The organism is Alcanivorax sp. REN37 (assembly GCF_041102775.1).
Classification (GTDB): Bacteria; Pseudomonadota; Gammaproteobacteria; order Pseudomonadales; family Alcanivoracaceae; genus Isoalcanivorax; species Isoalcanivorax beigongshangi.
Genome location: NZ_JBGCUO010000001.1, coordinates 1149754 through 1206113, shown reverse-complemented (window position 1 = coordinate 1206113; position 56360 = coordinate 1149754). Strand labels below are relative to the sequence as shown.

Here is a 56360-nt window from a genome sequence, read left to right as displayed (position 1 = left end):
GACCACCTTTGTGAGGGATGAATGGTGGGACGTCTCAAACGCTACTGGCGGGACCACCCGCTGGCGATCCGCCTTGTAACCGGCATCCTGCTCGCCAGCTCGCTGATTACACTGGTGGCGATCGGGCTGCTGCTTGCACGTGAGTACTCTGCCGGCGTCTCTCATCTTGAGCGCAACCTTGACCAAGCGCGGCTGTCATCCGTGCCGGCCATTACCAGCGCGCTGTGGCAATTCGACACCGGCAACCTGCACACCCAAATTGACGTCCTACGCCAATTACCGGAAGTGGATGGCGTCGCGGTGCGCTGGAGCGACTGGAGCGGCAAGCCACAGCAGATTGTCTCCGGCACGCTGTCTGCGACGACTCAAAACAACGAGCTGCAGCAGCGCTATCCGCTGGTTTACCGCCGCTCCGACGGCCGCGCGATCAACATCGGCGATCTGGAGATTCACCTTAATCGCAACAGCATCTACCACGACGTGGCGCGCCACGCGGTGTTCATCGCGTTGTTTCAGACGCTCAAAACCGCGGTGCTCGCGCTGCTGATTCTGGCGCTGGTGCGGCACTTGCTCACCCGTCATCTGACCACTATTTCCAACTACGCCCGCTCGCTGACGTTGGACCGTCTGCACCGACCGCTGGCTCTGGACCGGCGCCATCACCACCGCGACGAGCTGGACGACATTGTCCATGCCATCAACCAAATGCGCGCCACCCTGCAGCAAGACATTCGCGAGCGCGAAGCCACTGAGCAAGCGCTCACCGATGCCGCTATCCAGCAGCGAACGCTGGAAGGCCAGCGCGAACGGGCGGAGCAGGAAAGCCATGCGCGCGGCGAGCTGCTGACCACCATCAGCCGGGAACTGCACACGCCGCTGAACGCCATGAGCGGCTATTTGGAACTGCTGGAAAATACCCAACCGAGCCACGAACAACAGCTGTACCTGTCATTGCTGCGCCAATCCAACGAAAACCTGCGGGCACTGCTTTCTGATGTCTTGGAAGACCCGCTCACCCGTCGGCCGCCGAAGCTGCAGGCCGAAGCGCTGGACTTGCAACAGTTGGTGGAAGGCGCAGTCACCGCCTGCGCCGGCATCGCGCGCGAACAGCATATGGAGTTGGTACTCGACATCCGCCTGCACCAGTTCCGCCGCGTGCAGGCGGATGCGCGCCGCATTCGTCAGGTGCTGCTCAACCTGCTCAACAACGCTTTCACCTTTGCGGCGGGCACTGCGCTGGTGGTGCGGGTGTGGGAAGACAACGACAACCGCCTAGTGACCGTAGCCGTGGAAGACTCCGGCGCCGGCGTCGAGGCCGACCTGATCGATCAAGTGTTTGCGCCTTTCGCCCAAGGCCGGCAGCCGAGCCAACGCTATCGCGGCAGCGGTCTCGGGCTGACGGTGTGCAAACGGCTGGTGGAAGCTATGGGCGGTTCCATTGCGGTGGACAATCGACCGCAGGGCGGCGCCAGCTTCCATTTCAGCCTGCCAATGAAAGCGCTGGGCGAATTGCCAGCGCGCACCTACAACGGCCAAGCGGTACTGGTGTTGGCCGCCCATCCGGCACAGCAGGAGGCGCTATGCGGCATGCTGGCCCACCAAGGGCTGACGCCACAACGCGAATTTGCACAGCTGGCCCAGTGCCAATTGGTGTTGGTATGTGAGCAGTCATGGGCGCGTTTCACGCCGGAGCAACGCCGCAAATTGCGCCGCTCTAACTGTCCAGTGCGACTGGTGGCCCCGATGGAATACCGTCAAATGCCAGTGCCGCTGCTGCCGCAGCCGGTGACACGCACTGCACTGGACGAAGTGCTGGGCGCACTCGGCTTGGGTGGCCCCCTCAGCCTACCGGCCTCGCTCGAACACCCGTCCTGACAGTGGAGCCGCCTTCGGGCGCACCGTATACTGCCCCGTCCGCAGCGCTGGCCTGATCGGCGCTGCCCTCCCATTTTTGCGTTGGAACCCGTTATGCAGATTGAGAAAGACAAGGTCGTCAGCCTGCACTACCAGCTCTTCGATGAGCAGGACGTGCTGATCGAACAGACCTCTGACGAGCCAAGCCTGTACCTGCACGGCCACGGCAACATGATTCCGGGGGTCGAGAAAGCACTGGAAGGCAAGCAAGCTGGCGACAAGCTGGACGTGACGGTGGCGCCGGTGGACGGCTACGGAGAACGGCGCGACGACGCCCTGCAGCGCGTCTCGGCCAAATACCTGAAACACGCTGGCAAGCTGAAAGCCGGTATGCAGGTGCCGGTGCAGACCGATGACGGCATCCGCTGGGTAACGGTGATCAAGGTCGGCCTCAAAACCGTGGATGTGGACACCAATCACCCGCTTGCCGGCCGCACTCTGCGCTTCCAGATGTCAGTGGAAGACGTGCGCGCCGCCAGCGCTGAAGAAATCGAACACGGCCACGCCCACGGCGTCGGTGGCCATCAGCACTGAGTGCTGCCGGCGGCCACTGCAGTGGCCGCTACACCGTCAGCCCGGCGCTGCGCATCAGCACCCGGAACAGGGTGGCCACCGCACCCAGCGTGGCCACCCCCGCGATCCAGTACAGCACCATCCAAGTCCAGGCTTTCATCAGTGGTAGCCCTCCCCGCTCTGCACCTTGCCGCGGAACACGTAATACGACCATGCGGTGTAGGTCAGGATCACCGGCAGAATGAACAGCGCACCCACCAAGGTGAAGCCCATACTGGAGTCCGGTGCCGCCAATTCCCGCAGCGTCAGTGACGGCGGCACCAGATACGGATAGAGCCCAACAATCAGCCCCAGATAGCCGAGCAGCAACAACACCAACGTCAGCATGAACGGCGCGCTCTCGTGCTGCCGTGCCAGCGCGCGCCACAGCGCCCAGGTAGTGAGCACCACGCACAGCGGCACCGGTGACAGCCACAGCCAGTTGAGCTCGCCAAACCAGCGCTGCGCCACCGTCGGGTGGAGCAGCGGCGTCCACACACTGACCAGCACGATCATCGCCACCACACCCCACAGCAGCGGCTTAGCCAGTGCACGCATGCGCGCTTGCAGGGGCCCCTCGGTTTTCATCACTAGCCAAGTGGCACCCAGCAAAGCGTAAGCCAACATTAAGCCGCCCCCAGTGAGCACGCTGAACGGCGTCAGCACATCCAACGGGCCGCCGACAAAGCGGCCGTCTGCCACTTCAAAACCTTGGATGAAAGCACCGATCGCCACACCCTGTGCGCCGGTGGCCACGTAAGAGCCAACGATCAAGGCCCGGTCCCAGAACGGCCGGTGGCTGGCATCGGCTTTGAACCGGAATTCAAACGCCACACCGCGCCAGATCAGCCCCCCTAGCATCAATAGCAGCGGCATGTAAAGCGCGCTAAGCAGGATCGCGTAAGCGGAAGGAAATGCCGCCATCAAGCCGGCGCCGCCCAGTACCAACCAGGTTTCATTGCCATCCCAAATCGGCGCCACCGAGTTCACCATGCGGTCGCGCTGCTCGGCGCCCTTGATCCAAGGAAACAGCAAGCCAACACCGAGGTCGAAACCATCCATCACCGCGTACATCAGCAGCCCGAAGCCGATAATCAGTGCCCACATCAACGGCAGATCAATGCCCATGGCAATCTCCTTGCAACTGGTCCGGTGCCGCTGACAACGGCCGCGCCGGACGCGGGATCAGACCGCTGCCGAGCGGCGTCTCCGGACCCTGTGCTACCAACCGCAGCATGTAGCGGATGCCAATGCCGAACACCGCGGCGTACATCGCCACGAACACCAGCAGCGAGATCGACAGCGTGGTCACCGAATGCGATGACACCCCGTCGGAAGTGCGCAGCAACCCGTGCACCACCCACGGCTGACGGCCGATCTCGGTGGTGAACCAGCCGGCAAGGATCGCAATCAACCCGCTGGGGCCCATCCACAGCGTCCAGCGCAGAAACCAGCGCTGCCGGTGCCAGCCGCCGCCACGACGCAGCAGCAGCCCAACCAGCGCCAACGCCAACATCAGCAGCCCCAGCCCTACCATCACCCGGAACGACCAAAATACCGCCGCTACTGGCGGCCGGTCGGCACGCGGCACCTCGGTGAGTGCTGGGATTTGGCCACCCAGACTGTGGGTAAGGATCAGGCTCGCCAGCCGCGGCACCGCCAGCTCGAAACGGTTTTCCTCTGCCTCGCTGTCCGGCCACGCGAATAACACCAGCGGCACCCCTGCACCGGGGTGGTTGCGCCAATGCCCTTCCATCGCTGCCACTTTCATAGGCTGATACTTGAGCGCGTTGAGCCCGTGCAGATCGCCGACCAAGATTTGCAGCGGCGCTACCGCCAGCAGCATCCACAGGCCCATCGACAGCATCCGCCGCGCGCCAGCGGACGGGTTGCGCAGCTGGTGCCAGGCCCCGGAGGCCGCCACGAACAGCGCGGTGGACAGAAACGCGGCCAGCGTCATGTGCACCAACCGATAGGGAAACGACGGATTGAAGATGATTGCCAGCCAATCCACCGGCACCACCCGCCCGTCCACCAACTCGAATCCCTGCGGGGTGTGCATCCAACTGTTGGACGCCAGAATCCAGGTGGCCGACATCAAGGTGCCGAGCGCCACCATGATGGTGGCGAAAAAGTGCAGGCCGGGGCCGACGCGCTTTTCGCCAAACAGCATCACGCCGAGAAAGCCCGCCTCGAGGAAGAACGCCGTCAGCACCTCGTAGGTGAGCAACGGCCCGGTGATGCTGCCCGCAAAGGCAGAAAATTCACTCCAGTGAGTGCCGAACTGGTAAGCCATCACCAACCCGGACACCACCCCCATGGCGAAGTTGACCGCAAAAATGCGCGACCAGAAGCGGTACAGGCTGTGGTACACCGGGTCGCGACGACGCAACCACAGTCCCTCCAGCACCACCAGGTAACTGGCCAATCCAATAGTGATGGCAGGGAAAATGATGTGGAACGAGATGGTGAAACCGAACTGGACACGGGCCAGGTCCAGCGCACTGACAGTCAACATGGCGCCCCCTTGCAACTGCGGCCGACACCGCCGACCACCGCAACAAGCAGCGGCCGGCTCCGGCACTATTGCAGCAGCGGGCACTATTCCGTTCAATAAAGCAGGCCGTATCAATAATTCATTTTTTTCTAATACAATCGAGGACAGGAGCGGCGTCATGGAATTGCGTCACTTGCGAGCCTTTCTTGTGCTGGCCGACACCCTGCATTTTGCCCGCGCCGCAGAACAGCTGGGTGTCTCGCCGCCGACGCTGACAGTGCAAATCCAGGAGTTGGAACACGCGTTACAAGCGCGGCTGTTCCACCGCACCAAGCGTTCGGTATCACTGAGCGCCGCCGGCGAAGCATTTCGCAGCGAAGCAGCGGCGACCTTGGCGCAGTTCGAGCAGGCGGTGCAGGTCGGACAACGGGCCGGGCGCGGCCAGCTCGGCCATATCCGCATCGGCTATGTGGCCTCGGCCAGCTTTGCCGGTGTGCTGCAGGAGCATATGGCGCGCTACCGGCGTCAGTGGCCCGAAGTACTGCTGACGCTAGAGGAAGCGCCGATGGAGACGTTGCCCCAGCAACTGTTGGACGGCAACGTCGACATTGCCCTGGTGCGTCTGCCGCTCACGCTGCCGCCCGGGCTCGACAGCCACACTCTGCTACGGGACCCGTTCTGCCTCGCGTTGGCTGCAGATCACCCGCTTACCGAACGCAACGGCCCGCTGCCGCTGTCAGCCTTGAAACAGGAGTCCTTCGTGCTGCCGGAGCAAGATATCGGCCTGCGGGAAGTGGCACGGCGGGGCCGTTTCACGCCGCGAATCAGCGTGGTGCCCGGCAGCCTGCTGGCGGTGCTCACCCACGTGTCATTGGGCGTCGGCGTGGCAGTGGTACCGAGTGTGGTCACCGACGTGATCCAATTGCCGAACCTGGCCTACCGGTCGCTAGCCGGCGCCGCGATCTACTCCGAAGTAGCAGCCCTCAGCCGACGCTTTGAACGCGACCCAGCGGTACAGCACCTGATCCGGCAACTGCACGATACGCCCCTGCGCCGGTTACCTGCGCCCTAACCCCGGCAGCGCTGGCTCAGTGCTGCCCATCACCCGCCCGACGTGCAGCGCCGCCATCGCCGCTACCACCGCAGCACACAGGAACACCGCCTGGAAACCCTGTGCTTGCGCGGCCCGTGCCGCCAAGTCTGCCGCCTGCCACTGGGCCGGCGCACAACCGGCCAGCGCCGCCAGATGATCGGCGGCGGCCAGTGCCTCTGGTGCCAAGCAGCTGTAACTGGGCAACACCGCATTCAGGGTCCAGGCCAGCACCGCGCCCAAGCCTGCAAAGCCCAGCAAGATGCCGGAAAAACGTGCGGTGGTGCTGACCCCTGACGCCATGCCAGCGCGCTCCGCCGGCACCGCACTGAGGATTGCATTCTGGGTTTCACCATTGAGCAAACCACCGCCGGCGCCGAGTAGCGCCAGCGGCAGCACTAACCACAGCGGATGCGAGGCGTCCGCCACCCCGGCCAGCGCCAAATTGCCGGCGGCTACCCACCACAAACCACGCGCCAACCCCTGCCCCGGCAGTCGCCCCCGATCCCATCGCCGCCCCAACAGCGGGAACACCAGCATGCACAGTGCAAACGGCAGCATCATCGCTGCGGTGGCCAGCACCGACAGCCGCTGGGCACTTTGCAGATAGAGCGGCAGCAGTGATGCCATCACCTGCGCGCAGCCGGCATAGGCCGCCATCGCTAATACTGCCGCCACCAAGCGCGGGCTGCGGAACAGCGAAAGCATCAGCATCGGCGCCGGATGGCGGTGCTCCACCCGTATAAAAATGATGCCCAGCAACAGCGCCACCAGCAGCAACGCCCCCGCCACTGGCACGCCGTGGACCGGTGCTTCAATTAACGCCGTGACCAGCGCCAGCATGGCAGCGCTGAATAACAGCATGCCGCGCCAATCCAGCGCTGCCTGGCGCTGCCGCTGCGCGGGCGGCAACGCGCGTAGTACCGCCATCAGCAGCACACTACAGACCGGCACATTCACCAGAAACGCCGAGCGCCAACCACCCCAGTGCTGCAGCAGCGCGCCGACCCAGGGCGACGCAACCATGGTCAATCCCATCACCATGCCCCACAGCCCCCAAGCGTGGCGCTGTGCCGCCGGTGTGGTAAACCGGTGACGGATCGCGGCCAGCGCCGGCGCCAGCAGCAATGCCGCACCCGCCCCCTGCACGGCACGGGCCCAAGACAGGCCCACCGCATCCGGTGCTAACCCGCAGGCCAACGACGCCAGTGCAAACACCCACAGCCCGGCCACCAGCACCCTGCGATGCCCATAACGATCTGCCAAGGTCCCGGCCGGCAACAGCAACGCGGTAAAGCACAGCACGTAGCTGCTGACGATCCATTCCAGCTGTGCGAAGTCGGCCCCCAGATCAGTGGCCAGTGCCGGCAGAATCATGCCCACCAGGTTGGTATCCAAGACCGTCAGCGCACACACTGCCGCCGCCACCCACAGCGTGGCGGTGGCCGAAGGCCCTCTTATTACCTTGCTCAATCGGTTTGCTCCTAGCTTGATGGAGCGAGCTATTGCAGCCTCGGCAAGGCATTCGGATCAATGGAATAGATCGTCTATTTAATTCATAAAAAGGGAATATTTGCGGGGCTCTAAAGCCGATACCTTAACGGTCACGACTGGGCTAGCATGGAACGCTTCCCTGCCCTTTATCCAGAGGAGTTGGTTCCATGGCAACGCAACCCGCCCACCAGCAGTACGCACCCGCTGAATCCGTCGAAGCCCTGCAACGCAACCTGGCCCAGGTGCAGCAGCGTATTGCGGACGCGGCGCGCCGTGCGGGACGGGAGCCGGACAGCGTGCGCCTGCTGCCGGTGAGCAAAACAGTGCCTGCTGAGCGGCTGCGGCTGGCTTACGACGCCGGCATGCGCCTGCTCGGCGAGAACAAGGTCCAGGAAGCCCATGGCAAATGGCAGACCTTGGATGATCTCGACGGCCTTGAATGGTCAGTGATCGGTCACCTACAAACCAACAAAGCGCGCTTCGTAGCCCAGTTCGCCAGCGAATTCCAAGCCCTCGACAGCCTGCGCCTAGCGGCGGCCCTCGACCGCCGGCTGCAGCAGCTCGGCCGCAGCTTGGATGTGTATGTGCAGGTGAACACGTCCGGCGAACAGAGCAAGTACGGCTTGGCCCCAGAAGATGTCGCCGCTTTCATCCAAGAACTGCCCGCTTTCAGCGCCCTGCGTGTGCGCGGTTTGATGACGCTGGCGCTATTCTCCAGCGAAGCCGAACGCGTGCGTCCCTGCTTCCAACTGCTGCGTGGCCTGCGCGACCAGCTGCGTGACAGTGCACCGGCGGGCATTGAGTTGAATGAGCTGTCGATGGGCATGTCCGGCGACTTCGAGTTGGCGATCGAAGAAGGCGCCACTGTGGTGCGCGTCGGCCAAGCCATCTTTGGCTCACGCGAACAGCCGGACTCCTACTACTGGCCGGGCACCTAACGCGGCCTGTGACCACACGAGGCCCTGCACACGCAGGGCCTTACCCGCCAATATTGATCGGCCAACTCCAGGCGCACCTTCCTATGACCGACATCCCTACCCTGAACACCTAGTGCCAGTTTCTTAACGCATGCCCCTCGACCAGCGCCCTACTGATGCCGAACGCTATTGTTGAGCAAACCGAAATCTTTTCCTTTCACCCGGCAATCAAAACGCTGAGAGGATTCGTACTGGATCAACAGGCGGGAAGCGACGGCCATCTGCTGCTTTCACCTGTGTCGCAGGATCAGCCAAGCCTAAGTGCGCTGATAGCAGGCTTGATAGGCACAGACATAGGCGAGGACCTGATCCCGACGCTGATCCCAGCAATGGATCTGACTGACCCAGCACTCCTCTACCGACTGGCTGGCGACCTTAACTTCCTTCCGCCTGAAGCAATGGCAGCAGAAATAGCCAAACGGCCCAGAGCAGACCTGCTGGAAATCGCCGCGCGCTGTGCCGGCCATGGGCGTGTGCAAGCGGCCAAAGCAGGTGCCAACGCAGTTCGGCGCATCGAGCAATTGATGGGCTGAGGACGGTCGATTCGGTACAAGAAGGTAATGAGTTGGAAGCAGGAATGATCAGAAAGATGGAGCGGGTGATGGGAATCGAACCCACGTATGCAGCTTGGGAAGCTGCCGTTCTACCATTGAACTACACCCGCAACGGGAAAGCGCAATAATATCATCAACTTACGCCCTGTCTACTGTCTCACGCAGTTTTCTTTTTGGCCCTGATAAGCCGTTGTTTTTACTCAAGATCATTTGGGGCTGTGAGACAGAAAAATCGCCCTCTGAAAGCTCCGATGCAAGCCGCACCGAGGCTGGCCAGGTGACTAAAGCCCGCCTCCCGGCTTGACAGTTTTTCAGGTTCCGGGCAGCCTTTCTTGGTCGCTGCAAATTCAGCGATACGGGCTTGGCGGCCCGGAATAGACGGCGGACACCGCCTCACAAGCGGTTTTTTTGTGTCCGCAACATGGCAAGCCAAGTAATGGGCGGGCCGTGTATGGGAGCCTTTGGGCTCGCCGGTTCCGTCTTCCGGTCCGCCAACCTGCACGGTTCCGTCCACCCTTCTTGGCGGAGGGGTGGCGGTCTCACAAAAAGACGGAGATTTGCCATGAAAGCACTTGCCTTCCACAGCACCCAGTTCGACATCATCGATCATGAAGGCCAGCCCTGGCTGCAAGCCGCGCAGATAGCGAAAGCACTTGGCTACGCCACTGAAGACGCTGTCAGCCGAATCTACCGTCGCAATGCTGATGAGTTCAGCACTTGCATGACCCAGACGGTCAAGTTGACCGCCTCGGGAAACCTACGCAAAGAAGCCCGCATCTTCTCCCTGCGTGGCGCCCACCTATTGGCTATGTTTTCCCGCACCGGAGTTGCCAAAGAATTCCGTCGCTGGGTGCTGGATGTGCTAGAGGGCGCCGCCGATTCACAGGGTAACCCCGGCCGAGCCTGGAAAGGAGACCCCGAGCGGCACGAGCTGGCCATCAAAATGGCATCCCAGGTGGCGGCAGAAGCCATGCGCACCGTCCTGCACGCCGTCATGGTCGGCGACATCAACTGGCGCTGCGACTAATAAGCACTCGGCCTCTACTACAGCCTTGATAAAAAAAGCTGCCAGAACTGTTCTGATACAGTCGCCCTCAAAAGCCTTGTTCAAACCAAGGCGCCTGCAGGCCACGAATAAGGCGTAGACCGGTTTGCAAGAGGGATACTTAGCTGTGAACCCTAGCGATGCAGCAGCAGAACGAGCACAATATTGACAATCCACCTAGTAAATTTTATAGAAATAATATTGCCCCTCTTGGAAAAAATAATAAACCATACATAACTCAAAAATATTCACATAAGCGTCAAGGATTCTCTTTAAAGCTCATCAAATATCGCACGAGAATGTGTACTTGAGTGCTAGGATTGTCACTCTTTTCATGCTCCACCTCGGTCGACCGCCTCTCAGCATTCAAAAGGGCTGTGTCCAGTCTGGTCAGCAGGAGTTGAAACACCCCTTCCAGAGCTTTTTCATAAGCAGGAATGTGCCTCTTTAAATCTGCAACAACCATGTCGCCAGCACTCCTCCTCCCTGCCGCCGCATAAGGTGCTGCCGTATAACTAAAGTGCAGCCTCAGCCAGTACTCAAATGAAGGCACCGATAAAACTGCACTAAAGACCCCCCTTGGCCTCATCGTAGATATTTCCGCAACTACAGCATCGTAAACCGCGTGAGAGTCTCTATCGAAGACGCAAAAGACTTTATCAAAAGGATTTCCAGCACTCCTCTCCCTAGCAAAAGCTGTCTTGGCATACTTAATAATGCAATCAGGAGTAGGGTCGCTTTTGCCAGTAATTTCAATATTGGCACTACTAAGTCTAAAGTGATTTCTCAGCTCCCTAAAATAGTATGGCTCAGTCTTACTTCCCTCGGTAACTATCAGGACTCTTTCGTAAGGATTTTTAACACTCTTTTTTCTACTGAGTTGGGCAGCATTTCTCCCCTTCCTTCTAGATCTATGGTTAGCGTTGGCCATAGTCTTCTCTCACCCTTCTCTTATTTCAATCCTTGCACAAAAGGCACGGCTCCATACTTGCCTGAAAGGTAAGTCAATTCTAGATTCTCGCGCCCCTTCCTAGGACTGAAATCACTTAACGGATATAGATAAGTCTCTCGTCCGCCCTCCTTACTGCAGAACCATATCTGATCGCGTCTAAAGACGTCCTGACTCAAGATAGATGTCTCGTGAGTAGTGAAAATAAGCTGGGCATTATTTTTATTTACTGAGCTATCATGAAAAAGAGAAACGAGAAATTTTACAAGCTTTGGATGCAAGCTGTTATGCAACTCATCGACAAAAAGAACATAGCCATTATCTAGGCAGTCAAGCCAAGGCCCTGCAAAACCAAAAATTGTTTCTGTACCATCTGATTCGTCATCTCTTAAATCAAACTCCAGCAAATCCCCAGAATCTGTGGACCGCAGCACTTTATACTCCTTGTAATCTGCTGCACTTATTTTTTCAATTACTTCTTCCTTAAAAGCCTCGCTCAACTCTTTAGGGAGCAAGGAGCTATCAAAAGGCCGACTCTCAACTTTAACATCTGAAATACCCAGATCTGCCGCTTGCAAAAACTGTAAAATGCGTTCTTTCTGATCACCCTCGCACTGGGATCCGGTGAACTCAGCTCCCCAGCCTCCGACCTGCCCCGTTCTCAGCACATACCGGAACCAATCATAAATTGGTATAAGCTGTTGACTATTGAGCTGCACGGCGGTTGACAGGAAGAGAGCATTATCTCGTGTTGACCGCATCCAAGTCTTTTTGCTTCCTACCAAAAAGCTGCCAAATGACCAGTCATACTCTTGATCGTCAACCACCCAAAAGCGCTCAAACCATCTCTGGGGCCTACCGCTCGGGAATGCAAAAAGCCACTCATCGTAAACTCTATCTTCTTTTGCTGAGAAGCCATATTGATAGCGCACTCCGTCAACGATGAAGACTATTTCAAACTCCGTCGGGGCTTGAGCAGTCTCAGAGTTAAGTCGGTATGGCACGACCGGCAGAGAATCCCCCCTCTGAGTCCTAGCCGATTTAACAACAATCTCCTTCATGGCTCGTACAGCGAGAAGAAAGTTACTTTTTCCACCAGCATTAGGTCCATAAATAGCAGCTGACCTAAGCAGCTCTATATCATTCACCGTGTTAGACTTAAAGGAATTTGAGTCCACCAGCTCTTGCCCGGTCCCCCTCACCAGGCTTAGCGTCTGCCGCTCACGGATCGAGCGAAAATTTTTCACGCTAAACTCTATCAGCATAGGGATCTCCTCAGGTCTTACATCAATACGCCATTTAGATGGCGAAACTATCACATCGCAACAGAGACTAACACTATAGACCCTCAATTTTGGCAAAAATTGCCGAAATCACGGCCAAAACACCCCAAAGATCATAAGTTCTCACACGGCACTAACAGGAGCTCTCTGCCCCCTGATGACCTCTCGATACTTCTATCTCGCTGCTCAAGAGGGCGTTGAATAGACTTCCGGCCGCTTGGGAGAACAACGGTCTCAACGATCAGGGGTAGCAAGTGCCAGCAGCCCAGGAGGCAAAACCATGAACGGGCTCATGCAGCGGGCTACTGATCCGCCTCGGCGTATCCTGATCGACTGACGGCAGCGCCGCCCACTTCAGGCGAGACTAGCCCACCGGCATCCAACCTGAACCGGCACGGATATACAGCCGGTCGTCGGCCTTGCTCACGACAATCACCGCATCATAGAAGTCCCACCCCTCATTCAGCCAGCGCGCCAACTTTCCGCTCCGCCCTGCCCAAGCCCCTGTCGGAGCTGTCCCCACTACAAAGCGATCACCATCCGCTAGCGATGAAGGCGGGCTGTTCTCACCCACCGACTGCACCTGTACTTGTAGCAAAGCATCTACCACGTTGAGAGCTTGATTGAGTCCTGCAGCAGGATCCACAGTGTTCTCTGGTACGAAAGGAATTCCGTTGTTCACTGTACTCATATGACGATCTCCGAAGCCGGCCCAGGACCGGTAAAGCGATTGATCTGGCTTACGCTGACCACAGCCCCCGAGCCGGGATCCGCAACGCGGTAGGGAGGCTGTTGTACCAGCACCGGCGCTGCACCGTTTACAGTCACATCAAAGCCAGTGAAGTGAGCGCCCATACTAACGCGCGCTCCGCCGCCCAGCCTGCCGACTCCCTGCCAATCGATGATCAGCTCGCCGCCTCTGCGCGTAGCGCTCAAGTAGGAAGGCTGGCGCTCAGCCTGGGAGCGGCCCAGAAACACGGCCGAAGCCGTGCTGCTTTCTGAGGCCCCGAAAGAGGTCGCGCGGAACGTAAGCTCGCTTGCCAGCATGTACAGCTCTGCGTCGATGAACCACAGTTGCGAGCGCTCAAGGCTAACAAAGCGTGTGCCGGCTGGGTGCGTAGCGATGGGCGAACCTTTGCGGCCGCGCAGTAGATGAGTGAATTCCCAAATGCCTGGTTCCACTTCTTCCGCGTTGCCAAGGCTGACGATCTCATCGCCAACCAGTGCCAGGTTCTGCCGGTTTTGCATGCCACGCAGGTCGGCACTTTCGAACTCCATATCGGTGCGAGCCATCGCCACACGCAGTGTATTCCGCGTATCTGGGTACCAGACCGGGTGTGCCGGTAAGGGAGCGTCGAGCACACCGGTGTCGGCGTCGGTGTAGGCGTCTACTGACTCGATGAAGGTTTCACCGCCGTCCGTGGACAACTCGACTCGTGCGCCGCTCCAGCCCTCCCCTGCCCCGCTCACGGCAACGTAGAAGCCCAGCCGGTCGTCGGCATCACGCAGGATATGGCTGTCTATGAAGTGCAGAACCGTTCCTGCAACAACTAGGCTGGGTGGATCGATGGGCCGTTCCACCGGCACTCCCTGCACAGTGGTTTGATAGGCGCTGCGCCGGTCAAATACCGCCTTGTAGTTCTGCAGCCCGTCATCGATCTCAATTTCTATGATCCGCAGCCGCTGACTATCCAGCGAAATGCAGTCACCGACGGCAAGCCAGATGTACTGCTCTGGCAAACTGAACTCGTAGGTACCCCGCTGTTCTTCAGTACTGATCTTGTGATTGATCACCACTGAGCGAGCGGCGTCGTCAGCCCCCATGAGCACTGCGGTTTGGATCTTCGTCTCAGACACCGAACGGTTATCGAGGCTTCGGTCGCTGGTCTGCTTATCAGCGCTCAAGCCGCCGTCGATGTCGAAGTACTCAAGATGCAACACACGGGGCACCGTGATGGCGTCTTTACGGTTCAGCTCAGCTGAAATTATGCTAAACTGAGGAAGTCGGAATGTTGGACAGGTCTTTGATGGCAGAGTAGCGCCAAGGAGGTGGATCTTGAACATATGTTTCGATATACGAGTGGGCCTTTCCCAACCGGATGCCTGAGCCGCTTAAAGTCCATGAGACAAACCGGTGTGCCGTCGATTGGTCCTCGTTGAGATTTCAGGGGCGAAGATGCTCATTGACGGCAAATCCGAAGAGCCCGGCGAAAGCCCTGCTCGGACGTGTCTGCCTGCAGAACCTGAAGCAACCTCTTCACTCGTGATGGTCGGTACATAGCGTCGGCACAAGGGCCGTACTGACCATCACCCTACTTCTGTAGGGTTGGCTTGCTCTTGAGCCATGCGTCTTACATTGATGCTATGAAGAAGCAATGGGCCCACACAAGTGGCGAGGCGTGCGGCTACAGTTATAACAAATCGCTCGGTTTGGGCAGATCTTAGGCTGGCTGTTTATCAGTGGGTTGCAGACTCAAGCTCAGTAGGCGGAGTCAAATATGGCAAGCCCCTAGTTAGTAGGCGCCAACCCCCGTGGTACATATCAAACGCTGGGGTATATAAGCCAGTAATCAGCCCAACTCTACATCGGTTTTTTGTTTCTGGCTTTCAGCTTCTTACCTCGCCACCTCCCAATTCCTGACACGATGAGCTCATGATTTCGGAGAGAGCCATTTGCGGTCGATTTGGCATTGTTGCCGCCGACGTTGAGGACCTCGTTAGGGATAACTTCCAGCTCGAGCTGAATGTCGGCCCGAACCTAGACGTGCATCCGACGCAGAGTGCGCTCCAATACACAACCAGATGCCTCTACTGATTCCGCTCAAGGCAACGAGCAAGCGGCGCGCACTAGGCCTGAAACAAGCTGGAGACCTCTACTGGGCTTCGAGGCACTAAGCGAGCCTTTTAAGGCCCTCCGTCCCCGGAGTCTTTATCAGACCCCACGCATAGCTGCGCTATGCCGTAAGCCGCTGATGCCAAATGGATTTTTTGTTAACAAAAAGGCTCGGGTGTTAACATTTTATTTTTTAACACCCTCTAGCCCAGCAGGCATCAGGGTTTCAGGTGTTAACGCGTTAACACCCGAAGAAGCTCAGACCAGCAGCCTCAGCTAATCATCTCTGCGGAAATCAAATCGCACCCTGGCCACACAACGTGTCGGCCTTGATCGGCTTCCAGTCGATCAACCAGCCGTCTTCCTCGGCCAGCTCGCGCACGGCTGCGCTCGATGGTGCGGCGCCCCACTTGGCAAAAGTCAGAAAGGCTTGGCGGCACGTCCATTGATACCCTGAACTACTCAATCGTGTATTCGGCCCAGCCGGTGGATTCGAAGCTCATTAACAGTTCCAGCAGTCGCCAGCTGTACATGGACCGTAGGGCGGCGGCCTGCTGGAGTGGGTGACTGGTGGGCTGGTGCTTAAGAGTTGGCTTTTACGCCAGTAGCATCTGCCACATCCAACCCCTCTAGGGCCATGGCTACACTTCGATCAGACCAAAGGAGGTGGCAGCCATGGACAATCAAGGGAAGCCACTAGCGCCGGCAGACCGGGATGCAGAAATCATGGAAGAGCTGAAGCAGCAGATGGATGATGCACATCGGCGAATAGTGATTGAGCTCACGCAGCTGCTGGTGAGGCTGCGCAAGACAGAGCAGCGAGAAGCCAACCGACGTCACACTGAAAGAATCCTGAGCCGACATGGGTATGATTAAAGGCTGACGGCAGCGCTGGCGAAACTTGGTACTCTTCTCTCAGCGCCCTACAGCGACGGCAATTGTCAGCGACACGCGGTGACGCACTTAGCGACAAAAGCTGTCAGCGACTTGCGCTCAGCCTCTGTTCCCAGTTACTCATTTCCTTGCAGACTTCATTCAATAGGTGGCTGCTAGAGCCAAGAGTGTTAAGTGGCATTCCACAAGAAAGCCCCTCCAGCAGTGAAAGTGTTTGAACAAGTTTCTCGCGAACGTCCAAGTCTACATCTCCCAAAGTTTCACGACAGCGATAAATAATCGACGCAAACTGGTTGGCGGTCATTTCATCGGGTTCAGACTTTGAGCTCTTAACAGTGAGCAAGAAGGCCGCGCTCGTCATGAAGGAGCTTCGAGCATGGCGAGCCCTTAGCTCCCCGCCAGACTCCATTTCCGCTGCAGATGCAAGCTGATTTTGGAAGAGTAATATCGGTGCCCTCAGTACAAAAAAAACATGGATAAAGACGACCTTGCCTGGATGCTTGCCTGAGAGATTCTGCGACTGCTCGAGGAGCTTAGTGTAAAGGCGAGAAGCGTTGATGGTCAGCCCGACGTCATCTTCAAGGTCTGCAAATCCATCTACGAATCTCTGCCTCGCCAGAATGTGGATCTCATTAAACTTCTGGCGCTGCCCTTCAATGAAGCTCCCGTGAAGTTTGGCCACCAAAGTAGCTAAGGGGATGCTTATCGCAGCAATGGCGGCGGGGCCCCTTGCATATCCAAAAAATGTCTGAAAGCACTCCGGGGCAAGGCAGAACGTCAACTGCAGCCCGATTAAGGCCATGACGGCCACGCTAATGAGTAAAGGGGTTAATATCGCCATCCAGAAAAGATGCTGCCGCCCTAGGGGCTTATTCGTGAATCCCATCGTCTGCTCTCTCAGGCATTCTTCACGGCTGTGCCATTTCTAACTATTGCTTTGTATATGTCCGAAGTGAAAAGCCTTGGTTGGCAAGACTTAGCTCCCGATACTAAAGTGCGACCTGCCACGCTTTTAGGTTGTACGAATCAACCATGATTCATGTTTGATTGCTGGGCAATGTTACAGCGCTCCAAAAGGCACCGGCAGCCGATCAACGTCGATCACAACGAACGAATCGCCGAACGCGCGATAGTGCAGCGGCGGCTGCAACGCAATGCTTCCGTAGAGAATCAACATGCCGCCATACTCAATCTGCCCCACCCCTGTCCGTCGTGTGCCGATGAAGTGAAATCCAGACACGCCCAGGTTACCCGCTTCCGACTCATAGCGGCCCGCCCAAGCGGCGACCTTGCGACCGCTGGGCGGCGAGCCCACGTAGTTCTGCGTGTACGCACCCGTGCTGATGTTCGTCACTTTGCATGAGTGGCGGCCCACGATCTTCATCGGCCACTTGTCAGTCGAGAACGCAATGCGCCCCTGCTCGTCGAACACTTGAAGCCCAAAAGCATCTCCAGAGTCTGGCGGGCTGGCCATGTCGAACACAAACACCTCCCCAGAATCCACGGCTGCTTGGTCCGCAAAAATGGAGACCGTGGGGGCGCTGCCCGGCGGATGAGATACGCGGAATGCGATGGCTTTGCCCTGCGGGTTGTGGATCGCTACCACCGGGTTCACCGCGCCGGGCAGCACAACCTTCCCAGCCCAATACTTGTGACCTAAGTTGCCAGTGTTGCTGTACCACGTGAGCGGGATGGCACCCAGCTTGCGCGAGGCCCGGAGGTGCCAGTTATAGCCCGCAGAGCTGATGCGAAGCCTGCCCTGGGCGTCCCTCAGCTCGAAACCTTCCGACATTCAAAACACCCCCAGGTAGACGTGATGGCTGGTGATGAGAGGCCGCCCCGCCGGCGGGGCGCCGCCGTAGATTGAAAAGTCGTAGGACCACTTGATCACCCCATTGCCGATGTTTTCCAGCACGACTCCTCCGGTCTCGTCCATGTCAGAGATTTCGTTGACGACGAACTCCTCGGCGGGGAATGACAGCCAGAAAATATCGGCTCCAACGGCCTCCGGCACATAGACAGTGCCGGTCTGGTTGATGTGCGTCTGAAACACGGCAACGACGCAGCCGAGCCGGTCGTCGGCAACAAACATCGGCTGTCCCGCTGCGTCAAATACCTCCAGCCCGCTCATCGCCCAAGGCTCACGCGCAATGTGTCGTTTTCATCGTAGAGACGCATGCCGTTATTGTTCATGGCCATCCGCCACCCACCGACCTGTGCCGAGTTAATCTGGATCTCGCCGGTGCGGAAGTTCAGCCGCAGCACCGGCACCCCGCTGGGCCCCTTGGCATCGGACTCCAGCCAGTCCGTCAGCTTCGCGGCGCCGATGCTCGCATTGCCGATCACCGCGGACTTGATGAACACCTGCCGGCGTCCCCCTCGATGTTCCGCACGATGTCGGCCGGCTTCGGGACGAAGTCGCCATGCTGGGTGTCATTGACGTGAGCCGTCAGGCCGCGCCGGATGTCACTCAGCTCAAACCGGCTCAATGCGCTGAATGTCAGGTCGAGCGCCCCATCGGACGGCCTCTTGCCGTACAGCTCGAACACCTGGGTCCACAGGGCGACGAACTCGGGATAGTCGTTTGGCTTCACAGAATAATCCCCCGCTCTCGGGCCATACGCTGGCCACGTTCGTAAGGCGTTTCTTGGGCCGACCGATCCGATCGGCTGCGATCAAACTTCCGAGCATTCCGTAGCCAGGTGTTCAGAGCTGCGTGCCAGTCCTTCATCGTGCTGCCCTTGGCCCGGTGGTAATCCGAGAACTGCGGCAGCTGCTCGCTGATGCTCACCCCCTGCTCTGCGGCAACGCGACGGTTCGCTTCGTTCGGCTCGAAGTCGTCAGGGAGCTGTGAGCTGCGTTTTGGTTTGCGCTGCTCGTGCGCGCCTTCCTCACGGTTCACTGACGGTTCAATTACGGTTCTATTACGGTTAGGGGGCACCTGGTGCCGGGGGGGCCGGCATCTGGTGCCGGGGGGGGCGGCATCTGGTGCCGGAGGGGGCGGCATCTCGTGCCGGGGGGCATTCCCTGCCGGGGCGGCATCTGGTGCCGGGGTGCCATGGCCATCCACCCCGGCACCTGCTGCCGGGGTCAGGATGTAGTAGTTCGACGTTCCGCTTCGCCCGCATGATTTCAGGTAACCACTTTGCTCAAGCCAGCGGATTGCATTTCGAACTGCTCGCTCAGAGAGGCAGGTTCGCTCGCTCATGGTTTTGAGCGACGGCCAGCAGTGCCCCTCATCGTTCGCCTGGTCGGCGAGCGAAATTAGCACTGCCTTCTGTGACGGAGACATTTGCAGGGGCCAGCAAATTGACATGATGCGAGTGCTCATGAAGCACCCCCTGTCCGCGCTGTGCCTTTCGCCCGGATCTCACGCGCAAGGGCCACGCAGGTCTCAGCTTCGGTTTCGTAGCTGATTGCCATGGCCTCCAGCTGATCTGCACTCATCCCCTTGCCGCCGGTCTTCGCAAGCACATAGCGGTTAAGGTCAGTGACCACGTCGGCTTCTGCGTTTACGTCCAGCGCCGCAGCGAGGCCAGAAACTGCGGGCGCCGGGGCAGCAGCCGGAAACACAAGCATCACTGCTGCAGCTCTGTACTCGGCGGGCAGCACTTCGATGAGATCCATTGCGAGGTCCAGCGGCATGGCGACTTCGCCGTTCAAGCACCGATCCAGCCGCTTCTGCGCGGCCCGAGGGTCGTCTACCGGCAACCGCGGCGACTGATGTCGCGCTGCCCAGCGCTCGGCCAGGTCGCCGGCGACACGGGTTTGCAGCCCACTCCGGCTGAACCCAAGCGCCCGCCAAATCGCCTCCAGGCGCTCGCGCGCCGTGCCGTTGTCACGCACCGCGGGTGGCACTTGCCCCAAGATTCTGTTGATTGCGTCCATTACTGTGCACCCGTATCAGCCAGTGGCCTGCTCTCGACGCTGCTGCGATGGAAAAGGTCGAACTTCTGACGCCATGAATCGGCCGGTCGACGTTTCCGTGACATAGATCTCGCGGCCCGCTCTGAGGGCCTTACTCAAACCGGGCTGTGTCATACCCAACAGCGCCGCCGCATGTGACTGCCCTTTGTCAGCGACAAAGTCGGCAAGGGAAACCTTGTGCATATGCTCTACCTCCAGCGCCAATATAACCGGCGGTTCGAAACCTATCAATACCGGCGGTTTTTGCCTCGCATAACCTCCGGCTATACGCTTCGCGCATGAGCGAAGAGAGAAAGCGCCCGCTGACTGAAGATGAGGCGGCTGAATGCCGGTCCCTGAAGTCACTGTGGGAAAGAAAACGCAAAGAGGGGATGTCGTTGACTCAGTCGGCGGCAGGCGACGCGCTTGGCATTTCACAAGCCGCTGTCAGCCATTACCTCAATGGCCGCAATAGGCTGAACCTCTCGGCCGCCCTTGGTTTTGCGAAGTTTCTGGGCGCAGACATCTCTGACTTCAGTCCTAGGCTTGCTGCGGAGCACCGCTCTCTCGCCAATGCTCGCCCAGCTGAAGCCAAGATCGTCGGCGCACTTGATCCGTGGGACGACACCACCCCTCTGCACGATGATGACGTCGAGCTTCCGTTGTTGAAGACTGTGTGCCTCGCTGCCGGCGCCGGCCTTGAGCCTGGCTCAGAAGACTTCGACGGCATGAAGCTGCGCTTCAGCAAGAGCACTCTGCGCAAGGTTGGTGTGCAGCCGGAATGCGCAGTCTGTGTGATGGTCATGGGCAACTCGATGGAGCCCATGCTGCCTGACGGTGCAACGGTAGGTGTGAACACCGCGGACAAAGCGATCAAAGACGGTGACATCTACGCGATCAATCACAACGGTGAGCTACGTGTGAAGCAGCTTTACCGCCTGAAGCAGGAAGGCTTGCGCCTGCGCAGCATCAATCGCGATGAGTGGGAAGATGAGGATCTTGGCGCAGAGGAAGCTGCGGCGGTGATTGTCATTGGGAGAGTGTTTTGGTGGTCAGCGCTTCGGTAGGCTAGCTCTGATACCGGCGCCCTGAACACATTCAAAACTGCCCGCCCTAACCTCCCGCTCTATCGTTAGTCAAAATCAAAGGGTAAAATATGAGTGATATAAAGGACCCTAGCCCCCAGATTGATATACACAAGTTCCTTCAATGGGTTCAGGATCGAGGCGGGGACGCCGGTTGTACCGTGTGCGGAAAAGACTCTTGGCTAGCAGTAAATGGTCCTCACCACTTCGGTAACTCATTGCCATATGGGGCCGGGGGGATAGGGGATTTCATGGCAACAGGGCTTCCTGTCTTGGTCTTGTTCTGTACGAATTGTCACTACATAAGAACTTTCGCCCTCGTTAAGGGTCTAGCAGAATTGGTTAAGCCTGATGCCGCACAATAACAACAATGTCACCAACTTTCCCGGCCCCCCAGAGGCTCGGGGCCGAGGGCGCAGTATGGGCGGCTCTAACAGCGGCTCTGGAGGCGGAGGATTTACCCAGATGGAACAGAGAGTTCAGCACCTGGAGTCACTGACGACGGACATTCGCATTTCGCTCGCAAGTATCGAAGCGAAGGTGGAATCCGTTGGTACTCATGGGGCCACTAAGGCCGATGTCTCCCAGCTCGAGTCGAGCATCATCAAATGGTTCGTTGCCATCGTTCTGCCCGCCATGGGGATAATCGCCGCTATATCATTTGGCGCTGCGAGACTCCTCAAGTAGCCACATAGTATGTTACGGCCCGCCTCGGCGGGCCTTTTCATTCCTAACGCCCACTCCCGCAAACCAAGCATCTCCGGGTCATATCCATCACTGGCCCACAGCACACCCGGCAGCCATCAGGCTCTACTGGCTCTTCAGCAGTGAAGAAGCGCCACACCCGCCAGGCTGAGCATAAGAACCAGACAGACCCTGCAACAGCGAATCCAAGCGCCACGGTGTTGAGGATGTCTGCCGCCGCAGCCTCAGCTAGCTGACCTGGGCTCGGCGCCATTAACCACAGAACAAGGGCAATCACTAGAGGCACTGCGTGCATGACCCACGCAGTCCAGTGCATCCGCATCTCATCCATCACAGGCACACCCCCTTGGTCGACTGCAGCTGTAGTTCCTGCTGATGCATGAGTTACCACATGCCTTCCCCGTCCTGCAGATCTTGCAGCAGCCGGCGGCCAGCTCAATGTCTGCCTGACCTTCCGCCGCTTCTGCGCATTCCGTCTCGCTCACTGCGTCAAACAACGACGCCTCGGTGTACTCAATGAGCGCATCGACCGGGCTCAGCTCCTGACCCGGCACACCGTCGCCCCAGGCTGCCGCAGACACGACAAGCAGCAGTGCTGCCAGCAGTCTCGCTATTCCTTGCATATCAAGCTCCATTGATCAGTCCTGCCCCGCCCCCCTGCGAGACATAAGGCTTAGTTAGCCCGTAGCGATGGGCTGTTCAAGCGTGCGCCGCTAGGCGGCAGTTTGATGGAACAACCGGTTCAAACACAAATATAACCGCCGGTGTTGACTGTAATGATAACCGCCGGTATTGTTTGGTCACTGGCTTGGAGACAGACATGACCAACTTCACTACCGCACAAGCGAACTGGGAACTCCGCAACCTGACCCCGCCGGAAGCGCCCGCTGCTTTTCTCGACACGCGCGAAGGCCAGCGGTGGCTGGAGGACTCGATCAGCGATCTGTGCGCCGGCGAAGACGTTACTTGGCGCCATCACTGCGGTCGCAAGGCAGGCGTGACTTTCGAGCAGCTGTTCCACGAGGCAGAGACTGACTGCGGCAAGGGCGCCGAGCTTGTTTCCGAAATTGCCCGGCAGTGGACGACTCGCCGCGAGGTCTCCGCGTCGCTCGAAAAGCGCTGGCATGAGTGCCTCGCCAATGAGGCCCGCGCCCTGCTCTCCCCGCTTGCTGATGACTACGCGGCCTACCTGCTGGCCGAAGAACAATTCGAACGACAGATGGAGCTGAAGGCATGAAGCAAATGGCCACCCGGCGGCCTCGCCACGAGATTTTGATTCTGCAGGCTGAGCGCGACTACACCATCGCCAGCCTGGAAAACCGGAAACCGATTGCGCTCGGTTCGCAGCGGACAGGGATGTCCCTTTTTGAGCGCATCACTTTCAAGTTGACCAAGGAGGTCACGCTGCCATGAACGCACAAGCAAAGCCCAGTCTGCTGGCGAAATTTGGTGACCGCTACGCGGTAGATCCAAACAAGATGTTTGAGACGTTGAAAGCCACCGCTTTCAAGCAGCGCGACGGATCTGCGCCAAGCAATGAGCAAATGATGGCTCTCCTGGTGGTGGCGGATCAGTACCGACTGAACCCCTTCACTCGTGAGATTTATGCGTTCCCCGACAAGCAGAACGGAATCGTCCCAGTCGTAGGTGTGGACGGTTGGAGCCGAATCATCAACGGGCATCCGGAATTTGACGGCATGGAATTCCGTTACAGCGACGCGCTTGTAACGCCGCCCGGCGCATCTGCACCGAGCCATGAGTGGGTTGAGTGCGTGATGTATCGGAAAGACCGAGGCCGCCCGATTGTGGTTCGCGAGTACCTGGACGAGGTTTACCGGGCCCCTTTCAAAGAGGGCATGAAGGGGCCGTGGCAGACCCACACAAAGCGCTTCTTGCGGCACAAGGCCATGATCCAGTGCGCCCGCTTGGCATTCGGCTTTGTCGGCATCTTTGACGAAGACGAGGCCGGGCGCATCGCTGAGCAGTCCGAGAGGGACATGGGCGCCGCCCAGGTTGTACGCGAGCAGGCAAAGGCCCTACCTGCGTGCCCGGAAGAGCAGATCGAAAAGTACGCAGCGGTCGTTGAATCCGGCCAGCGTCCTGCCGAGCAGATCATTTCCATGCTCCAGACGCGCTACGAACTTACGCCGGGCCAGCGCTCTGCGCTGCTGGAAGTCGCAACTACCCAGGGAGATCAGGCATGAAAATCATCCAAGGACTGATTCAAGGCACCGCTGAATGGCTTGAGCATCGTTCGAATGCGCGTAATGCCAGTGATGCACCGGCAGTCATGGGCGCAAGCTCGTACAAGACGCGTGATCAGCTGATGAGCGAGCGCGCAACAGGCATCACCCCTGAAGTGGATGCGGCAACCCAAGCTCGCTTCGACCGTGGACACGCAATCGAAGAGGCAGCGCGTCAGATTGCCGAGCGCATTGTCGGCGACGACCTGTTTCCGGTAATCGGCACAACCGATGACGGCTACCTCTCCGCGTCTTTCGACGGTCTCACGATGTGCTGCACTACCGCCTGGGAATGCAAGAGCTGGAACGAGCGCAAAGCAGCATCTGTGCGCGCTGGAGAGGTGCCGGACACCGACTACTGGCAAGTAATCCAGCAGCTTGTAGTCAGTGGCGCAGAGCGCGTGCTCTACATGATCACCGACGGCACTGACGAAAAGTGCGTTTGGATGTGGGTCGAGCTGCCCGCCGGCGCTACCGAGCAGCTGTTCGCCGCCTGGCAGCAGTTCGACGCCGACTCCGCCGGCTACACCCCGGCCCCGGTCGAAGCCCCGGCCGTAGGCAAGACGATGGACAGCTTGCCGGCGCTGAGTGTGCGGGTTGAGGGCCGCGTGATCGCATCCAACCTAGATGTTTTCCGCGAGCACGCCATGGCGGTGATCGAGGGCATCAACACTGACCTGCAGACCGATCAGGACTTTGCTGACGCAGAGACGGCCGTGAAGTGGTGTCGCGATGTCGAGTCACGGCTTGACGGTGCCGAGCAGTCTATTCTGGGCCAGACCGCTGACATCGACGCTGCGGTGCGGACAGTTCGCGACGTGAAAGAAGCGACTCGGCAGAAGCGGCTCGCGCTTGAGCGGCTGGTTAAAGCCCAGAAAGAGGCGCTGCGGCAGAAAATCGCGCTCGATGCTCGCGGCTCCTGGCAGCATCACGCCGAAGTTATCGCCGTCGCACTTGGCCACCGCGTTCAGCTGAACCTCGGTCGCCCCGACATCGACGGCGCGATGAAAGGCAAGCGGACGATCGCAAGTCTGCGCGACGCCGCCAGCACTGCCGTAGCGCAGTGGAAAGTGTCAGCCAGTCTGACGCACCAGGCCGCGGCCAAGGCGCTCGCGATGATCGACGATGCCGGCCGGCCTGAGCTGTTCCGTGACCTCAACGAACTGGTAACGAAAGACGCCGAGGCGCTGGAGCACATCATCGCGGGCCGCATTGCTGAAGCCGAGCGGCAGGAGCAAGAGCGACAAGCTGCAGAGCGCGAGCGGATTCGTGTTGAAGAAGAGGCGCGGGCCCGGCACCTCGCCGAGCGCGAGGCACAGGCACAGGCACAGGCACAGGCACAGGCACAGGCACAGGCACAGGCACAGGCATCCATGGTCGAGCCGGCGCCGCATCCCCAGCAAGTGCGCGAGCCAGCCGCAGGCGAAGCAATGATGAAGCTCGGCGACATCAATGCCCTGATCGCCCCGCTTGCAATCAACGCCGACGGCCTCGCCCAGCTCGGCTTCCAGCCGGCGGGCCAAGAGCGGGCTGCTCGCCTCTACCGTGCGTCCGACTTCCAGGCAATCTGCAACGCAATGGCCCAGCGCCTGGCTCAGGCCTGCAAACAGCGGGAGGCGGCGTGATGAACATTCCAACTGGATGGCAGCTGGTGCCTGCAGAACCCACTCCGCTTATGGCTGCAACATTTCGAGCAGACAACGAGCACGGTGCCATGACGTGGGTAACGCATACCGGTGTCCAGTGCGTCGACTTTGATAGCCGCTACCGCGCGATGATAGCCGCCGCCCCGGTGCCGCCTTGCGCTCCGCCGGTGGTCAGCAGTGCCGGAATTGAGCAAGCGTGCCAGCGATACGCCCAAATGCTGCTGGATAAGCATCCAACCATTGTTGCGGCGCAGGCCGACACTTCCCGTTCCGGGCTTCCACCGCTGTGGCACATCCTGCAGATGCTGAAGCAGATTCCTACATTATCGCCCGCCAAGGCCCACCGCTGGCTCGGATTCGTCCAGTGCGCCCTGGTGTCTCACGGCCTCACCAATATTGATGCCGAGCGCGAGGCAACTCGCGGCATGTTCGATGAAGGCGCTGCCAAGCAAGAGGCCAGACATGACTGATCAATTCTATCTGCAGGACAGCCGGGACTATGTTGGCAACTGCGTGGTTTGGTGGCGACGTGGCGGCGGGTACACAACCCGTCTGGACGAAGCGGAGAAGTTCTCGCGCGACAAGGCGATGGGGCAGCACCGTTGCCGAGAAACCGACATCCCGTGGCCGTGCTCCGAAGTTGAGCCGCTGGTCCGCCCGACCGTTGACGTGCAATTCATGCGCCCTATCCGCGAGCAGGTTGCGAAGCTGTCCGCAGAGAAGGAGACCAGCCATGACTGACGACATCAAGCTGCCGGAGCTGCCGGCAGGTTTCAAAAAACACAATCTGGCCGGTCACGATGAGGCTGTTTTCACCGACGTGCAAATGAACGAATACGCCCGCTCCGCAGTGCTGGCTGACAGGGAGAGGTTGAAGGCAGAGATTAGTGAGCTAGAGGCGGAGCGCGATTCCTACAAGGCCGAGGCCGAGCTGAATATGCACCGCGTTATTACCTGCGGAGTTGCGGCGAGAAACCCTGATCCGGAACTCACTCGCAGAGGCGAATATGCAGATAAGTGGAACACGGATCAGGCTGAGTCTGTGAGAAAGTTGCGGGAAGAGCGGGATGCGCTAATGGCTTCCGTGGTGGTGGTGGCGTTGGAAGCGGTGCAGGACGTTTTGCAAGACGCATACCAGTCTGCATATCTGGTGTGCTGTGGCCAAACCGGGACGGAGTGCTGTGGTAGCCCAGACCCTGAGTGGGAGCCGTGGGCTGAGCAGATTATGGAGAAGCTGGGTCCGATTCAGAACGCGTTGTCTGATGCCGCCCGTGCGGCAGGGGGTGAGAAGTGAGAGAGAAGCCGTCTGGATTTGTAGCCATTTGCCAATGCGGGGCGGTGGTCGGCGCTACCGATGCGGGCGCCGATGGTGTCGGCCGTATTTTGGGGGCCTGGCTTTTCCGGGGATGCACTGTGCAGCCGTATTTTTCCGGTGTGTGGTCGATAGATGTAAAGCGTTGCCAGTGCGCCGCCCGTGCGGCAGGGGGTGAGTAATGGCGCGCGGCATCAATAAAGTCATCTTGATCGGCAACCTGGGCCAGGACCCGGAAACCCGTTTCATGCCCAACGGGGGCGCTGTCACCAACGTCAGCCTGGCCACCAGTGAAAGCTGGAAGGACAAAAACAGCGGGCAGATGCAGGAACGCACTGAATGGCACCGGGTGGTGTTCTTCAATCGCTTGGCTGAGATTGCCGGTGAGTACCTGAAGAAGGGCAGCAAGGTGTACGTCGAGGGCTCGCTGCGCACCCGCAAGTGGCAGGGTCAGGATGGTCAAGACCGCTACACCACCGAGATCGTTGCCAGCGAAATGCAGATGCTGGACGGCCGCGGTGAAGGCAGCTCTAGAGCTGGTGGTGGATTTGGCGGCGGGCATGCCCGTGACCAGCAACCTAACGGCTTTGACGGCGATGGCGCCGGTGCCGGCGGCTTCGCACGCCCACAGCGCGACTCGAACGCCTATCAGGCGGCGCGCGATGGTTCAACAACTCCGCCTTTGAAGGCGAACGACTTCGACGACGACATACCGTTCTAACCGGTTCAGCCCAGCCGGCGGTGGCGCAAATAACACCGGCCCTCTCTTCAATCACTCTTAGGACCGACGGCGATGTTCATTCTCGACCACACAGAGCTGATCAAGCTGACCGGCAAGAAACACAGCGCCGCCCAGCGTGAAGCCTTGCGTCTGATGGGTGTGCCCTTCGGCGAACGCCCGGACGGAAAACCCGTTGTCACCCGCGATGCCGTGAACACCTCATTGGGCATTAAAACGCAGCCCCAAGAGTCGCGCGGCAGCGTGAACCTGGAATTCCTCAATGGGTAAGCGCGGTGCGCTGCCGCGGCGGTGGGCGTTCAAACACGGTGCCTTCTACTACCGGCCGCGCAAGTCAGAACTGGCCCTGTTCGACGGCAAAAGCTGGTACCGCCTGGGCACTGACTACCCCACTGCACTGCGAGCGTTTGCCGACAAGAAAGAGCTCGAAGCCGAGAACAAGCTTTCTTGGGCCATTGATCGCTACGAGCTGGAAGTACTGCCCACCTTCAAACCGAACACCCAAGAGTCATACAGCGCTTCGTTGCGTAGGCTGCGGCTGGCACTCGGACATAACCGCTTCTCACAGATCGAGCCCATGATCGTCTACCAGTACCTGGACGCCGTTGCTGAGAGCCGCACCATGAACGTCGCCAACAACGACCTGAAGGTGCTGAACAACGTCCTCAACCGCGCCGTGCGCTGGGGAGTCATCCGCGCCAACCCAGTCAAAAGTGAAGTGAAGTACTACGGAATTCGAGATGGAGTGAAGGTCGCCCGCACTCGCCTGGTTGAAGACTGGGAGCTCGACGAATGGAAGAAGGTTGCGAGCCCGGTGCAGCTCGCATTTGCCGCCATCGCGCTACTCACCGGCGCACGCAAAACAGACATCCTGCGCATCACCCTCGATGACGACCGCGGTGATATTTTACGAATTCTCAATCACAAAACTGGGAAGGAGTCGCTGTTTCGCATGACGGCCGCGCTGCGTGAGGCAATCACAATGGCCAGGGACACGCGCGTTGGCAGCTCTGAATTCCTATTCACCGGCCCCCGTGGCGCCGGCCTCGTGAAGAACGACCGCAGCGAGCGCTTCGACCAAAACTGGCGTGAATCAATGCAGCGGGCAATAGCAGAAACGGCCCTAAAGGAGCCCTTCACCCGCCATGACCTGCGCGCAAAAGTGGGATCTGAAGCCGAAGATGATGCCCGCGCCCAGGCGCTGCTGAATCACTCCAGCGTGGAAATGACGCGCACGCACTATCGTCGCCGAAAAGCGATCATCGACCCGGTGCGTTAATTTGATTTGTGAGACAAAAAACGATTTGTGAGACAGAGTGCCTCTGAAAGGCAGTATTCATGCGGGCTACAGCGTCGGGGAGGGTTCTACCATTGAACTACACCCGCTACACGACATTGAAGGACGGGCCTTCAAGGGCGCGGATTGTGGGGCATTTCGGTGCTGCTGACAAGGCTGTAAAAGAGAGCCCGCTACCCGGCTGAAATCCATTTAATTACCCGAAAGGGCTGCTAAACCAGCTCACCCCCCGATTGGCCACGGCGCCCCGTAACCAGGTCTCCAGACACAACTCACACTGCTTACGGCCGCCACATTACGCCATACAGACCACAACAGGTTGGCGCATCCGCCACAATCAGTGACCCAATCCACTGTTTTACAAGCAGTTTCATTCCGCAACACAATTACAGTACTTCCCGCCCATCGTCTGCCCCGAATTCACTTGGCACGCCAATCCCTCATTTTATGAAAAGCTGCCTTTCACTATGTGCTGTTCATTCCCCGCCACCCGCGCCCTAACCTCGGATGGGTGTGGTTTTTCTTTTTTGCAGTGGATTTTCGGTGCCGCAAGGTCTCTCTCGCGACTCAGCGACGCACACGAAAATCATAAAAAAGCCCGCCTGCACAGATCACCCCACACTGCCCACTGATCGGGCTCAAAATAAGAAAGGAGATCGTACTGTGAACCTCAAACCCCTCGCTTTGGCGGTGGCCTTCGGCGCCTCTTCACTGGCTCTGCCGGCTTTCGCCTCAATGGGTAATGCGCCATCCACTTACGGGTTGCTGCCTTCGGATGTCGCATCAGCGCAGGCTCTTTCGGTATTCAACAGCCAGGTCTCGGCGGTGTATTACAACCCTGCCAACCTAGTGCGTGACCGTCGCGGCGAACTCACCGGCGGCCTGTTCCACGCCGACCATGACCTCAAAACCAACGGCAGCCGCATCATGAACACGCCGTCGCAGCAGGTGCAACTGGGTCTGAAAACCGACCTCTCCAACCTTTCCACGCTGGACCACCCGCTCTACTTCGGGCTGATGGTCGGGGTGGAAAAGTACGGCAAGGAAATGATGGCGTTTGGCTCCAACACCAGTAACGCGCCGCAATATTTCAGCTACGGCCGCCAGCCGCTGTTCCTAACCGCTGGGGCCGGTACCAATATCTGGCGCGGTATTGATGTCGGCTTTTCACTGCGGGTCACCCTGCATGCCAACGCCACTTTAAATACCGATACCACCCTGGCCGGCAACACCTCGAACGAAGAGTTGGACGTCTCTGCCAAGCCGGTATTCCGTCCGATCGTGGGCCTCAACCTGCGCTGGGGTGAGACCTTCTGTCAGAAGGCCGATTGCTGGATGAACAACTTGGAAACCGCGCTTTCTTACCGCGCCTATTCCAACACCCGCACCAAAGTGCGCTCCAACGTGGCGGTGCCGGGTGTGATCCAGCCGCCGGGGCTGAACTTGGCGATCCAGACGCTGGATTCATTCCAGCCGGAAATCACCACCCTCGGCGTCAAATATGACTTCGGCCAGTTCCGCCTCGGCGTCACTGGGGAGTACCAAGCCTGGGGCCGGCTGCAGCGGGAACTGCGTGACGACACTATCAAGGACCAAGCACACGCCAACTTCCGCGACATTTTCATTCCGCGTATCGGCGTGGAGTTTGATGTCGGTGAGCACTTCACCTTCACCGCCGGTGTTGCCCACGAGCGCAGCCCGTTGGAAAGCAAGCGCACCGTCGGCGTGAACTACATCGATGCGGACAAAACTGTGCTTGGCCTTGGCGTGACCACCAAGCTGCCGAAAGTCCCGCTGCTGGCATGGCCGGTGCGCATGGACCTCGGCTACCAGTATCAGCGTTTGGACAAACGCGACTTTGAGGTTGTGAGCAGCAACGGCACTCCGCTTGGCAACGCACGCACCGAGGGTGATGTGCACGTGTTCGCCGGCTCCGTAACGCTGAATTTCTAAAAAGCATCACACCAAGGCTGATAACAATTCCAAGGAGAGTGGCCTTATGAAACGCCTATTATTGGCCGCATGCATCGCCAGCTTGGCCGCCTGCGGCGGCGGCAAGGACGATGTTAAGAGCGGTTACGAGCAGATCATCCGCGAGCAAGGACAGAGTCTGGTCTATGCCTTCCCGGGACACCAACAGATCGAGGTCCCGACCCCGGCGCCGGTGGCGCTGCGCTTCACCAGTGCCATCAAAGATCCGCAGAGCGCGGCAGCCAGCATCACCATCACCGATGCCCAAGGGCAAAGCGTGGCGTTCTCATTCGAGGCCGTCGATGGTGACCAGGGGCTGCTGCTGACGCCGGATGATGGCCTCGCGCCGCTGACCCAATACACCGTGAAAGTGCCGGCGCTGGCGCTGGTGGACGGTAATGCCAAGGCACGCACCCTGACCTTCACCACCCGCGGTCTGCACGAAGGCCCGGCTAGCCAGGTCAGCGCCGCCAACTTCGAGGTAAAGCGGCTGTTCCCAGACGGCACCAACCTGCCGGTAGCGGATATGTCTTCGCTGCGGCTACAGCTCAGCCAGCCGATCGACCGCAGCACTGTGAAATACGGCAACGCCGCCGACAGCACCATCAATCTGACCGATGCCAATGGAGCCCTGGTGCCGGCATCCGTGCTGGTGGGGGATGGCTACCTGACCATCGATCCGACCGACGACATGACGCCGGGCCAGACCTACACGCTGACCATCTCGCCAGATCTGAAAAGCCGCAGCGGCAATAGCCTGGCGGCCAACAGTGGCATGGGCAGCAACCTGTGGCGCTGGTCGTTCCAGCCGATCGACACCCGCCCCACGCCGGGTGCCGAGCGCGCACGCATGGTGCAGCTGATCGACGACAAAATGATGAACAGCCCGCTGACCGGCAAACAGATCAACCAAGTGCCCATGTACTCCGTGTTGCTTGGCCTAGAGGGCACTCAACACGCCGCCACCCCGCAAGCTCACGGTTACTTGGCGGCCGAACTGGCGCACTTGCCGAGCCACCCGGACGTTACTCCGCTGACCATTAAGCGCGGTTCACTGATCGAAACGGACTCCATGACCGTGCACATCGGTGGCGAAGTGCCGGCTGGTTTCGACTCCGGCACCGTGCGCATGGAATTCCTCAGCGACGCCACCGGCTATCTGATCGACAACCCGTTCAGCAGTGAGCCGTCTTCACCGAAACAGCTGCGGCTAATGATGGACATGGGCATCAGTGCCGACGTGGATAAAGCCAACGGCGCGGTCACCCAAACCATCCAGCACATCGAGCTGGTGGGCACCGCCATCGTGGAAGACGGCATGCTGACCATCAACGCCATGGGCGTGGTGGAGCCGAACGTGCTCGGCACCGAGCGAGCCAGTGCGTTGCTGAGCTTCTACATGCAGGGGCTGGATGATCAGAACAATGCGCCCACGCCGCCGGTGGATGATCGACCGTTGGAGTTGGTGAGTTGGACGATGGAGGATCTGTCTGCCGACGGTGGCCCCAACAAGGCGCATCTCGCCAAGCCGGGTGATCCGATTATTTTGAACTTCAATAAGCCGTTAGATGCAGCCAGTGTCAGCGGCAGCGTTTCGTTAGAGAGAGCTAGCAGTGGCGGCCTGACCGAGGAGCAAATCGAGTACTGGGTGGATGGAGCCGCATTGGTGATCAATCCCAAACAAATACTGACCTATGGTAAGGAAGGTGAAAACGTCACATACCATCTGTCTATCCAAAACACCCTGAAGGATATCCTAGGCCACCCTCTCCAGCAGCCTTTAGGAAAGACTTTCTCGTTGCCAGAGCTGGTCGATAACACTGCTGCAGAGCCGCTATTCCCTACGATTCTGTCGACGGTCCCAGACGAGCGAAAAAAAGAGCATTCACCCGTGGTCGTCTCGGTTTACCCTGGATTCCCCTGCGCCCTTTATGAAGAGTTTTTCTCAGAATTATCGACGCCCACTAATCCTCCGGCACAAAACCTTGCGACAGCCCTAGACTTCATGAAGCCCGCATTAGTGAGAGACCTATCGGCCGGCAAGGCAGGAGTTTGCGCTGGAGGCCATCCGGGCCTGGAAAAGTCTCCATCCTTCGGCGGCCCGTACGATCTCGAGCCCATGGACGATATTATTCCTGTGTTCGATATGCCCGCAAATCGACCTATCTTGGCCTACTTCTCTAAAGATATGGACGCCTCTTCTTTTGTCCAAGGCGCTACCTTCTTCGTCGAGGAAATAAATGATGATGAAACGGTAATCCAGCAGGTCTCAGGCACACTGACAGTAGAAGGTCGGTCACTCACTTTCTCACCAGATAAGCCATGGAAGGAAAATTCCCTCTATCGGTACCGTGTCCTCTCAAGTGGCTGGACTCTAAAACCAATCCTTAGCGCGGCATACGGTACTCATGGATTGGCCGCTGATGAGACTAGTATCGACTGCGGTGTGAACTCCGTCTGTGATACCTACGGACGCCCACTCCAAACTCAACCAATCGGGATTCCCTTCATTGGCAAGCGTAACGGGAATGGAACCAGCACCGGAGGTGGCCAAGACTACCGCATTGGGTCGGGTCAGACTGAGGTCGATGCAGGAGGGCCCAGCCTGGTGCAATTCTTCAAAGGGGCCAAGAACTCTGCTGCAATCTTACAGGCTCTCCGCACTCAGCCCATCTCTGACCTGAATGGTAACTTCATGGCTGAACGCAGCAACTCTGACACCTTCAGTCCAGAAATCTTCCCAGGGTCCGGAGCCATGATTCCTGGGGAATGGATGTCTGCAGGGCTCTACGAGTTTGTAAATCAGGAATACGGCCCTACCGAAATGATTAATCCCCAAGACAATAACGAACCTCTGGATCCGGGCGGTTTTCTTCCCCCACCAAATAGCGCTAAAGTTTTATCTAACCACAGAAACTTGGAGCTAGAGCAGGCGTTCGGACTGCAATACGGTGAGAGCGTCGGAATATTTGGCGTTAATAATGGATGCGGGTATCTGATCGATCCTGTGACCGATGATTTCATCCCTATGCATTGCCCTGAGCATAAATTCACCTACCTGCTTTCTGGAATATACGCAGAAGTGACCGACGAGGTAACAAGCGACGGCCTTAAGGTTCTGCTTTATCCCTCTCAGGTTCTTAGCACGGCCATGGACTCTTCTACACTGCAGCAATCTCAGAGTACTTCCTCTGGTGGCGGGATGACCATTATTGCTGGAAGTAGCGGCAAACAAATCATGCGTATGAGATACGAACCTGGCATGAAACCCATTACTGCCTATATTTCTGAGCAGAGCGGACACGCCGTCTTAAAAGCAGAGTTAGATCTGTATCTCGACCTTCCTTTCATAATGAGCTGGGGCGCTCAAATTCCCGGTAACGCTAGCGACGCCAGATCGCTTCCTATGAAGATGGAAATATCAGGACCGATCAGCTTCCTTGATGACGGAAGAATGTTGATATCTCAAACAAACCTGGGTAAAACATCCATTCAAGTTATGATATTTGGGGCTAATCCAGACCCTAATGGATACTTGGACCTATTCATACCGAAGAGCGGAGTCAATCTACAGTATGTTTCTGAACCAATAAAATAATAAAGAGGAAGGGGGCATCGCCCCCTTCCTCTTTAAAATTAACACAAGCAAAAAACAGCATTTACCACACTCTATTAACCAGAATTTAAAATCAACCATCACATTACACCGCAGAATAATAAAACCCCTCAAAAAAACAATCCATGCTTCCTTCTCACTTACGCCCCTAGTCTATGTTTGATTAGCCCCGCCCCAACAGCTATAAAATACCTCGGCGACGCCACCCAAAATTATTCACTAGGTCAGTCGCGGTCTACAATCACGCTGAATAGCTTAGCCATTCATAGATAGATTTGAACAGGCGCGGTGAAAATGACATTTGTTTTGATTGATCACTTAAGCTGGCTATCTTTCCTGCCTCTTAAAAACCAAAAGCTCTTGACACCACCCAACTTAGCTTTCGATTTAACGTCTAAACTTTCCTATGAGGCTAGGCTTGGGCGCTAATCCCATGGCCATACCATAGATAAAAAAAGCCGCCCCAGAGGGCGGCTTTCACTCTAAAGCATAATAGTTATTATAGAGGCAGAATTTCCAAGCGTTCCATCGGCGGCTGAAGCTTCAAGTCACCAGACACCGTGCAACCGGTAGAACCTTCCGATGAGTTATAGATAGTGGAGTCACCATTGGCACCACCAAAACTAAAGGTATCTTGATTATTGTAAAACACCTTGTGCATATGCCCATCGTTCACGTTAATCCCCAGCAGCGGCACCGAAATACCGATGGGACCAATACTACCCATGAAGCTGATGGCAGGAGTACCGCCGTAGGTGTACGGAATACCCACTCCCACTGCACTGGTATAGGGGCCATCATTAGCGTCTTGATCCACATACCACGGGAATCCCTTCACAGTGACAGCAGAGCAAAGGACACTGCCTGTGACGTTAGCACTGGTAACTTGGATGCCAATCTTCCATTCACCCGCCGCCGGATCGAAATCTTTACGCACGTTACCATTCAACGCAAGATCACACGACAGGGCAGCAACTCCACATTTCAAATCAGTACTACCTTTGAACGTGAAAGGGGAACCCGTGTCTGGACGACCATGCCAATCTCCTGCATGCGCACCGTCCCCATTAAAGAAGTAAGTTTTGCCATCTTCATCGGTGGCCTGAATACACGGAGCAGGACCGTCAACATGGTCAGGCGCACAAGTGCCCTCTTCCCAATAACTAGCACTGGCTCCTGCAGAAAACAGGGCAACCCCACCACCTACAAGCACTGACGCCAACAATTTCTTCTTCATCGCTTTTCTCCTTCAGCATTTTATTAGGAGCGACTTCATCCTTAACATCAACGCTCCCCGGCTTTTACCGCCATATTTGGCAGCCCCTCGAAGCTAAACGCTCGCAAGGCCTTAATCAAATAAGAGATTGCCTTTCTTCACCACCGACTGACCCACCATTAAAATCAAGCACATAGAAAAAAATAAGATAGACATGATGGCACTTTGATATTATCAATTTTTGAAATCCAGCTTTTATTAAAACCGGTACTACATACCTTTTCCCTAGCAGGAACAATGCTTAATCATTACATTTAAAAATAGAGGCGTTACATTTGGTAGCACAGCGCCGCTACTCTGCTTTCCCGACTCAGGCATTGCTGTTACTCCTTGGCGATCTTTCCGACGGACGGTGCTCTGGTTAACCCAACCCTACCAACCACTTCCTCAACAACCGCCCCAACCGCTCCTGCTCCCCCCTCGTCAACGCCGACAACAACCGCTCCCCGTTGGCCACATGCTGCGCCATTAGCCCATCCACCAGTTGAAACCCCGCCTCCGTCAGGCACACCAGCACTGCACGCCGGTCACTCGGATGCTTGCGCCGCTCAATCCAGCCGGCCTTTTCCAATCGATCCAAGCGGTGCGTCATGCCGCCGGATGACACCAACGTCGCTTCATACAGCGCCGTGGGCGTCAGCGCATGGGGGGCGCCGGCACGGCGCAGAGTCGCCAGCACGTCGAATTCACCCTGCTGCAGGCCATGGCTTTCCATGAACGGGTTGATCCACTCCTGGGACACGCGCTGGGTCAGTTCTGCCAAGCGCCCCATGATTTCCATCGGCAGGGTGTCGAGTTCAGGGCGTTCTCGACGCCATTGTTCTGCGGCCACATCGGCGCGGTCTGCATTCATGTTTGATCCCCAACTATCTTCACACTAAGATACTTTGCGCCGAGATTATGCCTGCTCGGCGTGTTCACTCCAAGGAGTCCCCATGTCTTCTCGTTCCCCGGCCGTTACCGCCACTTCATGGTTGGTGCTGGCCGCTATTGTCGCGGTGGCGCTGAACCTACGCCCGATCCTGGCTGCCACTGGTCCGCTGCTGGATTTGATCCAAGCCGATACCGGCATTGATGACCAGCACGCCGGCCTGCTGACCACGTTGCCGGTATTTGCCATGGGCCTGTGTGCGCTGTGGGCCGCTCACCTGCAGCGCTGGTTCGGCAGCCGCCAAGGCATTGTGCTGGGCGTCAGCATCATCACGTTGGCCTGCGCGGTGCGGCTGTTCTGGTACCAAGACTATGCGCTGATCATCACTGCGGCCGCCGGCGGTTTAGGCATCGCCTTGGTGCAGGCGCTGATGCCGTCGTTCATCAAAAGCCGGTTTGCCGAACGCGCCAGCACCATCATGGGGCTCTATTCCACCGGCATTATGGGCGGTGCCGCTTTTGCTGCGGCGATTGCGCCGCCGGTGGCGATCTCCCTAGGTTGGTCACCGGCCTTGGCGATTTGGGCACTGCCGGCACTGGCCGCGCTGCTGCTGTGGATGAGCCAGACCCAATCACGTGGCTCGGCCCCGGCGCAGTACCACGGCATTCCTTGGCGGTTACCGCGAGCATGGTTGCTGATGGCGTTCTTCGGCATCGGCACCGGCGGCTACACACTGGCGCTGGCATGGCTGTCGCCTTATTACACCCAGCTCGGCTGGACGCCTACCGAAAGCGGCTTGCTGCTGGCGCTGCTGAGTATTGGTGAAGTGATTGCTGGCTTGACGGTGTCGGCGCTGGTGGGTCGTTTCCACGATCGCCGCCCACTGCTGTGGACGGTGTTGGTGTTCGTACTGCTTGGCTTGGCCGGGTTGGTGTGGGCGCCGCTGACGCTAGCGATTCCGGCCACCTTGGTGCTGGCATTCGGCCTTGGCTCGCTGTTCCCGCTGTCGCTCATTATCACCATGGACCACGCCGACTCACCGGATCATGCCGGTGCGCTACTAGGCTTTGTACAGGGCGGCGGCTACATGATCGCCAGCGCCATGCCACTGATTGCCGGCATCATCCGTGGCCACTTCGATGATCTTGGCCATGCCTGGTCACTGATGATGGTGGCGGCGGTAGTATTGATGTTCATGGCGGCCCGCTTCCGCCCCAACGCCCATCGCTGACCACCACCGCGCCCTGCCATGCTGACACTGCGCCCTGCCACAACCGCTGACTTTCCCGCTCTGGTTGCGCTGTGGGAGCGCTCGGTGCGCGCCACCCACGACTTCCTGCCACCAGCGGTGATCGAGGAGCTGCGTCCGCTGATTCTGGAGCAGTACCTGCCAGCATTGGCAGTGCAGATCGCTGAGCGGCAAGGCGTGCCACTGGGCTTTGTCAGTGTCGGCGGTGACCGCGTCGAAATGCTGTTCATCGAGCCCGCAGCGCGCGGCCAAGGTATTGGCCGCCTGCTGCTGGAACATGCGCTGCATCATCAGCAGGCACGCGCAGTGGATGTGAACGAACAGAACTGCCAAGCGCTGGCGTTCTATCAGCACCTGGGATTTGAGGTAATTGGCCGCTCTGCGCTGGATGGTGAAGGCCGGCCGTTTCCACTGTTGCACTTACGCTGGCCGGGCTGACTTACCAGCGCGCTGGAAGGCGCTGCCACCACCACACCGCGGCTGCGACCAATAACGCACTCAGCACCGTGGCGCCAGCCAGGTCCGGTGCGCTGTGCATGCCCAGCACCACCCGACTGCCCATAGCGGTCACCGCCCACACCGTGATCAACGCCAACGCTGCATAACGCCGACGCGGCCACAGCATCACCCACGCCAGCAATGCCCAACTGCTGGCAAACACCGAGTGCCCGGACGGGAACGCGGTGTCGGTTTCATGCTGCCAATGAGCCAGCAGCCAAGCTGGCAGCGCCGGATTGTGCTGCGCCAACCAGTGCTGCCGCTCACTGCGCTGCAGCCGGTAATACGGGTCGGTGCCGAGCCCCTGCTGTGCAGACAGCCACTGCACATGGGGACGCGGCGCTTCAACCTGGTGTTTGATCACCGTCTTCACCGCCTGCCCCAGCGCCAGCATTAACGCCACACCCACCAGCCATACCAAAGCCGCCCGCCGCGAACGCGGCCAGCGCCATAGCAACACGGCTGACCACAGCATGCTGGTGACTGCAGCGCCATAGGTGCCGGCGCTTTCGGTGACGCCATACAGCCACGGTGCGGCACCGCTGATCCACGTCGGCGTCCACGCCAACCCGGTGCACCACAGCGCCAGCGGCAGCATCAACAGCACCAGACTGCCCCACAGCAAGGCGCGTATCTGTGTGTGCATGGACGATCTCCTGACTGCGCAAAAGCGGCACAGCCTAACAGCGCTCCCCGGCGACTGCACCGCCGGGCGTCACGGGCTGGCCTTCTGCCGGCGCAGCCGCTACACAGAGAGCGGCTTCAGTCCCTTATCACGATAAAAACAGGACATCCCATGCATGCATTCGTAACCGGCGGCACCGGTTTTGTCGGCGCCCATGTAGTGGCTCTACTACGCCAGCAGGGCTGGCACGTCACCCTGCTACGTCGCCCTGGCACATCACTGCCTGCACCGGCCCCAGGTCTGAACACGGTGATCGCTGACATGGCCGATGCCGATGCGCTGGCACAGGTGATGCCGGATGCCCCGGATGCGGTGTTCCACATTGCCGGCAACACCAGCATGTGGCGCCGCACTGCCGCCGCCCAATACCGCGATAACGTGCTTGGCACCCGTGCGGTAGTGGCCGCTGCCCAGCGGCGCGGTGCAGGAAGGCTGATACTGACCTCCTCGATTTCCGCCTACGGCTTGCACCGCCAGCCGATCAACGACGACACCCCATCCAACGCCGCCCGCTCACCGATTGCCTACCACCGCACCAAATACGAGGCCGAACAACTGGTGAAGCAGGCGGTGGAACAGGGGCTGGACGCGGTGATCCTTAACCCGTGCGGCATTATCGGCCCCGGTGATCGCCATAACTGGTCACAGCTGATCCGGTTGATCGACAGCGGTCAGTTACCGGGGGTGCCGCCCGGTGCCGGCAGCTTCTGTGATGTGCGGGAAGTGGCGAAGGCGCATCTGGCGGCATTCCATCAGGGGCGACGCGGTGCCCACTATATTCTTGCCGGCGTCGACGCGTCGTTCCTGGCGCTCGCCCAGACCGCAGCGCAGTTGCTGGGCCGCACGCCGCCCCAACGTACCGTGCCCGCGTGGGTGCTGCGCGTTGCCGGTCAACTGCTGCCGCTGGTGCACCGCGATGCCACGCGCGAGCCGCGCCTGACACCGGAGAAGGTCACCATGATTACCCGCCGGGTCGTGGCGGACGGCCAGCGCGCGGAGCGCGAGTTGGGCTTCGATGCCAGCGTTCCGCTGGCGACCATGTTGGCCGATTGCATCCAGTGGATGCGTGAGGAAGGGTTGCTGGCGCCGGCAGCAGACTGATACCGGCGCCTGAGCAGGTTTACTGGCAACGCCAGACGCGGAAGCGATTGTTCTCGCGCATCACGGCCACATTGGCGAACGCCGCCGACAGCCACTGCTCATAAGCCAGCCCGCGGTTAGCCACCATCCATAACACGCCGCCCGGTCGCAGATGACGCCGTGCATCTGCGATCAACCGCTGGGTCACCGCAGTGGTGCGCTCGAGACCGTCATGGAACGGCGGGTTGGTGACGATGGCATCGAACTGGCCCGATACCGCCCGGTACAGGTCGCTGTGCAACACCTCGCCCTGCAAACCATTGGCCGCCAACGATTGCTGGGTGCTCCACACCGCCACCTGGCTGGCATCGCACGCGGTAACACGGGCACCGGCGCGAGCCAGCGTTACACTCAACACACCCGCGCCACAGCCCATATCGAGCACCGCCCCGCTGGGCGGTTGTTCGGCCAGTGCCTCCAGCAACAGCGCAGTGCCGTCATCCAGACGGCCGTGGCTGAACACCCCCGGCGCGCTCACCAGCGCCAGCTCGCCGGCCTGGAATCGACGCAGCAGTGGCTGCGGATCGAAGTCACCAGTTTGCGGCGTCAACCAGCCCCGGTAGAGCTTGCAGTGGCGGGCGCTGTCGAGCGCCTCCGGCTCACCGGCCACCGCTGCGAACTGCTTCAGCGCGCCGCGGATACCGCCTTTGCCCGGCCCCACCAGCCAGCATTCCGTGGTTTGCGTCAGCCCATGGCCGAGCGCCGCCAGCAGCCAATCCAGCCGCTCCCGGGATTTCGGCAGGATGATGACCAGCAGATCAGCCTCGGCGGGCACCACCGGCCATGGGCTGCACTGCGTACCCGCCACCGTGACCAGGTCGCTGTGCAGCGTCACCGACGCTGCCGGCAACTGAGCCAGGGCGCCATCATCGGCGTCAGCAATGAACAGATGGCGCCCGGCCAGATCGGATTCCTGGCGCCACAGCAAGCGGGTGGTGTTTTCCATGCTGGTACTCATAGCACTGTAAAAAGGGAGCGCAGTATAGCGGGTTTGAGGCCGCGCCGGTGGCGCTCCGCAACAACACTGTGAAAGCAGGTTTTACAGTTTGTCCAGGTTCCCCTGCCTAGACTGGAAGCCCCCGTTGACTGCGTCTGGAGTGGTTCCCTGCCACCATGAAACCCTTGATGTTGCAGCCTCTTTTGTTGGCCTTGGCCACCGTCGTCAGTGTTCCGGCACTGGCCGCCCCGGCTCCCAGCGACACCGATGCCGCGCTGTTCAAACAGCGGCTGGCGCAGGCGCGGGACCGCCAATTCGATGCGCTGGCGCAAGTGCCAGCCGATGACCCGATGCGCGGCTACCTGGATTACCAGCGCCTGCGCCATGCACTGCCGAACGTGCCGGTAACACAGGTGCAGGAGTACCTTCAGCGCTACGCCACGCTGCCGTTGGCGAACAGCATGGAAGGACTGGCGCTCAACCGTTATGGCCAGCAAGGCAATTGGGCCGCCGTGCGCGCATTGCGCAGCAGCCCGCCGGCGACGCCGGAAAACGCCTGCTACTACTGGCGCGCAGTGCATGACGCGCAACCGCAGCTGGCCTATGACCAAATCGGCACCCTGTGGCTGTCCGGCGGTTCGCGCCCAGCGGCCTGCGACCCGCTGTTTGCCGCCGCCCGTGCCGCCGGCGCGCTCGACGACACGCTGGTGCTGGAACGCATGCTGCTCGCCTATGAGCAGGGCAACACCAACATGGTCACCTATTTGCAGCGCCAGCTGAGCGACGACAAGCGCCCGCTCGGCGACCAACTGCTGCAGGCGCTGGCCCGCCCACAAGCGGTGGCCAGCACGCTGGACGGCTTCGATCCAGCCGACCGCAGCCGCATTGTGCGCGTGGCGCTGGAACGGGTGGCGCAGCGTGACACCCCCGCTGCCCGTGCGCTGCTTGAGCAACTGGATGCCGACGCGCTGCAAGTGGATGCCAATGCCTGGGCTGCCGCTCGACGCAAGATCGCTTGGTACGCGGTGATCCGTGACCTGAAAGAATTGCGCGGCTGGGCCGATCATGTGGCCGAGCAAGATGGCGACCCAGACTTGGTCGGCCAGCGCGCGCGCCGAGCCGTGATTGAGCAAGACTGGCCCGGTGTCAGCCACTGGATCGCCCAACTACCGGCTGACCAGCGTGGCAGCGCCCGTTGGCAGTACTGGCAAGGTCGCGCGGCCCAGGCCCAAGGCCAGAACGACGTCGGCATCACCGCCCTGCGCCAAGCCGCCGCCCAACGCAGCTTCTGGGGCTACGCTGCGGCCGACCGGCTGAAGCAGCCCTACGCGCTCAACAACCACACCCCTGCCACGGCTGCCGCCGACACCCTCGGCGACGAACCGGCTTTGTACCGCGTCGACATGCTGCAGCAGATCGACGAGCACCCGTTGGCACGCGCCGAATGGGGCAACCTACTGCGCCGCTCCACCCCGGAACAACGCGCGACCCTTGCCAGCGTGGCGCTGCAACGAGGCTGGCCGGCGTTAGCAGTGGATGCCGCGATTCAGTCCGGTGAGCACAATGCGCTGGAGTGGCGGTTCCCGCGTGCCTATCGCGATGACTTCCAACGCATCGGCCGCCAGGAAAAAGTCGACCCCTACCTGCTGATGGCAGTGGCGCGACGGGAGAGCAGCTTCCACACCCACGCCACCTCGCCGGCCGGTGCCCGTGGCTTGATGCAGTTAATGCCCGGTACCGCGAAACAGGTGGCCGGCTGGCTATCGGAAACCGCGCCCAGCAACCAGAAACTGTACGAACCGGCGCTCAGCATTCGCTATGGCAGCACCTACTTGAGTGACCTGCTCAAGCGCTACCAAGGCAATCGCCTGCTGGCACTGGCGGCCTACAACGCCGGCCCGCGCCGGGTGGATGAATGGCTGGCGAACCAATCACTGCCCTATGACGTATGGGTGGAGTCGATCCCGTTCTACGAAACCCGCGAATACGTGCAGGCGGTGCTGACCTATCGCGTGCTGTTTGAAATGCTCGACGGCCAGAACCCGCGCCAGGTGGCGCTGGTAACACGGCCGGAGCAACATCCGGGCTACGATTTGGCGCAGCTCAACACCGATGCCGCGCGCTGAACCAAAGACCATAAAAAGCCCCGCAGTGCGGGGCTTTTTATGGGTGAAATATGAAAATCACGGCGCCATAAACGGCCTTAGAATAATTGCCGAATACTGTAATCCAGATCGCCGGTGCGCAACGCTTCCGCCAGTCGTGGATGGCCCTGTAGCGCCCGACGCAGGGTATTGGAGCTGGACGGCTGCCGAGTCCAGGCAATCACTGCATTGTGGCAATCCGGTGTCGCCAAGCGGAAACCGCTGCTCCAACCTTTTGGTTTCTGCGCGGCGTCGCTGCGTTGAAATTCCTTCCAGTCACCGAAGTTCATCACCAGCACACCGCGACTGCTGACGAGGCTCGACAGCTGCGTCAGCCAGCGTTTATTGGCCGACACTGCCCGCGTCACTGCCGTGTTGGCGGGTGCGAACAGGTCTTCCACCACCAGGTCGAAACACGGGCCTTCGTAGTGCTGCACGAAGTCCACGGCATCGGCGCACTCGGTGGTGACGCCGTATTCACTGACGCCGAACTGTTCCACTGCTACTTCCAGATGCAACGGGTCCAGCTCCACCGCGTGGATTTCCTGCGGGTCCACGATTTCACGCAGTGGTGGCACTAGGCTGCCGCCGCCAAGGCCGAGTACCAGCACCCGCTGCAAGCGTGACGGGTCCACCAGCAGCGCCGGCAGCCACAGCAGGTCCCAGACGCTGCCCGTTACCAAACGGGTGGGATGGAATTCAGAATGCTGCACACCGTTGGCGTACAACCGCAGCACACCGCCGTGGCGCCGCACTTCATAGTTCACTCCGGCACGCCCCGCCTGCCATACCACTGCCATCGCCGCCCTCACCCGCTAACGTCAAAGCGCGCCATGGTAGCACTGTTGCCGAAGGCTGGTGCACGACAGCTGGATGACGCCCAACATGGCGGCTCTCTCACGATTTGGTAACCCCACCAGCGATCACGTCACATAACTGCAACATGACGTTCCTATGATGGCCCCGCGCTGACCGCTGCCGTGGTCACGCATGGCGTGTGACAACCCTGCGATGTTTCACCCCTAATACGGCGACCCGTACCACGGGCTCGAGTCAATCCTCACCCAACGTCACAGGACGGCAAGGAGGATCTATCGATGTCTTTACTTCCCCTCTCTGGTTCCCAGTCCGCCCGCGCAGTGCCTTCGCCACTGTCAGGGCCCTGGATCTCGCTCATCAACCCCAGCCGCGAACGTCTGCAGCAATTGGCCAGCAACCACGCTATTGATGCGGCGATGCTGGCTACGGCCCTCGACCCTGGCGCCCGCGCACGAGTACACAGTCACGGCGACACGCTGTGGGTGCTCAGCCACCTGCCTTGTCCCAGTGACGAAGGCGCCAAGGTGCCATTCGATGTCGTGCCAGTGGGCATCTTGGCGACGCCAACCGCGGTGGTGGCGATCTGCAGCCGCAACCTGCCGGCGCTGGCTGCGCCGGTCAGCGAAGGCAGCCACTCGCCGGCGGCGCTGCTGTGTCGCCTGCTGCAACAAGGTGCCGATGCGTTCCAGGATGCCGCCCAGGCGGTGTGCCAATGGATCGAACGCGACGAGCTGGCACTGCAGGACGCCCTGCATAACCGGCAGATCTTCAAACTGCTGCACAACAACAAGAGCCTGGTGGGCTTTGCCAGCGGCCTGAACGCCAACCTGGCGGTGCTACGGCAACTGCTTGACCACCCGCAACTGATGAGCGATGCCGCCGCCACGTTGCGCTTGCGCGACGCACTGGTGGAAACCGAACAGGTGTTGGCGCAGGTGCGTATCCACAACATCAATTTGTGCAACTTGATGGACGCTTATTCTGCGGCGGTGGAAAACAACATCAGCATCTTGGTGCAGTACTTGTCGATCTACGTGGTGCTGGCCGCCATCCCGATGGGGCTGGCGGCGCTGTACGGCATGAACACACCGCTACCGATCCAGGAGCAGCCGTGGTCGCTGCCGTTAATCGCGGTAATCGCAGCGGTACTGGGTGTCGGCGCCATCGTCGCCTTCAAGAAACGCAACATCCTCTGACCGGGAGGGAGATTCCATGCTGACTTTCTACAGCGCCAATACCGACGGCCGGCTGGCGGCCACTGACACGTTGCACACCCACGGTTTGGTCTATCTGATCAATCCAAGCCCGGAAGAAATCCAGCGCACGGCGGACCTGCTGCGCCTGCCGGCCACCTTCCTGACCGATTCGCTGGACCGCAACGAACGGCCACGCATTGAGCACCACCACGACAATGTGTTGATGGTGCTCAATGCGCCCACTGCCGGCGACGCCGATGGCGGCCCCGGCACCGTGCCCTACCGCACCCATCCGCTGGGACTGATCCTGACGCCACAGCATACGCTGGTGGTATCACGCATTGCCCTGCCGTTGCTGGACCAGCTGCTGGATAGCGGCGCGCTGACGCCGGGCGCCCTGCAAACCCGTTTCATGCTGCAGCTGTTCCGCGCCGTGGCGCAGTCCTATGACCGCAGCCTGCTGGAGATCAACCAGCAGATCAGCGGCCTGCAACGCAAGCTGCGGGTGGCGTACCACAACCAGGAACTGTTCGCGCTGATCAATCTGAACAAGAGCTTAGTGTTTTTCTCTACCGCACTCAGCGCCATGACCATTCTCTACAAGCGCATCATGGCCGGGCACGACCTGGCGATTGATCCGGCCGATCGCACCCGCATGGCGGAAATTCTGGTGGATCTGGAGCAATCCGCCGAGATCACCGAAATTCGCCGCGAGGGGCTCAGCAACCTGATGGATGCCTACGCGGCGATCATCCACAACAACCTCAACGGCGTGCTCAAGCTGCTCACCACGTTGGCCATTCTGCTGGTGATTCCGACCATGGTCGGCAGCGTGTTCTCAATGAACGTGGCGTTGCCTTACGAGGAAGAATGGATTTCCACCATTGTCATCGGTGTCGGCATGGTGCTGGTCAGCGCTGCGCTGATGGCGTTGCTGTACAAGAAAAAATACCTGCGTCTGTAACGGTGCCTCAAGCGCCTTCCGACTCCCTTTAGCAAGGAGACTTGCAACATGATCAACGTCTACAGCTTGACCGCTCCGGCGGACCGTTACCGCGCCACGCAACTCAAACCCCACGGCTGGTGCTACAGCGTTGCCGCCGACGGCAACAGCTTTGCCGAGCTGGCCGCTGACACTGGCATTGCGCCACGCCTGCTCGGCAGCGCCCTCGACCGTGACGAGCGGCCACGCATCGAGCGCGATGGCCACAGCACGCTGCTGGTCGTCCATGTGCCCTGTGACGACCCGGCCGTGAAGCAGCTCGATCAAGACGTGAAATACCGCACCGTTGCGCTCGGGCTGGTCATTACCCCCACTCAATTGATCACTGTTTGCCGAGCCGGCAGCTGGGCCCAAGGTGACGCCCTAACAGCATTGGTCAGCAGCGCACCGGAGGCGTCACTGGACGTTCTGGCGCTGACGCTGCTCAAGCGCATCGCCCGCGAATTCGCTGACCAAAGCAGTGTCATCGAGCAGCACATCGCCACCACTGAGGACGAGCTGTCGCGCTCTTACCGTAATGAGGAGCTGTATACCCTGTTGTACCTGAACGAGAGCCTGCTCTACCTGGCCACGTCGTTGAAGAAAATGGTGCAGGTGCTACGCCGCGCCGAGGTGCCGGGGCAACTCGGTGTCAGCGATGCTGGTGAGCGGCTGTTTGGGCAGATGATGGTGGAACTGGAGCAGGTACAAGCTGCTACTGAAATCATCCAGCTGAACCTGAACAACGTGATGGATGCTTACGGCAACGTGATCCAAAACAACATCAGCCACGTGGTCAAATTGCTCACCGCTGCCACCATTGTGCTGTCGATTCCGACCCTGATCGCCAGCATCTACGGCATGAACGTACCGCTGCCGTTTCAGGAAGCGGACCACGCCTTCAGTGCGCTGATCGCGTTGATGGTGGGTAGCAGCGCCGCGGCAATTTACCTGTTCCGCAAGAAGCGTTACCTGTGACAACTGGGGCGGGCGCGCTGGCGCCCGCTCCGGCTCACTGGCTGCCGATGCGCCGCAGCAACGTGTCTGCTGGACGCGGCATGGTCAGCGCGAACGGCGGCCACCACTGGCGGCACTGTTGCTGCACCACCACATCGTCATACCACGGCGAAGCCGGCAGTGGCGCCTGCAACTGGTGCCACTGACCCTGCCACGCAAACCGCACCCCCCACGCATGCAAACACAGGTGCTCGGCCGCTGCGCCGCCATAACGGCGATCACCCCGCAGTGGAGCACCTTCTGCTTTCATCGCCACCCGCAACTGGTGAGTGCGTCCAGTCCACGGCCGCATCAGCAGCAAGCGCCCACCGCGACCACCGGCGGCCGACAGAAAACTGGTCACTGCCGGACGCTCCAAGGTGTGCAACAAGCGCTGGTTACCGTTGCGGCCGCTGGTCATGTCACCGGCCACCACGCCCATCTTTCGGTGCGGGCGCTGGGCCGACAGCCCGAGGTAGAACTTCTCCACCCGGCGCTGCTGAAATAGCTGCCCAAACGTGGCCGCTGCCGCTGCCGAGCGGGCCATCAGCAGCACACCGGACGTATCACGATCAAGCCGGTGCACTGGCCACAGCGGTGCGCCGTGCCAATGCTGGTATTGCACCACCAGCCCGGCGCCATCTTCGCTGTGCATACTGACCCCGGCCGGCTTGTGCAGCGCCAACCAATCCGGGTGCTCAGCGATGAGAGCCGGCGTCACCCAGCGCGCTCCTTCAAGCGCTCCGGAATCAAGGTTTCCATCTGCTGGCGATGATCGACCACATAAAGGCTGCCGTCGCTGACAGTGACCTGCCAGTTGAAGCTGCGTGGCAGGTTATCCGCCAGGCGCACTAGAGCGTCCCACGGCAACACTTCCACCGCCGCGCGGCCATGCTTGAGCAGGTCACGCTCGTGACGCTTCCACCACTGCTGCCAGGAGCGGCCATAGGCCACCACTGTGACCCGGTCAGCCCGCAGGCAGGCGCGGCGCACGCGGTCCGCATCCGGCTCACCCATGTCGATCCAGTGGGTGACCCGATCCTGCAGCGAACAGGCGCGCAGATCCGGCTCATTCGGTGTCGACAGCCCGGCACTGAACTCCAGCGCTTCCGCTACATCGCCTTGGTGCAGGCACCAGGTCAGCAGCCGCGCCACCATGCGTTCCGGCGTTTCCGAGGGGTGCAGCGCCAGCGTCAGGCGCTCGCTGCGATAACAGTCGCGGTCCACATCAGACAAATCCAAGGTGGCATGGTGGATGGTGGAACTCAGGGCCACGGGCGATCCTCAGGCAGTGTGTTTGGCAGGTTTTTCGGTGACCCACAGATGGATCACACCTTCCACCACCACGGTGCCATCGGCCCGTTTGGCGTTGACCTTCACCTGCAGCTCCGGGCCGTTGTCCCAGGCGCCGTCGTCGACTACCGCTTCAATCACGAGATCGGAATCAGCCTTGGCGGTGTAGCGCACATCCATGCCCTTCGGAATCCAACGCAGATGAGACGGAATCGAGGCCTCTGCGAGCACGCCCATGGCGAATTCCAGTACGTTGCACACCGCGATCACGTGCACAGTGCCGATGTGGTTTTCCACCGCCCGGCGCTTCTTCAGCTTGGCCTGGCAGTAATTGGCGCGCAGCTCCAGCAGCTGCGGGCTGGCGGTGCTGAAGTAGGGCGCCTTACGGCACACCACGGCGCTGAACAGGCGCTTACCGCCGGGCAGCTTCGCCAGCTTTTGATATTGCTGCAGGATCTTGTTGGGACGCGGGCTCATGGGCCTCTCCTTGCATCAGTGAGGGCGCGCATTGTGACCTCCAGCGGCCGCCACCGCTACGCATCCGCGCAGCGCCGGTCGGTTCCACCGGCAAATCAATGGCCGCGCCAATAAATAAATGTGTGGCGCCCTCTTTCCCCGCAGCCAGCGGCGCCAGTAGGCTAGATGGATTCCATCCACCCGCTGCGACCCATCGCCGTGATCGAACCTGAGGCACTGCTCCACTTCCAGCCCGACCAAGCCACCGCCACTGCCCGTTTCCTGTCGCTCTGTGGCCCGCAGTCGGCGCTGCACACTTGGCCGATTCCCGCCGCCGGCCCGGATCAGCAGCCGCTGGCCAGTCATAGCCTGTGGTGGGGACCCGCCGACGCTGAACAGGTGCTGGTGATGTTGTCCGGCACCCACGGCGTCGAAGGGTTGGCCGGCTCGGCGCTGCAGTGCGATCTACTGGCGCGACTCAACAGCGGCGCGCAAACGCTGGCGGCGGGCAGCGCGGTATTGTTCGTGCATCTGCTCAACCCGTGGGGCGCCGCTTGGCTGCGCCGCTGCGACCAGGACGGGATTGATCTCAACCGCAACTTCATCGACTTCGGTCGGGCGCTGCCGGACAACCCCGGCTATGAAGCGCTGCGCAATGCGTTACTGTCGCGCTCGGACAGCCTGCGTGGACAAGTACTGGCCCGCTATCGCCAGTGCCACGGCGATGCCGCCTACCAGATCGCCATTAGCGGCGGTCAGTACACCGATCCGCAGGGCCCGTTCCATGGCGGCCGACGCGCCAGCACCGCGCGCTCGATGCTGGACCAGCTGGTGGAGCGCTACCAGCTCAGCCGCCGCCGGCTGGCAGTGATCGACCTACACACCGGCCTCGGCGCCTATGGCTATGGCGAAATCATTTGCGACCATCCGGGCGGCAGCGCCGGGCTGGCCACCGCCCTGGCCTGGTACGGCGATGCGGTGACCCGCGCCGAGGACGGCAGTTCGTCTTCGGTGCCGAAAACCGGCCTGCTGGATTTCTACTGGCAGGCGCTGATGCCTCCCGGCAGCTGTTTCGTGACCCTGGAATTCGGCACCTTCAGCACCGCGCAACTGTTCGAGGTGATATTGGCCGATCACCGCCTGCACCGCGCCGCGCCGCTGACGCCGGCGCTACTGACCCACCCGGTGAAACTGGCGCTGCGCGCACATTTCTATCCGCAAACCCGGCAATGGCAGCAATTGGCGCTGTTCCGCACCCGGCAAGTGACCCAGCTGGCGCTGGACGGCCTCAGCGGCCAGACGGAGACGCCATGAACGACCTGCAATTGCGGCCCGCCACGCTTGACGACTTGGACGCCCTGCACGCGCTGGAAACCCGCACCTTCGACTCCGACCGCCTCAGCCGCCGCAGCCTGCGGCGCTGGATCACCACACCCCATTCGGCCTTGATCGTGGCGCTGCAGCACGGCGCGCTGCTCGGCTATGCACTGGTGATCCTGCACCGTGGCACCTCACTGGCACGGCTGTATTCGATTGCGGTCAGCAGCGAAGCACGCGGCCTCGGACTGGGCCGCAAGCTGATGAACGCCGCCGAACAGGCCGCGCTGGCCGCCGACCGCATTTATCTGCGCTTGGAAGTGCGCAAGGACAACCCCGCCGCGATCCAGCTCTACGAAAGCCTCAATTACCAACGCTTTGGCGAGTACCGCAACTACTACGAAGACCACCAAGACGCGATTCGCTACCAGAAGCAGATTCGCCATTTTGATGCGCGACTGTGGCAGCGGCCGATTCCCTGGTACCGGCAAACCACCGAGTTCACCTGCGGCCCGGCCTCGCTGATGATGGCCATGCAGGCGCTGGAGCCGGCGCGTAAACCCTCACGCCGTGAGGAACTGCGACTGTGGCGCGAATCCACCACCATCTTCATGACCTCTGGCCACGGCGGCTGCCATCCGCTCGGGCTGGCGCTGGCGGCGGTGGCGCGCGGGTTTGATGCGGAAGTGTGGATCAGTCGGCGCGAGCCACTGTTTATCGACAGCGTGCGCAACGATGAGAAGAAACACGTGATCGAGCTGGTGCACAAAGATTTCGTGCATCAAGCGCGCGAGCAGCGCATCCCGGTGCATTACCGCGAAGTGACCCAGCCCCTGCTGACGGATGCCTACCAGAACGGCGCGGTGCCGATCATCCTGATTTCCACTTGGCAGATGGACGGCCGCCGGGCGCCGCACTGGGTAGTGCTGTCCGCCTACGACGACAATTTCCTTTACCTGCATGACTCCGATCCAGAACAAGGCATCCAGACCGAACTCGATTGCCAGTACCTGCCGGTGGCACGGGCAGACTTCGATCGCATGGCCCGTTTCGGCCGCGACCGGTTGCGCACCGCTGTGCTGATCGGCCCGAAAGGCTGGCGCCGGCGGCGGGTGCGCAGCACCCCCGGAAACGCTGATAAAAGCAGCTAACGGCGGGCCGCATCGGACGGTGCCATTCCGACTGATGCCCTAGAGTGCGATGCGATCGGGCGCTGGGGTGCGCCGCCTGCCGTCGGCTTTACGGTCGCCAAAACCGGAGCCAGCGCCAACCGGCAACGCTTCAGCGCACCGACGCCGCCATCCAGGTCGCACTGGCCTGCGCCGCCGCACTGATGTTGCCTTCATGCGTGTGACCGCTGGCCTTGCGCGGTTTGAGGTCATGGTCGCCATCCGGCAACCACCGCAACTCCACCGACGCTGGCAGCTCGTAATCCGCCACCTGCTCACGGGTGCCGAACGGGTCGCGCTCGCCTTGGCAGATCAACAACGGCACCGGCAACGTGCCTAAGTGCTCGGTGCGCAGCACCTCTGGCTTGCCCAGCGGATGAAACGGGTAGCCATAACACAGCACCCCGGCCAGCCGTGGCGGCGCCGCAGCGGCCAGCAGCGTGGCCATACGCCCGCCCATAGATTTACCGCCAATCCAGACCGGCCCGGCCGGCATGTGCGCCAGCGCCGCCTGAAACTGCGCCAGCAGTTTGTCAGCCCGCTCGGGAGGTCGTTTGGCGCCGCCAACGCGGCGCGCGGCCATGTAATCAAACTCGAACCGCGCCACCGCCACGCCGGACGCGGCCAACGCCAGCGTCAATTGCTCCATGAAGGCACTGTCCATCGGCGCGCCGGCACCATGCGCCAGCAGCAGCTGCCCCACCGCCTTGCCGCGGGGGTGAGTCCAAAGCAATTCAGCCATCAGAACAGGCTCCATTGGCGATTGGCGCCCACGAACAAATCGGTGCGCAGCGGCACCCGTTCGTCGGTCAAACCGTGGCGCTTCAACGCCAGTCCGAAGCGCTGAGCGATCAACGCCGCCCACGGCCCCTGACCGCGTTGGCGGCGGAAGAAGTCGCTTTGGTATTCGCGCCCATCACCGAGATCGCGCAGCACCGCCATCACCTTGCCAGCGCGGTCGGGATAGTGCGCCGCCAGCCATTGCTGCCACAGCGGATTGACCTCATGCGGCAGCCGCAACATCACGTAATGGCCGCTGCCGGCACCGGCATCGGCCGCCGCCGCCACAATCGCTTCCAGCTCGTGATCATTAATGAACGGAATCACCGGGGCATACAGCAGCGACACCGGCACCCCCGCGGCGCTGAGCCCGCCGATCGCCTCCAGCCGCTTGCTGCCGGCGGTGGCGCGCGGCTCCAGCCGGCTCTTGATGCGGTTGTCGAGGGTGGTCACCGACACCGCCACCGTCACCAACCCTTCAGCGGCCATCGGCGCCAACAGGTCGAGATCACGCAGCACCAGGTTGCTCTTGGTAATCAGCATCACCGGCTGGCGCAGTTCCAAGCACAGCGCCAATAACTGACGGGTGAGTTTGCGTCGGCGTTCGATCGGCTGATAGGGGTCAGTGGCAGTGCCCAGTGCCAGCACCTCGCAGCGGTAACCGGGTTGCTCCAGCTGTGCGCGCAGCACCGCCGCGGCATTGTCTTTGCAGAAAATCTCAGTCTCGAAATCGAGCCCGGGCGACAACTCCAAATAGCTATGAGTAGGCCGCGCATAGCAGTAGATGCAGCCGTGCTCGCAGCCGCGATAGGGATTGATGCTGCGCTGGAACGGCAGATCAGGGGATCGGTTGGAAACAATCAGGCTCTTGCACTGCTCGCCGTGGTAGTGAGTGGGCCGCGCGCGGGCGTCCACTTGGCCACTTTGTTGCCCGCCAACGCCGCATTCACCGTCCTCGAACAGGGTCTCGGTTCGCAGGAAACGTCCCGGCAGATTGCTGAGGCTGCCGCGTCCTCGGCTCATGGGCTGACTCACCACTGGCTGTTTGGCCAGTGATTGGACCAAAACTGTTGCCCAAATTCAACCGCCCGGCGCGGCTTTGGCAGCGGCCGGGCGGCTGCTTATACTTGCCGCCCCCCGCCACTGTCCCGCCCGGAGCGCCCCGATGACCGACGTCAGCCTTGCCGACACCCTGAACCTGGAAACCGCCCGCATCGAATGGTCTGCGCTGGAAGGCTTCTTCGCCCGTGGCGTGTTGTTGCGGGTCGGCCCGGAACTGGACCTGATCACGGTGGCAGTGGCGATTGCCGAGGACCGCCGCGACCCAGTGGCAGCCTGGCTGGAGCAGGGCCAGCTGGCCCACGTCAGCGACGCCGATGCGCTGCGCTTCGCCGACGCCAACAGCAGCCTGTGGGCGGTGGTGGTGCGACCTTGGGTGCTGGTGCAAGAGCAGACCGACAGCGCTGGCGCGCCGACCCACTGACCCAAAGCGTTCATTGTTCCGCCCCTACCAAGGGGTTAGCATGGCGGCTCAGAAGAAGGCCCTAGGCACGGTGCCGCACGGAGCTTGCCGGGCACGCCGCCTAGCTCAAGCCGACCACCACCTGCTCCACAGGGAATTGTGACGAGGAGACGCCACGCGTCCATGACCACTCGGGGATCGCTCTGCCGCCATCTGGCGCGACTGATGCTGTGGCTGGTGATTGCATGCACCGGCCTGGCCGCCCGTGCCGACCTGCCGCTACCGCTGTCGGTGGACAGTGCCGTCAGCCCGGCAGCGCTGCACGCCGCCGCCCGCCAGCTGTGCCTGCCCGCCGGCGCCGCCCTCGCCCCAGACACCCTGCTCAGCCAATACGATGACACCCACTGGCAGCCACTGCCCCGCAGTGGGCTTAATGCCGGCTTCACCGACCAGCAGTGCTGGCTGCAACTGACACTGACCCGCAGCCCGCCGCAAGCGCTGACCCTGAAAGTGGACAACGCCCTGCTGCAGCACCTGGACCTCTACCTGCGCGACGCTAGCGGACGGCAGCTTGCCCACCAGCAGGCCGGGCTCGCCCATCCCGGCGCCGGGCTACCGAGCTTTCTGATCCCGGCGCAGCCGGCCACCGTACAACTGCTGCTGCGCGCAGACAGCGAAGCCGGCCTGGCGCTGCCGCTGTCACTGCATCCGCGCGGCGTGGCCGACCCCGGCCGCCAGCGCACACTGTTGCTGCACAGCCTGCTGCTTGGTGCGGTGCTGTTGCTGGGCCTCTACAACGCGGTGCTGGGTTGGGCGCTGCGGGAGCGCAGCTATCTCTACTACAGCCTGTGGACGCTGGCCGCCGGCACGCTGGTGGCGGTCTTGCAAGGCTATCCGCAACAATGGCTGTGGCCGCAGGTGCCGCAGCTGAGCCTGTGGTTGCTGGTGACGCTGCTGCCGCTGTTGGTGATGCTACCGACGCTGTTCTTGCCGCACTTCCTCGACCTGCGGCGCCTGTGGCCGGCCGGCCAACGCGGCCTCGCGCTGCTGTGCGGCAGCGGTGTCATGCTGCTACTGGCGGCGCTGTTCCTGCCGCTGCGCTGGGTGCTGCCGCTGCAATTTGCGCTGCTGCTGCTGTTCAATCTGGTGGCGCTGCTGTGTCTGCTGGTGGCGGCGCGGCGCGGATTGGCCGATGGCGCGGTGCTGACGCTGGCGTGGCTGGCGCCGGCGCTGGGCACCACGGTGTTGGCACTGCGCATGGGCGGGGTGTTGCCGGATAGCGGCGCCAGCCGTTATCTGCTGGAGCTGGCGCTGGTCAGTAACTTGCTGCTGATGGCACCGGTGTTGGCCGGCCGCATCCGGCGGTTGGAAACCCAACGCGCTAAATCCCAAGCCGCGCAGGAAAGCGCCCGCCGCGAAGCACTGCAGGCGAGTTCTCTGAACCAGGCCAAAAGCGAATTCCTCGCCACCATGACCCACCAGGTGCGCACCCCGGTCAACGGTGCACTGCGCATGACCGAGCTGCTGCGCCGCAGTGATCCCAGCGAGAGTCAGCGGCAATACTTGCACAGCATCGAACACTCGCTGCAATCACTGGTCACGGTGCTGAACGACATCCTCGACTACTCGCAAATCGAAACCGGCCAGCTCGGGCTGGAAGAGATGGAAGTGTCGATGGAAAGCTTGCTAGATGAGTGTGTTAGCCAATTCGCGCTGCTGGCGACGGGCAAACAATTGCCGCTGCACACCTTCCTCGACAGCCGCGTGCCGGACCGCCTACGGCTGGACCCGGTGCGCTTCAAGCAAGTGATTACCAACCTGCTCAGCAACGCCTTCAAGTGGACCGCCAGCGGCCATGTGTCGCTGCATGTCAGCCTGCAGCAGCCGCCTGATGCTACCGGCCGCTGTCAGGTCATGGTGGAAATCACCGATACCGGCGACGGCCTTGATACCAGCCAACAGCGACGCCTGCTCGGCCAAGACGGCAGCGTACTGCCGACCAGCGAACGCCGGCGTGGCAACGGCACCGGACTGGGGCTCCCGATCAGTCGCCAACTGGTGCAACTGATGGGCGGCGAGCTCGGCATCAACAGTGCCCCCGGACGCGGCGCCACCTTCTGGTTCACCGTGCGCGCCCAGGAAGCGCCCGGTCGCTGGCAGGGCCAAGGGCTGTTCGGCGCCTCGCTGTTGGTGGCCAGCCCCGACCCGCTGCTGACGCTGTCGGTCAGTCAGATGGCCAGCCGTTGGGGCATGGTGGTCAGCGAATGCGCCACGCTGGACGACGCCCGCGATCTGCTGCAGCGCACGGCTCCGGACGCGCTATTGCTCGACCCCTGCTTCCACGATCAGCTGGCCAATATTCCGCTGGCGCTGCGCCCGCGGGCGATGGTGCTGGCGCAGCCGGCCGGCGTTGAGCTGGCGCCGCCAGACAGCGAAGGCACCGAAGTGATCGAAACCCCGCTGCGGGCGTTGGCGCTGCGCCAGTGCC

At 60.5% G+C, this 56360-nt stretch carries 57 protein-coding genes, 1 tRNA gene and 1 pseudogene (1 of these 59 running past the window's edge); 31 read left to right on the top strand and 28 right to left on the bottom strand.

Annotation, left to right across the window (positions count from 1 at the left end; translation table 11 throughout):
• The first annotated feature begins 21 nt into the window (after positions 1–21).
• Entirely contained in the window at positions 22–1875 is a 1854-nt protein-coding gene (locus AB5I84_RS05415) for a sensor histidine kinase (RefSeq protein ID WP_369454837.1), read from the top strand.
• Positions 1876–1968: 93 nt separating this feature from the next.
• Positions 1969–2448, top strand: coding sequence for an FKBP-type peptidyl-prolyl cis-trans isomerase (locus AB5I84_RS05410; protein WP_369454836.1), 480 nt, complete (start codon positions 1969–1971; stop codon positions 2446–2448).
• 28 nt (positions 2449–2476) lie between these two features.
• On the opposite strand, the gene AB5I84_RS05405 is transcribed toward AB5I84_RS05410, so the two are convergent.
• Genes AB5I84_RS05405 through AB5I84_RS05395 form a run of 3 tightly spaced genes read right to left on the bottom strand, consistent with a single transcriptional unit; the run spans position 2477 to position 4984 of the window.
• Entirely contained in the window at positions 2477–2587 is a 111-nt protein-coding gene (locus AB5I84_RS05405) for a DUF2474 family protein (protein ID WP_369454835.1), read from the bottom strand.
• Positions 2587–3594, bottom strand: coding sequence for a cytochrome d ubiquinol oxidase subunit II (cydB, locus tag AB5I84_RS05400; RefSeq protein ID WP_369454834.1), 1008 nt, complete (start codon positions 3592–3594; stop codon positions 2587–2589). The genes AB5I84_RS05405 and cydB overlap by 1 nt, the downstream gene beginning before the upstream one ends.
• A complete protein-coding gene (locus tag AB5I84_RS05395; protein ID WP_369454833.1) occupies positions 3584–4984 on the bottom strand; it encodes a cytochrome ubiquinol oxidase subunit I in 1401 nt (466 codons plus the stop codon). Before AB5I84_RS05395 ends, cydB begins: the two co-directional genes overlap by 11 nt.
• Positions 4985–5141: 157 nt before the next feature.
• Between AB5I84_RS05395 and AB5I84_RS05390 the strand changes: the two genes are divergently transcribed.
• On the top strand, positions 5142–6035 hold the full coding sequence (locus AB5I84_RS05390) for a LysR family transcriptional regulator (RefSeq protein WP_369454832.1): 894 nt from the start codon (positions 5142–5144) through the stop codon (positions 6033–6035).
• On the opposite strand, the gene AB5I84_RS05385 is transcribed toward AB5I84_RS05390, so the two are convergent.
• On the bottom strand, positions 6021–7526 hold the full coding sequence (locus tag AB5I84_RS05385; protein ID WP_369454831.1) for an MFS transporter: 1506 nt from the start codon (positions 7524–7526) through the stop codon (positions 6021–6023). The two genes, AB5I84_RS05390 and AB5I84_RS05385, sit on opposite strands and share 15 nt — an antisense overlap.
• A 188-nt stretch (positions 7527–7714) precedes the next feature.
• Here AB5I84_RS05385 and AB5I84_RS05380 point away from each other — a divergent pair, with 188 nt between their 5' ends.
• Complete coding sequence (locus AB5I84_RS05380; RefSeq protein ID WP_369454830.1) at positions 7715–8485, top strand: YggS family pyridoxal phosphate-dependent enzyme; 771 nt, start codon at positions 7715–7717, stop codon at positions 8483–8485.
• Between the two features lie 155 nt (positions 8486–8640).
• Positions 8641–9057 (top strand): hypothetical protein, encoded by a 417-nt coding sequence (locus AB5I84_RS05375; RefSeq protein WP_369454829.1) that lies wholly within the window; start codon positions 8641–8643, stop codon positions 9055–9057.
• A 57-nt stretch (positions 9058–9114) separates the two neighbouring features.
• Here the strand turns inward: AB5I84_RS05375 and AB5I84_RS05370 are convergent.
• Positions 9115–9188, bottom strand: a tRNA-Gly gene (locus AB5I84_RS05370).
• 452 nt (positions 9189–9640) lie between these two features.
• Between AB5I84_RS05370 and AB5I84_RS05365 the strand changes: the two genes are divergently transcribed.
• A complete protein-coding gene (locus AB5I84_RS05365) occupies positions 9641–10105 on the top strand; it encodes a BRO-N domain-containing protein (protein ID WP_369454828.1) in 465 nt (154 codons plus the stop codon).
• A gap of 277 nt (positions 10106–10382) precedes the next feature.
• Here the strand turns inward: AB5I84_RS05365 and AB5I84_RS05360 are convergent, their stop codons facing one another.
• The 4 genes from AB5I84_RS05360 to AB5I84_RS05345 all read right to left on the bottom strand — a co-directional run bounded on the left by AB5I84_RS05360 (position 10383) and on the right by AB5I84_RS05345 (position 14419).
• Positions 10383–11054 carry an RloB family protein gene (locus AB5I84_RS05360; RefSeq protein ID WP_369454827.1) on the bottom strand — a complete coding sequence of 224 codons (672 nt, stop codon included), beginning with the start codon at positions 11052–11054 and terminating at the stop codon, positions 10383–10385.
• A gap of 20 nt (positions 11055–11074) precedes the next feature.
• Entirely contained in the window at positions 11075–12337 is a 1263-nt protein-coding gene (locus tag AB5I84_RS05355; protein ID WP_369454826.1) for an AAA family ATPase, read from the bottom strand.
• Positions 12338–12719: 382 nt separating this feature from the next.
• Positions 12720–13046: a DUF2793 domain-containing protein gene (locus AB5I84_RS05350; RefSeq protein ID WP_369454825.1), complete on the bottom strand. Its 327-nt coding sequence runs from the start codon at positions 13044–13046 to the stop codon at positions 12720–12722.
• On the bottom strand, positions 13043–14419 hold the full coding sequence (locus tag AB5I84_RS05345) for a GTA baseplate fiber-binding domain-containing protein (protein WP_369454824.1): 1377 nt from the start codon (positions 14417–14419) through the stop codon (positions 13043–13045). The genes AB5I84_RS05350 and AB5I84_RS05345 overlap by 4 nt, the downstream gene beginning before the upstream one ends.
• A 1444-nt stretch (positions 14420–15863) precedes the next feature.
• Here AB5I84_RS05345 and AB5I84_RS05340 point away from each other — a divergent pair.
• Positions 15864–16064 (top strand): hypothetical protein, encoded by a 201-nt coding sequence (locus AB5I84_RS05340; RefSeq protein WP_369454823.1) that lies wholly within the window; start codon positions 15864–15866, stop codon positions 16062–16064.
• Between the two features lie 103 nt (positions 16065–16167).
• Here the strand turns inward: AB5I84_RS05340 and AB5I84_RS05335 are convergent, their stop codons facing one another.
• The 9 genes and pseudogenes from AB5I84_RS05335 to AB5I84_RS05295 all read right to left on the bottom strand — a co-directional run bounded on the left by AB5I84_RS05335 (position 16168) and on the right by AB5I84_RS05295 (position 20192).
• Positions 16168–16968, bottom strand: a complete 801-nt coding sequence (locus tag AB5I84_RS05335) for a hypothetical protein (protein WP_369454822.1) — start codon at positions 16966–16968, stop codon at positions 16168–16170.
• Positions 16969–17142: 174 nt separating this feature from the next.
• Positions 17143–17874: a hypothetical protein gene (locus AB5I84_RS05330; protein WP_369454821.1), complete on the bottom strand. Its 732-nt coding sequence runs from the start codon at positions 17872–17874 to the stop codon at positions 17143–17145.
• Positions 17875–18213, bottom strand: a complete 339-nt coding sequence (locus AB5I84_RS05325; RefSeq protein ID WP_369454820.1) for a hypothetical protein — start codon at positions 18211–18213, stop codon at positions 17875–17877.
• Entirely contained in the window at positions 18210–18446 is a 237-nt protein-coding gene (locus AB5I84_RS05320) for a phage tail tip fiber protein (RefSeq protein WP_369454819.1), read from the bottom strand. Before AB5I84_RS05320 ends, AB5I84_RS05325 begins: the two co-directional genes overlap by 4 nt.
• Positions 18425–18676 carry a hypothetical protein gene (locus AB5I84_RS05315; RefSeq protein ID WP_369454818.1) on the bottom strand — a complete coding sequence of 84 codons (252 nt, stop codon included), beginning with the start codon at positions 18674–18676 and terminating at the stop codon, positions 18425–18427. Before AB5I84_RS05315 ends, AB5I84_RS05320 begins: the two co-directional genes overlap by 22 nt.
• Entirely contained in the window at positions 18673–18984 is a 312-nt protein-coding gene (locus AB5I84_RS05310; RefSeq protein WP_369456089.1) for a hypothetical protein, read from the bottom strand. Before AB5I84_RS05310 ends, AB5I84_RS05315 begins: the two co-directional genes overlap by 4 nt.
• A 243-nt stretch (positions 18985–19227) precedes the next feature.
• Positions 19228–19374, bottom strand: a pseudogene (locus tag AB5I84_RS05305) (helix-turn-helix domain-containing protein); the annotation flags it as partial.
• Between the two features lie 35 nt (positions 19375–19409).
• Positions 19410–19970 carry a hypothetical protein gene (locus tag AB5I84_RS05300; RefSeq protein ID WP_369454817.1) on the bottom strand — a complete coding sequence of 187 codons (561 nt, stop codon included), beginning with the start codon at positions 19968–19970 and terminating at the stop codon, positions 19410–19412.
• A gap of 15 nt (positions 19971–19985) precedes the next feature.
• Complete coding sequence (locus AB5I84_RS05295) at positions 19986–20192, bottom strand: Cro/CI family transcriptional regulator (protein ID WP_369454816.1); 207 nt, start codon at positions 20190–20192, stop codon at positions 19986–19988.
• Positions 20193–20287: 95 nt separating this feature from the next.
• Here AB5I84_RS05295 and AB5I84_RS05290 point away from each other — a divergent pair, with 95 nt between their 5' ends.
• The 13 genes from AB5I84_RS05290 (at position 20288) to AB5I84_RS05230 (ending at position 34584) form a co-directional block, all read left to right on the top strand.
• Complete coding sequence (locus AB5I84_RS05290; protein ID WP_369454815.1) at positions 20288–21055, top strand: LexA family transcriptional regulator; 768 nt, start codon at positions 20288–20290, stop codon at positions 21053–21055.
• Between the two features lie 1543 nt (positions 21056–22598).
• Entirely contained in the window at positions 22599–23015 is a 417-nt protein-coding gene (locus AB5I84_RS05285; RefSeq protein ID WP_369454814.1) for a hypothetical protein, read from the top strand.
• Complete coding sequence (locus AB5I84_RS05280) at positions 23012–23191, top strand: hypothetical protein (protein WP_369454813.1); 180 nt, start codon at positions 23012–23014, stop codon at positions 23189–23191. Before AB5I84_RS05285 ends, AB5I84_RS05280 begins: the two co-directional genes overlap by 4 nt.
• Positions 23188–23982 (top strand): phage recombination protein Bet, encoded by a 795-nt coding sequence (gene bet, locus AB5I84_RS05275; protein ID WP_369454812.1) that lies wholly within the window; start codon positions 23188–23190, stop codon positions 23980–23982. The genes AB5I84_RS05280 and bet overlap by 4 nt, the downstream gene beginning before the upstream one ends.
• Positions 23979–25646: a lambda-exonuclease family protein gene (locus AB5I84_RS05270; protein ID WP_369454811.1), complete on the top strand. Its 1668-nt coding sequence runs from the start codon at positions 23979–23981 to the stop codon at positions 25644–25646. Before bet ends, AB5I84_RS05270 begins: the two co-directional genes overlap by 4 nt.
• Positions 25646–26137 (top strand): hypothetical protein, encoded by a 492-nt coding sequence (locus AB5I84_RS05265; RefSeq protein ID WP_369454810.1) that lies wholly within the window; start codon positions 25646–25648, stop codon positions 26135–26137. The genes AB5I84_RS05270 and AB5I84_RS05265 overlap by 1 nt, the downstream gene beginning before the upstream one ends.
• A complete protein-coding gene (locus tag AB5I84_RS05260) occupies positions 26130–26408 on the top strand; it encodes a hypothetical protein (RefSeq protein WP_369454809.1) in 279 nt (92 codons plus the stop codon). The genes AB5I84_RS05265 and AB5I84_RS05260 overlap by 8 nt, the downstream gene beginning before the upstream one ends.
• Positions 26401–26961, top strand: coding sequence for a hypothetical protein (locus AB5I84_RS05255; RefSeq protein ID WP_369454808.1), 561 nt, complete (start codon positions 26401–26403; stop codon positions 26959–26961). Before AB5I84_RS05260 ends, AB5I84_RS05255 begins: the two co-directional genes overlap by 8 nt.
• 199 nt (positions 26962–27160) lie before the next feature.
• On the top strand, positions 27161–27700 hold the full coding sequence (gene ssb, locus AB5I84_RS05250) for a single-stranded DNA-binding protein (RefSeq protein WP_369454807.1): 540 nt from the start codon (positions 27161–27163) through the stop codon (positions 27698–27700).
• Positions 27701–27772: 72 nt separating this feature from the next.
• Positions 27773–27988, top strand: a complete 216-nt coding sequence (locus AB5I84_RS05245; RefSeq protein ID WP_369454806.1) for a DUF4224 domain-containing protein — start codon at positions 27773–27775, stop codon at positions 27986–27988.
• On the top strand, positions 27981–28997 hold the full coding sequence (locus AB5I84_RS05240) for a tyrosine-type recombinase/integrase (RefSeq protein ID WP_369454805.1): 1017 nt from the start codon (positions 27981–27983) through the stop codon (positions 28995–28997). Before AB5I84_RS05245 ends, AB5I84_RS05240 begins: the two co-directional genes overlap by 8 nt.
• Positions 28998–29678: 681 nt before the next feature.
• The gene (locus tag AB5I84_RS05235; protein WP_369454804.1) at positions 29679–30968 is read left to right on the top strand and encodes an OmpP1/FadL family transporter; all 1290 of its coding nucleotides are present in this window, start codon (positions 29679–29681) and stop codon (positions 30966–30968) included.
• Between the two features lie 46 nt (positions 30969–31014).
• A complete protein-coding gene (locus AB5I84_RS05230) occupies positions 31015–34584 on the top strand; it encodes an Ig-like domain-containing domain (protein ID WP_369454803.1) in 3570 nt (1189 codons plus the stop codon).
• A 517-nt stretch (positions 34585–35101) separates the two neighbouring features.
• Here the strand turns inward: AB5I84_RS05230 and AB5I84_RS05225 are convergent.
• Entirely contained in the window at positions 35102–35839 is a 738-nt protein-coding gene (locus AB5I84_RS05225; RefSeq protein WP_369454802.1) for a PraA/PraB family alkane oxidation protein activator, read from the bottom strand.
• A gap of 400 nt (positions 35840–36239) precedes the next feature.
• Entirely contained in the window at positions 36240–36731 is a 492-nt protein-coding gene (locus AB5I84_RS05220) for a MarR family winged helix-turn-helix transcriptional regulator (RefSeq protein ID WP_369454801.1), read from the bottom strand.
• 82 nt (positions 36732–36813) lie between these two features.
• Here AB5I84_RS05220 and AB5I84_RS05215 point away from each other — a divergent pair, with 82 nt between their 5' ends.
• Positions 36814–37980, top strand: a complete 1167-nt coding sequence (locus tag AB5I84_RS05215) for an MFS transporter (RefSeq protein ID WP_369454800.1) — start codon at positions 36814–36816, stop codon at positions 37978–37980.
• Positions 37981–37998: 18 nt separating this feature from the next.
• Positions 37999–38436, top strand: a complete 438-nt coding sequence (locus AB5I84_RS05210; protein WP_369454799.1) for an acetyltransferase — start codon at positions 37999–38001, stop codon at positions 38434–38436.
• A 1-nt stretch (position 38437) separates the two neighbouring features.
• Here AB5I84_RS05210 and AB5I84_RS05205 read toward each other — a convergent pair whose 3' ends face one another.
• A complete protein-coding gene (locus AB5I84_RS05205; RefSeq protein ID WP_369454798.1) occupies positions 38438–39142 on the bottom strand; it encodes a phosphatase PAP2 family protein in 705 nt (234 codons plus the stop codon).
• A gap of 150 nt (positions 39143–39292) precedes the next feature.
• Between AB5I84_RS05205 and AB5I84_RS05200 the strand changes: the two genes are divergently transcribed.
• On the top strand, positions 39293–40282 hold the full coding sequence (locus AB5I84_RS05200; protein ID WP_369454797.1) for an NAD-dependent epimerase/dehydratase family protein: 990 nt from the start codon (positions 39293–39295) through the stop codon (positions 40280–40282).
• Between the two features lie 19 nt (positions 40283–40301).
• On the opposite strand, the gene AB5I84_RS05195 is transcribed toward AB5I84_RS05200, so the two are convergent.
• On the bottom strand, positions 40302–41267 hold the full coding sequence (locus AB5I84_RS05195; RefSeq protein WP_369454796.1) for a class I SAM-dependent methyltransferase: 966 nt from the start codon (positions 41265–41267) through the stop codon (positions 40302–40304).
• A gap of 179 nt (positions 41268–41446) precedes the next feature.
• Here AB5I84_RS05195 and AB5I84_RS05190 point away from each other — a divergent pair, with 179 nt between their 5' ends.
• Positions 41447–43384 (top strand): transglycosylase SLT domain-containing protein, encoded by a 1938-nt coding sequence (locus AB5I84_RS05190; protein WP_369454795.1) that lies wholly within the window; start codon positions 41447–41449, stop codon positions 43382–43384.
• A 77-nt stretch (positions 43385–43461) separates the two neighbouring features.
• Here AB5I84_RS05190 and AB5I84_RS05185 read toward each other — a convergent pair whose 3' ends face one another.
• Positions 43462–44202: an O-methyltransferase gene (locus AB5I84_RS05185; protein ID WP_369454794.1), complete on the bottom strand. Its 741-nt coding sequence runs from the start codon at positions 44200–44202 to the stop codon at positions 43462–43464.
• Between the two features lie 297 nt (positions 44203–44499).
• On the opposite strand from AB5I84_RS05185, the gene AB5I84_RS05180 reads away from it, so the two are divergent.
• Genes AB5I84_RS05180 through AB5I84_RS05170 form a run of 3 tightly spaced genes read left to right on the top strand, consistent with a single transcriptional unit; the run spans position 44500 to position 47377 of the window.
• Complete coding sequence (locus AB5I84_RS05180) at positions 44500–45417, top strand: magnesium transporter CorA family protein (protein ID WP_369454793.1); 918 nt, start codon at positions 44500–44502, stop codon at positions 45415–45417.
• Between the two features lie 16 nt (positions 45418–45433).
• A complete protein-coding gene (locus AB5I84_RS05175; RefSeq protein WP_369454792.1) occupies positions 45434–46381 on the top strand; it encodes a magnesium transporter CorA family protein in 948 nt (315 codons plus the stop codon).
• A 48-nt stretch (positions 46382–46429) separates the two neighbouring features.
• Positions 46430–47377 carry a magnesium transporter CorA family protein gene (locus AB5I84_RS05170; protein WP_369454791.1) on the top strand — a complete coding sequence of 316 codons (948 nt, stop codon included), beginning with the start codon at positions 46430–46432 and terminating at the stop codon, positions 47375–47377.
• A gap of 34 nt (positions 47378–47411) precedes the next feature.
• On the opposite strand, the gene AB5I84_RS05165 is transcribed toward AB5I84_RS05170, so the two are convergent.
• Genes AB5I84_RS05165 through AB5I84_RS05155 form a run of 3 tightly spaced genes read right to left on the bottom strand, consistent with a single transcriptional unit; the run spans position 47412 to position 49165 of the window.
• Entirely contained in the window at positions 47412–48116 is a 705-nt protein-coding gene (locus AB5I84_RS05165; RefSeq protein ID WP_369454790.1) for a pseudouridine synthase, read from the bottom strand.
• A complete protein-coding gene (locus AB5I84_RS05160) occupies positions 48113–48670 on the bottom strand; it encodes a YaeQ family protein (protein WP_369454789.1) in 558 nt (185 codons plus the stop codon). Before AB5I84_RS05160 ends, AB5I84_RS05165 begins: the two co-directional genes overlap by 4 nt.
• 9 nt (positions 48671–48679) lie before the next feature.
• The gene (locus AB5I84_RS05155) at positions 48680–49165 is read right to left on the bottom strand and encodes a hotdog fold domain-containing protein (protein WP_369454788.1); all 486 of its coding nucleotides are present in this window, start codon (positions 49163–49165) and stop codon (positions 48680–48682) included.
• A gap of 165 nt (positions 49166–49330) precedes the next feature.
• On the opposite strand from AB5I84_RS05155, the gene AB5I84_RS05150 reads away from it, so the two are divergent.
• Both AB5I84_RS05150 and AB5I84_RS05145 read left to right on the top strand, forming a co-directional pair.
• A complete protein-coding gene (locus AB5I84_RS05150; protein WP_369454787.1) occupies positions 49331–50458 on the top strand; it encodes a DUF2817 domain-containing protein in 1128 nt (375 codons plus the stop codon).
• On the top strand, positions 50455–51612 hold the full coding sequence (locus tag AB5I84_RS05145; RefSeq protein ID WP_369454786.1) for a GNAT family N-acetyltransferase/peptidase C39 family protein: 1158 nt from the start codon (positions 50455–50457) through the stop codon (positions 51610–51612). Before AB5I84_RS05150 ends, AB5I84_RS05145 begins: the two co-directional genes overlap by 4 nt.
• 130 nt (positions 51613–51742) lie before the next feature.
• On the opposite strand, the gene AB5I84_RS05140 is transcribed toward AB5I84_RS05145, so the two are convergent.
• Both AB5I84_RS05140 and AB5I84_RS05135 read right to left on the bottom strand, forming a co-directional pair.
• Positions 51743–52372: an alpha/beta family hydrolase gene (locus AB5I84_RS05140; RefSeq protein ID WP_369454785.1), complete on the bottom strand. Its 630-nt coding sequence runs from the start codon at positions 52370–52372 to the stop codon at positions 51743–51745.
• A complete protein-coding gene (locus AB5I84_RS05135) occupies positions 52372–53433 on the bottom strand; it encodes a PA0069 family radical SAM protein (protein ID WP_369454784.1) in 1062 nt (353 codons plus the stop codon). Before AB5I84_RS05135 ends, AB5I84_RS05140 begins: the two co-directional genes overlap by 1 nt.
• Before the next feature lie 142 nt (positions 53434–53575).
• Between AB5I84_RS05135 and AB5I84_RS05130 the strand changes: the two genes are divergently transcribed.
• Both AB5I84_RS05130 and AB5I84_RS05125 read left to right on the top strand, forming a co-directional pair.
• A complete protein-coding gene (locus AB5I84_RS05130) occupies positions 53576–53893 on the top strand; it encodes a DUF2288 domain-containing protein (protein WP_369454783.1) in 318 nt (105 codons plus the stop codon).
• A gap of 162 nt (positions 53894–54055) precedes the next feature.
• Positions 54056–56360, top strand: partial view of a hybrid sensor histidine kinase/response regulator family protein gene (locus AB5I84_RS05125; RefSeq protein WP_369454782.1) — the 5' portion only. Its footprint extends 455 nt past the window's final position; only the first 2305 of its 2760 coding nucleotides appear in the window; its start codon is at positions 54056–54058; the stop codon falls past the right edge of the window.

Bases quoted from the DNA above. Each gene is read 5' to 3' on its own strand.
- AB5I84_RS05270 (WP_369454811.1), top strand. From the start codon at position 23,979: ATGAAAATCATCCAAGGACTGATTCAAGGCACCGCTGAATGGCTTGAG.
- AB5I84_RS05395 (WP_369454833.1), bottom strand. From the start codon at position 4,984: ATGTTGACTGTCAGTGCGCTGGACCTGGCCCGTGTCCAGTTCGGTTTC.
- AB5I84_RS05130 (WP_369454783.1), top strand. From the start codon at position 53,576: ATGACCGACGTCAGCCTTGCCGACACCCTGAACCTGGAAACCGCCCGC.
- AB5I84_RS05190 (WP_369454795.1), top strand. From the start codon at position 41,447: ATGTTGCAGCCTCTTTTGTTGGCCTTGGCCACCGTCGTCAGTGTTCCG.
- bet (WP_369454812.1), top strand. From the start codon at position 23,188: ATGAACGCACAAGCAAAGCCCAGTCTGCTGGCGAAATTTGGTGACCGC.
- AB5I84_RS05265 (WP_369454810.1), top strand. From the start codon at position 25,646: ATGAACATTCCAACTGGATGGCAGCTGGTGCCTGCAGAACCCACTCCG.
- AB5I84_RS05365 (WP_369454828.1), top strand. From the start codon at position 9,641: ATGAAAGCACTTGCCTTCCACAGCACCCAGTTCGACATCATCGATCAT.
- AB5I84_RS05145 (WP_369454786.1), top strand. From the start codon at position 50,455: ATGAACGACCTGCAATTGCGGCCCGCCACGCTTGACGACTTGGACGCC.
- AB5I84_RS05355 (WP_369454826.1), bottom strand. From the start codon at position 12,337: ATGCTGATAGAGTTTAGCGTGAAAAATTTTCGCTCGATCCGTGAGCGG.
- AB5I84_RS05180 (WP_369454793.1), top strand. From the start codon at position 44,500: ATGTCTTTACTTCCCCTCTCTGGTTCCCAGTCCGCCCGCGCAGTGCCT.
- AB5I84_RS05245 (WP_369454806.1), top strand. From the start codon at position 27,773: ATGTTCATTCTCGACCACACAGAGCTGATCAAGCTGACCGGCAAGAAA.
- AB5I84_RS05195 (WP_369454796.1), bottom strand. From the start codon at position 41,267: ATGGAAAACACCACCCGCTTGCTGTGGCGCCAGGAATCCGATCTGGCC.
- AB5I84_RS05215 (WP_369454800.1), top strand. From the start codon at position 36,814: ATGTCTTCTCGTTCCCCGGCCGTTACCGCCACTTCATGGTTGGTGCTG.
- ssb (WP_369454807.1), top strand. From the start codon at position 27,161: ATGGCGCGCGGCATCAATAAAGTCATCTTGATCGGCAACCTGGGCCAG.
- AB5I84_RS05300 (WP_369454817.1), bottom strand. From the start codon at position 19,970: ATGGACGCAATCAACAGAATCTTGGGGCAAGTGCCACCCGCGGTGCGT.
- AB5I84_RS05205 (WP_369454798.1), bottom strand. From the start codon at position 39,142: ATGCACACACAGATACGCGCCTTGCTGTGGGGCAGTCTGGTGCTGTTG.
- AB5I84_RS05295 (WP_369454816.1), bottom strand. From the start codon at position 20,192: ATGCACAAGGTTTCCCTTGCCGACTTTGTCGCTGACAAAGGGCAGTCA.
- AB5I84_RS05340 (WP_369454823.1), top strand. From the start codon at position 15,864: ATGGACAATCAAGGGAAGCCACTAGCGCCGGCAGACCGGGATGCAGAA.
- AB5I84_RS05410 (WP_369454836.1), top strand. From the start codon at position 1,969: ATGCAGATTGAGAAAGACAAGGTCGTCAGCCTGCACTACCAGCTCTTC.
- AB5I84_RS05285 (WP_369454814.1), top strand. From the start codon at position 22,599: ATGACCAACTTCACTACCGCACAAGCGAACTGGGAACTCCGCAACCTG.
- AB5I84_RS05335 (WP_369454822.1), bottom strand. From the start codon at position 16,968: ATGGGATTCACGAATAAGCCCCTAGGGCGGCAGCATCTTTTCTGGATG.
- AB5I84_RS05290 (WP_369454815.1), top strand. From the start codon at position 20,288: ATGAGCGAAGAGAGAAAGCGCCCGCTGACTGAAGATGAGGCGGCTGAA.
- AB5I84_RS05375 (WP_369454829.1), top strand. From the start codon at position 8,641: ATGCCGAACGCTATTGTTGAGCAAACCGAAATCTTTTCCTTTCACCCG.
- AB5I84_RS05210 (WP_369454799.1), top strand. From the start codon at position 37,999: ATGCTGACACTGCGCCCTGCCACAACCGCTGACTTTCCCGCTCTGGTT.
- AB5I84_RS05360 (WP_369454827.1), bottom strand. From the start codon at position 11,054: ATGGCCAACGCTAACCATAGATCTAGAAGGAAGGGGAGAAATGCTGCC.
- AB5I84_RS05230 (WP_369454803.1), top strand. From the start codon at position 31,015: ATGAAACGCCTATTATTGGCCGCATGCATCGCCAGCTTGGCCGCCTGC.
- AB5I84_RS05350 (WP_369454825.1), bottom strand. From the start codon at position 13,046: ATGAGTACAGTGAACAACGGAATTCCTTTCGTACCAGAGAACACTGTG.
- cydB (WP_369454834.1), bottom strand. From the start codon at position 3,594: ATGGGCATTGATCTGCCGTTGATGTGGGCACTGATTATCGGCTTCGGG.
- AB5I84_RS05330 (WP_369454821.1), bottom strand. From the start codon at position 17,874: ATGTCGGAAGGTTTCGAGCTGAGGGACGCCCAGGGCAGGCTTCGCATC.
- AB5I84_RS05380 (WP_369454830.1), top strand. From the start codon at position 7,715: ATGGCAACGCAACCCGCCCACCAGCAGTACGCACCCGCTGAATCCGTC.
- AB5I84_RS05170 (WP_369454791.1), top strand. From the start codon at position 46,430: ATGATCAACGTCTACAGCTTGACCGCTCCGGCGGACCGTTACCGCGCC.
- AB5I84_RS05325 (WP_369454820.1), bottom strand. From the start codon at position 18,213: ATGAGCGGGCTGGAGGTATTTGACGCAGCGGGACAGCCGATGTTTGTT.
- AB5I84_RS05405 (WP_369454835.1), bottom strand. From the start codon at position 2,587: ATGAAAGCCTGGACTTGGATGGTGCTGTACTGGATCGCGGGGGTGGCC.
- AB5I84_RS05150 (WP_369454787.1), top strand. From the start codon at position 49,331: ATGGATTCCATCCACCCGCTGCGACCCATCGCCGTGATCGAACCTGAG.
- AB5I84_RS05240 (WP_369454805.1), top strand. From the start codon at position 27,981: ATGGGTAAGCGCGGTGCGCTGCCGCGGCGGTGGGCGTTCAAACACGGT.
- AB5I84_RS05140 (WP_369454785.1), bottom strand. From the start codon at position 52,372: ATGGCTGAATTGCTTTGGACTCACCCCCGCGGCAAGGCGGTGGGGCAG.
- AB5I84_RS05185 (WP_369454794.1), bottom strand. From the start codon at position 44,202: ATGGCAGTGGTATGGCAGGCGGGGCGTGCCGGAGTGAACTATGAAGTG.
- AB5I84_RS05175 (WP_369454792.1), top strand. From the start codon at position 45,434: ATGCTGACTTTCTACAGCGCCAATACCGACGGCCGGCTGGCGGCCACT.
- AB5I84_RS05255 (WP_369454808.1), top strand. From the start codon at position 26,401: ATGACTGACGACATCAAGCTGCCGGAGCTGCCGGCAGGTTTCAAAAAA.
- AB5I84_RS05390 (WP_369454832.1), top strand. From the start codon at position 5,142: ATGGAATTGCGTCACTTGCGAGCCTTTCTTGTGCTGGCCGACACCCTG.
- AB5I84_RS05280 (WP_369454813.1), top strand. From the start codon at position 23,012: ATGAAGCAAATGGCCACCCGGCGGCCTCGCCACGAGATTTTGATTCTG.
- AB5I84_RS05135 (WP_369454784.1), bottom strand. From the start codon at position 53,433: ATGAGCCGAGGACGCGGCAGCCTCAGCAATCTGCCGGGACGTTTCCTG.
- AB5I84_RS05260 (WP_369454809.1), top strand. From the start codon at position 26,130: ATGACTGATCAATTCTATCTGCAGGACAGCCGGGACTATGTTGGCAAC.
- AB5I84_RS05415 (WP_369454837.1), top strand. From the start codon at position 22: ATGGTGGGACGTCTCAAACGCTACTGGCGGGACCACCCGCTGGCGATC.
- AB5I84_RS05345 (WP_369454824.1), bottom strand. From the start codon at position 14,419: ATGTTCAAGATCCACCTCCTTGGCGCTACTCTGCCATCAAAGACCTGT.
- AB5I84_RS05155 (WP_369454788.1), bottom strand. From the start codon at position 49,165: ATGAGCCCGCGTCCCAACAAGATCCTGCAGCAATATCAAAAGCTGGCG.
- AB5I84_RS05220 (WP_369454801.1), bottom strand. From the start codon at position 36,731: ATGAATGCAGACCGCGCCGATGTGGCCGCAGAACAATGGCGTCGAGAA.
- AB5I84_RS05225 (WP_369454802.1), bottom strand. From the start codon at position 35,839: ATGAAGAAGAAATTGTTGGCGTCAGTGCTTGTAGGTGGTGGGGTTGCC.
- AB5I84_RS05200 (WP_369454797.1), top strand. From the start codon at position 39,293: ATGCATGCATTCGTAACCGGCGGCACCGGTTTTGTCGGCGCCCATGTA.